Genomic DNA, 55735 nt, shown 5'->3' with positions numbered 1-55735 from the left:
CCCGCGGAGCGGTACCGGCCGATAGGATTCGTCCCTCATAAACGACCGAAACCGTTGTACGGCCATACTGATGTGTTACACGACCGCAAAACGACGAGCCCGTTGCTCTCGGTTTACCGCTCCGGTCGCACGCTCGGTAATCACGTTCTACCTGCTCACAACGGAAGGGTTATACCGGTAGTCACGTATTACCAGGCGATCAATGGACTCGCGCGAGTTCCCCGCTTCGATCGACGACCCTCGTGTTACCGACCGGTTTTGCCGCCGGCTCCCCGGCGCGGACGGTGACCTGCTCCTCCTCGGGGTCGTCCACGACCACCCCGCAAGCGTCGGCCGCGTCGAGCGCGTGCTCGAGGCCGTCGATCCCGGTCCCGAAACGGTCGCACTCGAGTTACCGCCCGCCGCGACCCCGTTATACGAAGCCTACGCCCGTGACGCCGACACGCACCCGCCGCGGTTCGGCGGCGAAATGAGCGCGGCGATCCGCGCGGCACCGGACGCCAACATCGTCGGCATCGACGCGCCGAACTGGTCGTTCCTCCGACGGGTGCTGACGCGGCTGGTCGCCGACCGGGCGTCGGCACGGACGGCCCGCCGGGTCGTCTCGAGTGTCGGCGCGGCGTCGCGGGAGGCCGTCACTTGCCGGGTGGCTGCGACCCTGACGAACGCGACGTCGATGACGATCGCCCACGACGATCACGAGCCGATCGAGTACGACTGTACCCACGACGACCCGCCGGAGCGCCAGGCCTCTCACGAGCGATCACACGTCGCGGGCGTCCACGCGCTTCTGGGCGGTATCGATGCTGACGGCGACCAGAGCGCGCTCGCATACAGGGACGACACCCGCGAGGAGTGTATGATCGATCGACTCGAGCAACTCCGACGCGACGCGGGCGATGTCGTTGCCGTCGTCGGGATCGACCACCTCGAGCGACTCGCCGACGAGCTGGATCGGTGACGGATCGCTGCGACGCCGACTGATTACCAGGCCGATGCGGGCAGGAGCATCGACTGGTCGAGCGCTCGTGACGGGGAGAAGTGTGCGTTCCCGATCAGCGACGGTCAGTCCGCGTAGGGGTCGACCGATGGCCGGTACTTGCAGCCGGACCGTTCGTCGGCGGTTCGATCACGACTTCTCTCCCGCCGTCGATCGTCACCCGATAATCGTCGACGACGAACGAGACTCGACCACCGGCTCGAGGCGTGCCGTCGTACTGCGGCCGAAAGAGCGAGTCGAGGGCGTCCGGATCGACGATATCGTAGAGAGTGATGCGTCCGTCCGTCGGATCGACCCCCATGCAGTCGGCCAGCGCGTGAACAACTGTCGTGCTGAGCGTCGCCGGTCCGTCAGGGTCGTGAACGACGCGGTAGGGAGCGGACGGGCGACCTGTCTTGGGAGATGGGGATGAGCGCTTGTGCATGATCGTTCGCTACCACTACTCCATACTTGATTAATAAAAACTTTCTCCTCGATATCTACAACAGTAGTTGGATTCGGTAAGTAGTAGTGACTGTCTTTTTCATTTGTATGCTGTCGAGGAATACAGTGCCGACTGCAACGATTTACACACTGACCGCCGATCCGTCTGGCGATCAGTGCGCATTGACTTGCAGTGGCTACGATAGCTGTCCATCCCCGTTGGTGGTGGCGTCGATCGGATGCCAAGTGCGGACAGAACAGGATACACAACTGAGGGAGCGTTACCGACGGAGCGTCGAAACGCAGTGCCAGCAGTACGTGTACGTCTGGTCCGCGGCGTTGCGCGCACCGCAGTGTGGGCACCTGATCGTCTCTCCCTCGAGATCACGCTCGTCGTCGGGAGGATCGCGGTCGTCGTACTCCCGCGAGTTCGGGTAGCCGTCTGGACCCGGTGAGGAGGGAGAACTCGCGCGGTTCGGGTCGGCGAAGGACGGAGACCCCGTGCCGTCGCCGTTACTGTTGCCGTCGTCGCGGCGCACGTAGACGTAGTACAGTATCAGGTGCAAGAGGGCAAACAGCAACAGATAGCCGATGAGCCAGCCCCAGAGCTCCATCAGCATGGCATACGTTCTCAACGTACTTGGATATTCCCCGCATCACCGCGGACGGACTGTCACTGTGGCTGAACGGTCGTCGTGACGAAGACCCGTTCAGTTCTACAGGCGGAGCAGGCCGAGTGGCTGGGGGTCGTACGGAAGACGTGTCTTCCGTGATGACGAGACGCCGAAGCCGTCTCGAACCACTTGCCCCCGAGGCGGTTCACTGGGGGTTCACTGGGGTACGACGGACGAAGGGACGCGGCGAAATTGAGGATGCGAGCGTGGACGAAGGCTGTTACTCGGGCGGTTGGAGGTCTCGCTGGAACTCGTCGAAGGGGTCGAGGTCGTCGGGAAGGTCGTACTCGATGCGGCGTCGTTCCTGTCGGTTGACGCCCGCTTCGTCCACGGGGGTTGCGACGTCCTCCCAGCCGGGCTTGATTTTGACGCTCTTTGCAGGCATGCCGACCGCGATGTGGTGGGCCGGAACGTCGTGCTGGACGACGCCACGGGCACCGACGATGGCGTTCTCGCCGACCTCGTTGCCCGCACGCACCATTGAGTCGTAGGTGAGGCGAACGTCGTCTTCGATTATCGTGTGGTAGTTGCGCACGTCGGTCTGATCGACGACGTCGTGGTCGTGGCTGTAGACGTGAACCCCGTCGGAGATCGAGACGCGATCGCCGATGGTGAGCTTCCCGCGGTCGTCTAAGTGAACGTCGTCGTGGATCACCGTGTTGTCCCCCACCGTGATGTTGTGACCGTAAGTAAACGAGATACCCTTGAAGAACCGGCAGTCGTCGCCACACTCCTCGAAGAGGTGGTCCGCGAGCATCCGCCGGAATCGTAGCGCGAACTCGACGTTGTCCGCGATCGGCAGACTGTCGAACTGCCGCCAGAGCCACTGCAGGTGTTTCGACTGGCGGAACCGTTCTTCGTCTTTCTCCGCGTAATACTCGCTCTCGAGGGTCGTGTTACAGGGGTCGTAGCTCTGTAATCGCACGCGTTCGGCGGCCGATACCGACGCCCCGTTTTGCCACCGTTCGTAGGCCTCGCGGTCGCCCGAGAGATCGATCAGCACGTCCTCGACGACCGAGCAGGTGTCCTCGTCGCTCGAGAGCCGGCGGTCGACCTCGTCGATGAACTCGCGCATCCCCGCCTCCGCTTGCTCCGGAAGCGAGACGTCCCGCTTTGTCATATCCCGAGATATTGCCCGCGGAGTTGATAGGGGTTCGGTTGTCCGTCCGCTTCGCCGGCTCTCGGGCGGTGAGCCGGGAGTTGCCACCTGTGGGACTGGGAGTGGGACTGGGACTGGAAGTGTAGTGCAGTCACGGTGATCGGTTTCGATCGTTCGGTCCAGCGGCGTCCCACTCCGCGACGATGAGCGCTGGCAGTGCAAGGGCACCGAGCAGTAGCAACGCGGTCACGACCACCGTCCCGGTGGTAACGTGATGTGGGCTGACCTCGAGTTGGGTGACCGCGATCGGCAGGGCGACGACGACGCCCACCACGATCGCGAGCAGGAGTCGGGCCGGATCGCGGCCACGATCATCGACCATACGGGTACTTTTCGGGGGTCGGTAAAGAAGGTTCGACTCCACTCGCCCCGTCGTCCCAACGAGACCAGTCGACTCACCGAACCCCGCCTCTCGACGCCTCGAGCGTGGCCGAGCGGACGACTGTATATAAGCCCCTCTATATCTGGGTCGCCTCCCTTTGCCGATAGCCGCCTACGTTCTAGGTAGGAGGTACCCCACTATGACGCCCCACGAACACGAGTTCACCTGTTCCGACTGCGGTCGAGCGATTCCCGTGACCGAGGCGATGCTCGAAGCGACGTTGCGCCACGGCTGTCCCGTCTGCGGGGCTACAGTCGAAGGCGGGAAGGCGACCGCGTAGTACTGCCAGGCTCGATCCGCGGGTTCCCGGTTCCCGGTTCCACGATTACAGCGTTTCGACGACCCGGACTGGAAATCGAATCACCACTATCTGGACAGCAATACGAGCTACGACGGTCAAACTGCTGCCAGCGCCGTCGAATTTTACCTTGGGACACCGAATTGAACTGCCCCTAGAGTCCTTTGATTCCCTTGTAGAACCACTCAAGTACTGTCGCGTGGTAACACTCATCGTGACTGATATCGATATCGAGTACGTCCCCAAAGCGTGTGCGTACATCACCCGCGCTACCGGTGAGTTGCTCGTGTTCGAGGGACCAGGCCACGACGGCCTCCAGATTCCGAAAGGAACCCTCGAACCCGGTGAGTCCCCACGAGAGGCGCTGTTCAGGGAAGTGATGGAGGAGAGCGGCCTCGGAACCCTCAACGCGACCCAACGCCTGACGACCGACGTCTGGACGCGCCGGGAGTCCCCTCCGAAGCGGTACGTGCGTCACTTCTTCCACGCGACGGTCCACGAGCCCCGGGACTGCTGGACTCATACCGTGACCGACGGCGGAGACGAACACGGGTCGGAGTTCGATCTGTACTGGGTGGAGCCGCCGGTCGGCCGCGAGTTCGCCCTCGATCTCGACGACTACCTGCACCTTCTGCCGATCGACGGAAGCAGCGGCGTGGCGACGGCGTCGGACTGAACCGCTGTTGATCGTCACGCGGTTTGGTCGCTTTCGTGGTTCTTCATCGCCAGTCGTCACGGCCCGTCGCCGCCAGTCGCCGCCAGTCGTCACCGCCCGTCGCCCGAATCGACGACGAGACGCGCCGTCCGCTCTCACAGAAGCCGGCTACTTCGAGAGTGCGCGCTCGACTGCGTCGGCCACGCTTCGGGCCTTCTCCGCTAGCTCCGCTGAAACCAGCCCGTCCGCGACCGCGCCCTCGAGTTCGTCGGCGTCGACGATTTCGACAGTCCCGTCCGGCGTCTTGATGACGTCGACGTAGAGATCGACGTACCGCACCGCGTCGGGGAAGAGTTCCACTGGAGTGCAGACGTTGACGTAGGTGCCTTTCGAGTCGCCGTCCGCGCTCTTGTAGGTCGTCGGATACCACCACCGACCCTCTCGGAACTTCGTTACCGCTACGTCCCCTTTCTCTTTGGGCGTTCCCAGGGCGTCGTAACTGCCGCCGCCGTGTATCGATCGCTCGAGGGTGATCGATCCGTCGCCGTCCCACGCGGTGACCTCGCCGTAGCCAAGCGAGATACGACGGCCGTCTGGTTTCCCGTGGCCGATCTCGAGGCGGTCACCCATCGTCGGACCGAACTGGCGGGAGACGGCGTCGAACGGGAACTCGTCGTCACCGTCGGACGAGTCACAGACTGCTTCCGCGAAGTCGACGGCCGCGCTCGCGGCTCGATCGGCGGCCTTGATTCGGTGGTGGCCCGGCATCGTCGTCTCGACCGCACGACGGTCCCCGTCCAGTGCGACCCGCGACTCACGGCCGAACCAGCACCACGCGGTCCGGCGTGGCGTGGCGAGACGTGTGGGTTCGCCCGGCTCGTCGGGCGCGTCGGCGATCGCCGACGCGAGATCGTCGGCGCGACCGACGGCCCGTTCGATCGCAGCCTCCATCGCCTCGAGGTTGGCGTCGGTCGCCGCCCGTTTCCAGCGCAGGCCCCACCCCTCTGGGATCGACGCCGAAAGCAGGTCGGTCATGCCCACGAGCTCGGTGCCTGCCTCGCCGCTCGGGAGCGCCGAGACGCCCGACAGATTTCTGGAGAGCGTACAGAGCCCGCCGTCGACTTCGAGGGATGGCCCGACTCGAGGGTCGTCGTCGTCCCAGGGTGGCGTCGGCTCCCGGACCTGTACCCGGTAGCGGTTGCCCTCGCCGACGTAGCCGTCGACGTCGTCGTACGGGAGATACCCTCGTCGGCCGTCGCCCAGGTCGACGACTGCGCCGCTCCCGCCGCCGGCCTCGAGCACCTCGGCGTCGAAGACCCCGCCCCGAGGGGTATCGTCCTCCCAGCGGAACGTGTCGATACCGACGGACTCCAGGCGGGCCAGTACCGCGTCGACGTCTTCCGGCGCGCCGGAGACTTCGACGCCCTGCCTGTCGCGGCTCGTCTCGATCCGGACGTCGGCCGGGACGGCGTCGAACGGGTCGTCGAACCGCTCCTCGATCGGGTCGGAAGCCTGGACGACCTCGAGTTCGGGCTCGTCGCCTTCCTCGTCTGTCGTCGCTTCCTCGAGACGTTTCGTGATCGCCGTCGTGTAGATGCCGCGGACGCGTACAGTGGTTCGGCTCATGTGTGGAAAGTCGGGGTTTCGTGGTAGCTACGTCGGCCGGTCGCCGCGATCGGCTTCTGCCGGGTATCGACGCGACACCGACCGCGGGCGTGTGGCCCGTCGCTCGTGTGCTCCGGTTCGGACACCGGGGCTTTGTGAATTCCGAGTTTCGCCGACGCTCGACGACTGGCAGCGACGCCTGACGCTGGGCGCTATCGCCGAACGCTTACCGGGACGGAGCGGCAAGTGATGGTATGAAACGCAGGCGCGACCCGGTCGAGCGAGCCGACGACGGCTCGACCGATCTCTACGACGTGTCGACGTGGGAACCCCGATCGGCGCTCGATCGGTTCTCGTATGCCGTTTACGGCGCTCTCACCTACGGATTGCGTTCGATCGTTCTCGCGGTCGCGTTTGCGATCACGCTCCTGTTGCTCGTCCAGCCGGCGGTACTCGTTGCCGAGGATCCGTTTCTCGGCGTCTTCTTCGGCCTCTCGGTCGTTCCTGCGGCGCTGCTTGCGGCTTTCATCTGGTACACCGACATCACGACGAACGAACCCCTGGGCCTGCTCGTCGCGACGTTCGTGCTGGCGGTCCTGTTCGCGACGTTCGCGGCAGTCGTCAACTCCTTTTTCCGCCCGTGGTTCCAGCTGGTGCCGCTCGTCGGGACGGCGTTGTTTTTCTACCTGATCGTCGGCCCCGTCGAAGAGGTCGTGAAACTGCTCGCGGTCCGGTTTTTCGCCTATCGAAGCGACTCGTTCGACGCGGTCATCGACGGGGCGGTCTACGGCGCGGTCGCCGGGCTGGGCTTTGCCGCGATCGAGAACGCGATCTACATCTCCGGGACGGTCGCCCAGGTCGGTACCGAAACCGGGCTGTTTACGGCGGCGACGGGAATCGCGACCGTTCGTGCGCTCGTCGGCCCCGGACACGTCATCTACTCGGCGATCGCGGGCTACTACCTCGGGCTCGCGAAGTTCAACCCGCGACATGCCGGCCCGCTGGTCGTCAAGGGACTGCTCGTCGCTGCGTTCGTCCACGCTACCTACAACACGACCGTCGGAATCGTTCCAGGGATGGTCGCCGAACTCACCGGCCTCAGACCCGACGCCGCGTTCGTCAGCTACGTGATCCTGTTCAACGGCGTCATCGGCTACTACCTCTACCGAAAGATCGCACGGTACCGACGCCGGTACCGCGAGGTCGACGCTGCGGTTCCGGACTCGCCGTCGTCGGAGCTGACGGAGTTCGACCCGCCACGGCGCTAACCACACGCTCACCGCCGGTTCGAGCGCGAAATCGGCCCGCACGCTGGTGCAGGCACCACCGCCTTGCACGGCAGGGGACCACGATAACCCATGCAAACGTTCACCGAGGCCGACCTCGAGAAGCGGGTCGAGAACGCCAACGGCGAGGTGATCGGTACCGTCACGGAGGTTACGGGTGAGACGGCCCTCGTCGAACCGCGCCCCGGGGTGGTCGATTCGATCAAAGCGGTGCTGAACTGGCGGGAGACACCGTCGGAGACGGTGTCGATCCGTGCACGTACCGTCGACGAGATCACGGCCGATGCGGTTCTCCTCGACGGAGAGCCGATCGTGGACCCCGAGGGGCCACCACCCGAATCGGACGAGCCGCCGGCTGACGGGGTGGCTCCGAGCGACGTTCCCGCGGAGCCGTCGACTGAAGCCGAAGCGCCGGTCGCTCGAGACGAGTACGGGGTACCCGATGGCGAGCCGGCCGACTCCACGCGCGAGCCGTCGCCACCTGACGGCGATGCCGCTACTGACCCGAACGGTGGTCCAGAGACCGAGCGACGCCGAACGGACCTCGAGACGGAGCGGCCGGAACGACTGCAGTCGGACGACGACGTGACTGGCCCGGGGGAGACGATTGCCACTGGCACCGATAGCGACACCGACACCGACACCGACACAGACGGAAAACTCCACTCCACTCGAGCGGACCCGGGCCCGGCTCCGGACGCGGAGAGCCCGGAGGCGAGGGACGACGAAGACTACCACTCGAGTGGGGCCGACGACACCGACGAGACGGACCTCGCCGACGAGCTGTCGCTCGGCATCGACGACGACTCGCTCGAAGCGGTCGGCGGAACCGAGAGCGAACGTCTCGACGGTGAGCGCGACGCGGACGAGCCGGCTGCGGCGGCGATCGATCCTGGACCCGACATTCAATCGGCTTTCGGCGGGAGCGAGGCTGGGACGGCATCCGAGACCGGCACCGGCTCGGACACGGCGGACAGTGCTCGAGAGTCCGACACCCGATCGACCGACGCCGCGGCGGAACTCGAGACCGGCGTCGATATCGAATCCGTCGTGGACTCCGAGGGGGAGGAAGGGTCCACCGGCTCGGCTGCCGGAACTGGAAGCGATGCCGAATTCGGCTCCGACTCCACCGACACGGACTCGGCGGCGACGCTCGACCTCGGCATCGACGCCGCTTCGGTCGCGACATCCCAACTCGAGCGGGAGACCGTGACCGAAACGGGCCTCGAGACCGACCCGGCGACGATCGTCGGGGAACCGCCAGCGGGGAGCGAGGACAGGGACACCGCTTCCGGACCCGAGACGCGACGTGCGATTCCCGAAGACGAGGCGTCGTCGATCGACGAGCCGTCGAGTACGGCTGGTACTCGAACCGATCACGGTCGGTCTCGAGGCCGATCTCGTAGTCGATCGAACGGCCCGACCGCAGTCGAACGACAACTGTCCGCCCAGCGTGCCGCCATCCGTGCAAGCGTCCGGAGTGCGCTGGCGATCCAGAAAGGAACGCTCGGGATCGCGACCGCGGCAGGACGGGGCTACCTGACCGCCGCCGGGGCGATGACGGATGCAGCCACGTCCGGTGACGGCGACTCCTCGGAAACGACGGCTCGCGGACGAGAGCGTCCCCGTCGCCCTGTCGGAACCGATCTCCCACACGCTGCGGGAACGTCGTCCCAGGACGACACGCTCGCCGAGGAGTTCGCGACTCAACTGCCGGAACTCCGTGAGCTCCACCAGTCCGTGATCGATCGAGAGAACGGACGTGCCCGTCGAGACGATCGGATCGCGGCGCTGCTCGAACGGCAGATATCGTTGCTCGAGCGTTGTCGCAGTCTCCTCGAGGCTGACTCCCCGTGATCGACGGAACCTGTAAGTAGCTGGACCGGTTAGCGCCGACGATGGTCTCAGTCATCGGGTCACTCGTTGCGTTCGTCGTTGCACTGCTCGTCGGTGGGCTGGCGATCTACCTCGGTGCGTCGGTCGTCGTCGGTTCCGAGGATTACTCGCATGCCGTCTGGACGGCCCTGTTCGGCGCGATCGCGTGGGCACTGACAGCGTGGATACCGCTTCTCGGGCCGTTCGTCGCGCTGGTAGCCTGGATCTGGGTGATCAACTGGCGGTATCCCGGCGGCTGGATCGACGCCGCCATCGTCGGCGGTGTCGCCTGGGTCGCCGCGGTGGTCATCCTCCTCCTGGTCAACGTCGTTCCCGGCGTCTCCATCGGCGCGTTCGGTGTCCCCGGCGTCTGACTAGTCGAACCGCGCTTCGAGCAGCCGCTCGACGTACTTCGCCAGCACGTCGACCTCGAGATGTACCGGGTCACCCGGCTCCTTCTCGGATAGCGTCGTGAGCTCGTAGGTCGTCGGGATGATCGCGACGGTGACCGTTCCCGCCTCGGGATCGAACGACGCGACGGTGAGGCTGATCCCGTCGAGGGTGATCGACCCCTTCTCGACGACGTAGCGTTCGTACCCCTCGGGAAGTTCGAACTCGAAATACCAGTCCTCCTCGACGGACTCGACGCCCGTCACCGTTGCGACCGCGTCGACGTGGCCCTGTACGACGTGGCCGTCGAACCGTCCCTCCGCGGGCATCGCCCGCTCGAGGTTGACCCGGTCGCCCACCTCGAGTTCGCCGAGGTACGTTCGTTCGACGGTCTCGGATGCGAGGAAGAGTTCGAACCAATCGCCGTCTTCGTACCGTTCGACGGTGAGACACGCGCCGCTGACGCTGATACTCTGTCCGTGCTCGAGGTCGGTCGCGACCTCGTCGGCCCCAATCCGGAGACGGAGCCCGTCCTCGGTTCGCTCCCGGCCGACGATCTCGCCGGTCTCCTCGACGATTCCCGTGAACATGCTCGTAGGTGAACGTGGAACGCTCGGGGGAAAGCCGTTCCGGGTCGAGACGGTACCGGCGTCGCCTCGTCCGGCCGATCGCCGACCAGCGTCCGGCTCGGCTCCGGTCCCTGTCCTGCCGACCCGGAGCACAACACCTTTTTGGGTGGGGGCGAAGCTTGGACTCAATGGACGCGGATGCGGACACCGACCCGAACGCCGACCCTGGCCGCGACCTCGAGCCCGGGGTCGGTGCGGCTGCCGACTCCGGCCGCGATGGCGATGGCGATGGTGATGGTGACGCCGACGAGCCGGTCTACTACGTCATCAGCGACCTCCACATCGGCGGCGACGAGCAACTCGAGGAGGTGCCGTTTCTCGACGAACTGCTCGCCTTCCTCGAGCGCCTCGAAACGACCGACGAGAACGCGGAGCTGATCATCAACGGCGACGCGTTCGGACTCTGGGAGTTTACCCAGGTCGACGGTATCGAGAAGTTCGAGGTACTCGAGGAGACGTACCCGGAGCTGTTCGAACAGTTCCGCGCGACGGGCGAAACTGTCCGGATCACCCTGATCCCGGGCAACCACGACCACGAACTCGCGGCCTACGACGAGTACGTCGAGCGGTTCGACGAGTACAACGTCGATCTCGTCCCGGAGCAGTCGATCTCCCGGACCATCGGAGAGCAGGCGATCCACTTCGAGCACGGCCACCAGCGTGACGACAACAACCGGATCGAGGACTGGGGCAACCCCCACGCGACGCCGCTTGGCTACTACTACAACACTCTCGTCACGAGCCGTGCAGGACAGCTCTCGGATCGCGGTCGGTACAACTGGCTGAAAGACGTTCAGGCGGTCACGCCGACCGAGCGGATGCCGATCTGGCTCTTCTCGAAGTACTTCTACCGGGAGATGAACCCGCTCATCCGGTACTCGCTGATCCCGTTTCTCCTCTTGTTCAACATCAGTCTCCTCCTTGCGGTGCTGACTGGCCTGGATCTACTCAGCATCTGGGAGATGCCGGTCGATCGCACGGAGGCGTTTCTCTCCCAGTTCGGTCCCGCCGGAACCGCCGCCTGGTTCTTCCTCGCGCTCAACGTGACCGTCGCCGGGCTGCTCGCTCTCGTCGGCGTCCCGCTGTATTTCATTCGCCGGGATATCCGGAAAACGGTCGACCGATTCGGCGTCTTCGAGACGGAACTGACCGTCGATCCGGAAGGCCCCTACGAGGAGGCCGCACAGCAGGTCTTCGACGAGAACCCGGAGACGACGATCTTCTGTTACGGCCACACCCACCGACCGACGATCCGCGATCTCGAGGGTGGGATCATGGTCAACAGCGGGACCTGGCTCAAACGACTCCACCGGCGAGACGGTATCATCGGCATCCTGCCGCCGGTGTTCTACCCGTCCTACCAGTTGGCGGCGGTTCGGATCGCGCCCGCGTCGAGCGGAGACGGGGATCGGGATGCCGTCGCCGTCGAGTTCGAACAGTTCACGAAGCCGAGCCCGGCGACGGAGGAGCTCACCCGAACCGAGCGCTTCTTTACCGTCGGCCGGGAACCCGAGCCGGACCTGCCTGACCGCACGGTCGTCGACTCCGCGACTGCGGAGCAGCCCTCGACGATAGAGGCCGCCGACTGACGCACTCGTCTTGGTTGCCGGACCGGGGTCGATTCGGCGCTCGAGTGCTCGACGGAGAACTGGTCGAATCGGATCGGACCTGTCGCTCGGGACACGTGTCGCTGCGCTTTTGTCCACTCCCCGAGTAGCCGACGGCAGATGGCAGGCTTTCTCGACACGATCAAGCTCGCGAGCGTCCTCGTCCTCGCGATCCCCGCGGCGCTTGCGGGCCTCGAGTTGCTGTTCCTCCGTGGGCGGCTCCTCCCGGGTTCGGTTTTACTCGGCCTTGCCGGCGGACTCGTGGTCGTCCAGCAGCGGCTGACGACGCCCGGCGACGCGCCAGGGATCGTCGCGCGACGGCTCGGTACTGCAGTGCTCGGCGACGGCGAGTCGGCCGACGACGGAACGACGAACGCGAAAAACGACGACTCCCGGTCGTAAGCGGCTTCTGGGTCCCGTCTCGAGGTGGGTGGCGGGAAGTGGAAGTAGAGGTCTACGACTCGAGGAGACTCCCTGGCTCGAGCGACCGTGACGGCGCGACGAGCCACTCTGCCGGTCTCTCGTCGTCCCTTTCCGGCGTCGTAAGTATATCCGCGATCCGGAGCCTGGCGTCGCCGACCGCCACGGTTGCGTCGATCCGGACGACCGCACCCGGCTCGATCTCCGTTCCCGGCTCGAGGGGTCGTTCTACCGGCTCGAGACCGACGCCGGCGACTCGCGTCTCGATCGCGTCGTCCTCGCCGAACGCCCGGATCTCGGCCTCGAGGTCCCCTTCGACGGCCGCGACGGATTCCGGGCCGGACGAGAGCATCGCCCGGTTCGACTTGAGCGCCTGCGTGAGCGCGACGTGGGTCCGTCGCTCCCGGCCGCCGTCGCCGTCGACGACGACGGTTCGCGCGAGACCGCCGTAGTAGCCGTCTGGCCCGTGCGGAGCGACCGAGATCGCGATCGGCTCACCCGGCCGGAGGTCGTCCCCGGGTGCGGTGATCTCGGTGTTTCCCGCGGGGAAGCCGCCGGCGGCGATGATTCCCGTGTCGACCGCGATCCGGAGTCGCTCAGCCGTCAGCGTGACTGTTTCGTTCGCACCGTCACCGACGAGCCGACCGTCCGCGACCGACGCTTCCGCGAGTCGCTCGACGCCCCTATAAATGCCTGCTCGAGCAGTTCGCTGGGCTCGTTCGATCCGGTCGCGCTCCGCGCTGGCCTTGGTCGCTCGGGCGCGCTCGAGTACGTCCGACGACGCGAGGTCGAACCCCTCGCTCTCGAGGTAGAGCGCGGCGTCGTGGGGAATCCGGGCCGGAGTCAGTACTCTGCCCGCGTCGTCCAGTGTGTCGGCGAGCCGATCCGCAGCGTGCCCGGATCGATCGCTCGCCCGAACTAGCCACTCGTCGCCGTCGTAGGCGACCGCGAACGGGCCACCGGCGGCCTCCGACAGGAGATACCGAATGCCCGGGTCTCGAGCGGTGCCGGCGTGGACGAACGCCGCCGCCTCGCGGGCGGCGAGCGCATCCTCGAGGGTGGATTCGAGCGTACTGTGAGTCTCGGTCGTTTCGGGTTCGGGTTCGGGTTCGGGTTCGGGTTCGGGTTCGGGTTCGGGTTCGGTCTCGGTCTCGGTCTTGGCCTCGATCCCACTCCCACTCCCGACCTCGAAATCCCCCGTAGAACCGGCGTCCGATCGGGGGGTTTGCCCCTTCTCATCCACTCTCTCACCGTCACTTTCGGTTCCGCCGTTGCTCTCGCCCCCACTCACGGTTACGTCGCTTCCGCGCCGGCCTCGAGTTCGTCGGCGTCCTCACTGTCGTCGTCGCCGTCCCCTGGCAACGGCTCTTGGGCCTCCGCGACCAGTTCCTCGAGGGTCGAGTCGGTGAGGTGTCCCTCCAGCAGAACGTCGATCGGCAACGTCGGGGCACCGTCGACCAGGTTCTCGAGGAGAACGAGTCGTTCGCGGGCTCGAGACATGCCGACGTAGAAGACGCGGCGTTCGTTGTCCGTGAGTACCGGGACGGGCGACGTCGACTTGGTGAACTCCTCGACGCCGGGCACGTCCTCGGGATCGTCGACGGTCGCGACCATCTGTTCGACGACTTTCTCTGTCAGGTCGGTGCCGACGATGACGTGGTCGGCCTCACGACCCTTCGCGGAGTGGATCGTGCCGACCCGGACGCGATCGGTTTCCATCCCGACGTACTCGCCGATGCTGAAGTACGACCGGATGCTCTTTTTCTGGAAGTTAGTCACCTTTCGTACCATGTCGGCCGCCGAGGCCGAGTCGGGCATGAACGGGACGTGATCCTCGACGATCTCGGCGGGGATCAGCAGCTCCTGCAGGTCGTCGATGCCGGCTTCCTCCTGGCGTTCGTCGATCGTGTCGAAGAGGTCGTCGCGCTCTTCGGTCCCGAACGCCGACTCCTGGAGCATGTCGGCGAGCCGTCGGGCCTGCAGGCCGGTAACGTCCTCGCCTGCGTCGATGGCCTCGATCGCCCGGACGTACTGGGTCAGCCGGTCGGTCCACATCCGCTGGTCGGTCAGCGACGTGAATGGAATTCCTTCGGTGATGAACTCGTCGATGAACTGGAACATCTGGTAACGGGCCCGGAACAGGACCATGACCGTCCCGTCGGGGTCCTCGACCAGCGTTCGCCGGACCATCCGAACGACGTCGAGCATCGAGGCGTTCGCGCGGGCCTCGACCGCCCCGCCTTCCTTGCGCGGCTTGAGGTCCTTGTCCTGGCGTTTCTCGATGTGGCGAATCTCCTTGTTGACCGCATTGAGGACGTTCGACGGCAGACGGTAGGAGTTCGGCAGAATGATGTCCTCGTCGACGGCCTCCTCGAGCAAGAGCGCGGGATCGGCCCCCTGCCAGGAGTAGACGACCTGGTCGTCGTCGCCGGCGATCAGCACCTGCTCCATGTGGGGTTTCCACTCGTCGTAGACGTCGTACTGGAGCGTGGTAATGTCCTGGAACTCGTCGATCACCAGGTAGTCGACGCTCGGGAGCAGGGACCGCTGTTTGACCCGCTCTAGCATGTCCGCGAAGCCGATCTTGCCCTCCTCGCCCTTGTAGGAGCGCCAGGCGCGGATGGCTTCGGGGACGTCGATCCGGTCGTCGTCACTGGGCCAGGTCGGGGTGTACTTGTTGCCTTCCTGTGCGTTGGGGTCGATCTCCGGTGGCAGCCGGACTTCCTCTTCGTCCCACTGGAACGGAACGTCGTACCAGTCGGCGACATCGCGGCTGGTCCGCTGGAGCCACTGGCTCGTCGCGATGATCTTGTTCCCGATGGTGGTCGACCGTGCCGTACGACGACCGGCACCGCTGTACTCGTCCTCGAACTCGAGGCCGAACTGTTCGCAGAACTCCTCTTTCTCGGTTTCGCCGATGACGTCGCTGCGGGAGAGGTCCAGCAGATCGTACGCCTTGGCGTGCATCGTACAGACGTTGCCCTGCAGCGCACGGGGGCTCTCGCCGAGCCGGTCTGCGAGTCGTTCGCGAACCTCCTGGGCTGCCGCTCGCGTGTACGAGACGACGAGGATATCCCGGAACGTGACGCCGTCCTGTTCGAGGATTTCTTCGACGTGGTCCAACAGTGCGGTCGTCTTCCCGCTTCCCGGACCACCGAACAGCCGGGTCACCTTCGTCTCCGTGGTAGCCATTGTAGCTATTCAAGAGCGCGATACTCATAAGTCACGTGGGTTTTCGACGACGAAAACGGACCGTTGACGGGTAGTTCGGGGCGTCAGCGTTAGCGGGCGGTTCGACGGCTTCATACGGTTTACTGTAAGTCAGTTCCCCTGCAACCGCGAGCCGAACGGTTGCACCGGGACATCGGTACAGCAATCCGCATCAGGGGTTTCGGGGTGAGCGGGCGGTTCGAACGTCGGCTCCGTCCCGAATCTTATCCTGACAGTCGGGACAGACGCGCGGATCGTCGACGCCTCGTGGCGTGAACACCCGCGCATACGCTTCGGTTACGAACGAGCCGCAGTTCTGGCATTCCGGCATATCTCCTCAGCACTACTGTTTGGAATTAATACACTATAGTTATGTCGGATGACTAGGCTGGAAATTGGAGGGCTACCGCTGATCGGGACGAGACGAGAAGAACCGAAACGGGGATCGACGGTCGCCTACACCGTCGGCTCCCAACCACAAACTGTACAGGAGTTCGCCGACCGCTCGTGAATCCCGCCACACTCCGGACACTGCTTTTTGTTATACTCCTGTTCCCACCCTACTCGTTCGACCGTGTGACCGCGGTCAGTGAGGAACTGATCGAAAACGTCGTCACCGGCGTCGTTGGGTGAGGTACCCATAGGTGTGTCATCGACCACCAAGGTATTAAATCATTGGGTGGCCGTATATCCTTCCGCAGCGTTTTCGACAGGTAATCGATCGAATCCGTCTGGACTCGAATCGAACGGAGACGCCGGCTCAGGTGGGACGAGGCGGATGCCACGGTGCTCGACTCTGGGGTAGTCGGCGAGGCCCGACCCTCGAGTTTTTCCCGGTCTCGCTCGAACGTACGTCTATGACTGATCTCAGCCTCGACGCGACACAACTCGACCGCTACTCGAGACACGTGATCATGGACGAGGTCGGCCCCGAAGGGCAAAAACGGCTGCTCGAGGGGTCGGTACTGGTCGTGGGGGCGGGCGGGCTGGGGTCGCCGGCGATCCAGTACCTCGCGGCGGCTGGCGTCGGCCGACTGGGAATCGTCGACGACGATGTCGTCGAACGGTCGAACCTACAGCGGCAAATCGTCCACGGGGACGCCGACATCGACCGACCGAAAGTCGAGAGCGCGGCGGACTACGTGGACGCGTTGAACCCCGACGTCGATGTCGAGACCCACGAGATGCGGCTCACACCCGACAACGTCGGCGACCTCGTGGCCGACTACGACGTTGTCCTAGACGCCAGCGACAACTTCGCTACCCGGTACCTGCTCAACGACCACTGCGTGCTCACCGAGACGCCGCTGTCACACGGTGCGATCTACCGCTTCGAGGGCCAGGTAACGATGTTCACGAACGAACGTACCGGCGAGGACGACCCGCCGTGTTATCGCTGTATCTTCCCCGAGGCACCCGAACCGGGAACCGTCCCCGACTGTGCGACGACCGGCGTCCTCGGCGTACTTCCCGGCACCGTCGGCTGCATTCAGGCTACCGAGGTCGTCAAGTACCTCCTCGGAAAAGGCGACTCCCTCGAGGGTCGTCTTCTCATGTACGATGCGATGGACATGAGTTTCGAGACGGTCGATATCGTGTCGAATCCTGCCTGTCCAGTCTGTGGGGAGAATCCCGAGATCGAGTCGGTCAGGGACGTCAGCTACGAAGGGAGTTGTGAAATTTCGGCGGATTAACGCCACGGGATCGTGCCGTTTGCAGTCATCGTCCGAACCGACGGCCGGGTCGGGACCGCACACCGAAACATGCTAAATAATAGCCATAATTCGTTCAGGGCCGCATGGCCATCTCCTCGGCCCGGACCCGACGACACGGGATCGGCTACACCGGGTCGGAGAGCGGGCAGCGGACCGTTCCTCGACTACTCCTGATGGCGAACCCGGACCATCCCGTCCGACGTCACGCCGACGATCAACGGCGTCGACACTTCTCGGCCCGTGATCGCGGAGCCGGCCGCGTCGCTGACGGCTTTCATCAGATCGGGTGCAGTGTAATCGACCTTGACGCCGGCCTCGTCGCAGGCTTCGTAGACCTGGTTCGGCACGTCGTAGAGGTCGGTCCCCTCGGGAACGCGAACCCGGACCGGTGCACGAAGCGCCTCCGCGAACGCGACCGTCTCGCGCGCTTTCTCGAGGTTCTCGCGGGCGCTGGCTTCGATCGAGGAGACGTTCGCCCGTGACGTGCCAAGCTCCGCCGCGATATCGGCCTGAGAAATGTCTCGTTCACGCAACGCGAGTACCTGGGCCTGCCGGTAGGTGAGAACGCTCGAGTCGGGCTCGAACCCGATATCGTCGAGCAGTTCGTCGACCTCATCGAGCACGGCAGTCACCTCGTGCTACCGGACCGGAACCCCGACGGAGCCCGGACCGAAATCGGTCGCAGGCTCGAGTACGACCGTGGCTTCGGCTGTCGACCCCCCTCGAGTCCGCTCGGACTCGGTCGTTCATACCGAGTATTTGCGGGCTACGGGATGAAAGCTTCCCCGGTCCGTCGCCGACCGGTCGCTCGATGGGCGGCGGTGCTCGCCTGTAGGAACGCGGAGAGAAAGGCGGTGTTCGGTCGGCTCGCGGTGTGAGGGCGGTTCGGTACCGGGTCGGCCGGTGACGCGACGGTGCGTCGGTGGTGTGCCGGTAGTGTCCCGGGCTCAGCCCAGGAGGTACCGGAGCTTGGGGAACCGCTCGATCACTGTCTGACCGCCGACCTCGAGTTGCTCGATGTAGCGGTCGAGGCCGGCGATGCGGCCCGCCGCGAAGGCACCGAGCGCCAGGAAGACGACGGCGTAGATCAGCGTCGAGTCNCTCAGAGATGTGTATAAGAGACAGCGTTAGCCCAGAACGTATCGGAGCTTGGGGAACCGCTCGATCACCGTCTGACCGCCGACCTCGAGTTGCTCGATGTAGCGGTCGAGGCCGGCGATGCGGCCCGCCGCGAAGGCACCGAGCGCCAGGAAGACGACGGCGTAGATCAGCGTCGAGTCGAACAGCGCGAGCCACTGGCCTTCCCAGCCACCGAGGTAGAACGCGATCATCTGGATCGCACCACCCAGTGCGGCCAGGCGGACGAACGCGCCGGCGATCAGCGCGACGCCGATCAACACNCCGAGGTAGAACGCGATCATCTGGATCGCACCACCCAGTGCGGCCAGGCGGACGAACGCGCCGGCGATCAGCGCGACGCCGATCAACACTTGCGTGACCGGGACCACGACGTTGATAACCTCGAGGAGGGCGGCGTTGCCGGCCATAGCAGCGTAGAGACCGCTGACGGGGCTGACCGGATCGACGCCGTGGACCAGGAAGCCGCTGGCGTCGAACGGCTCGCCGCTCACGAACGCGAACTTCCCCAGTCCCGCAAACAGCATCATTCCGCCCATCACGAACCGCAGAGCGACGACGAACCACGCCGACAGNTCGAACGGCTCGCCGCTCACGAACGCGAACTTCCCCAGTCCCGCAAACAGCATCATTCCGCCCATCACGAACCGCAGAGCGACGACGAACCACGCCGACAGTGCGTGGGGCTCGCCGGTGAGTGTAATTCCACCGAGACGACTTTCGAGCCGGTTTGGAGTTGTGGTAGACATCGTAGGTCACCTCTTACAGGTATACGTTGGTGAGATGTTTACTTGAACCCGAAATACAGTTCTCGCCACCCAGGATTTCCTCCGAGCAACTGAGAATGGCGGGTAACATGTTCGTCTGATTTATGCCGTCGGCTGCACGGGACGATACTTACGTTCGCTTGCCGTATTCGGGCTATGGTCACCACGATTTCCGCCGAGCGACTCGCGGAACTAATCGACGAGGACGCCGACTTCGCGCTCGTCGATACGCGACCGGCGGACAGCTACGAGGCCTGGCACGTCCCTGGAGCCAGCCACTTCCAGTTCGGGCCCGAGGAATCCCTCGAGACCGACGGTCGACTCGAGCAGTTACGCGAGACCGTCGGCGACGCCGACCGCGTCGTCACGATCTGTGCGAAAGGCATCTCCTCGGGGAACCTGGCGACACAACTCGAGTCCGCGACGGGCGAGTTCGAGGTACAGGCAGTCGACCGCGGAATGAAAGGCTGGAGCGGCGTCTACGACCACGCGCCGGTCGACGCCGGTGACGGTCTCACGATCGTACAGATCCAGCGTCGCGCGAAGGGCTGTCTCGGCTACGTCGTCGGCTGCGATCACACGGGGGAGGCGGTCGTCGTCGATCCGACGGCGGACACGGCGGAGTTCGTCATCGCTGCCGAGGAGGCTGGGCTGTCGATCGTCGGCGTGATCGACACCCACGTTCACGCGGACCACGTCTCCGGCGGCCGCGACCTCGCCGACGACCTCGAGGTCCCTTACTACCTCGGCGAACGGGCAGCCGACCGCGGTGTCGAACTCGAGTTCACGCCGCTCGAGCGAAACGAGGTGCTCGCGGTCGGCGACCGCGAGTGCAAGGTGCTGTACGCGCCCGGCCACACCAGCGACATGATCACCCTGCTGATCGACGATCGGGCGCTGCTGACCGCCGATACGCTGCACGCCGACTCGACTGGCCGCACGGAACTCGAGTTCAGCGACGACGAGGGCGAGGAGGGCGCGACGATGCTCTACGAGACTCTCCATCGAACGATTCTCGCAGAACCCGAATCCGTCGCCGTTCTGCCGGGTCACGTCACGGTCACGTCCGACGGCGAGTTCGCCCACGGCTCGCCCGGCGAACCGATCGCGACGACGATCCGGAGCGCCCGAACGGAAATCGATCTGCTCGGCCTCGAGCGCGAGGCGTTCGTCGACCGGATGGCCGACGCCGGAACGAAGCCGGCCAACTACGAAGAGATCATCGACTACAACCTGGGGACACTCGAGATCGAACCCGAAGAGCGGGTCGAACTCGAGTTGGGGCCGAACAACTGCTCGGCCTGATTACCGCGAATAGGTCTCGAGACGGACGATCCGTCCGTTCTCGAGGTCGAGTTCGAAGAAGTCGGCGAACTCGAACAGTTCGCGTCCGGAGTCGACGGCCGATTCTCCGTCGGGTCCCACCCCGCCGTCGAGTACGCGCCCTCGAGCGGCCACGTCGCTCGAGCCGTCACCGTTGGAGTGCTCGGCTCCGCCGTTCGCGACGATCGAGATCAGTTCGTGGCTCGTCTCGGGATTCGGTCGCTTTTCGCGCATGAACCGGACGAACGCGTCCCGGTCCTCGAAGGTTCGATCCGGACGCCGCTGGAAGAACTCCGTCGAGAGTATCTCCTCGAGTGCGGCGTAGTCGTGATCGTCGAGCGCGTCGTAGTACCGCCGAACGAGGGCAACCGAATCCATGGTTGGAGGTTCCGACCCCAGCGCCAAAAGGGTGGTACCCGGCTCGAGTCGCTTCCTTCTTGCGGCATATCAGTCAAAAGTTGAACAACAATCGATTTTAGCGAACGCTTACACCGGGCTATGCCGTGTACTGACACATATCAGCGTCAGCGAACGCGGCGAATTCGTCGAAACAGTCTCGCTCGCGGCCTTCGAGGAGAACCTGCGGCTCGTCGTCGCGAAGTCGACAGTCGGGCTCCTGAACGCGGGCGTCGATCACCGCGAGCCGACGGCACAGGCCCTCGAGTTCGGCACCTGGTACCGCGAGTCCGGCTGGGGCCCGGCCTCACGATCCTCGGTTGCATGGCCAACGTGATCGACGACCTCGAGCACCGCCGTCGCATCCCGCTGATCACGACCGCCCGGTACATGGCCGCCCATTTCCCGACGCGCCGGGAGGCAGAACAGACGTTTTCGATCGCGATGCGACTCGATCGTGGTGAGCAGCTACACGAGAGCGATTCGTGAGACGGAGACGGACGGAACGGGCCCTGACCCGAGCGAACGGCCGTCAGTTCGGGTCGTAATTCCCGCCGCCTTCGGGACCGTAGCGCGGGTCGTCGTCGTACCGGACGCACTTGGCGGTCTGCTCGGGCGTGACCTGGTGAGTCTCGAGTCCGTCGCGCTCACACGGCGTGGCGAACTCGGTCTCGAGGCGTTCGCGAGCGATGTCCCGGTCGCCAGCGATGGCCGTCTCGAGCGCCTCCGAGAGGACTCGCTCGGCATCGGGGTCCGACAGTTGTGAGGGCACGGCGTACGACTCACGGATCGCGTCGGGGGTCTCTTCGTCGTGGTCGTCCGTCAGGCTGAGCTCGCCCTGCAACAGATCGTGTCGGAGGTTCGCGACCGCGCGCCAGTCGTCCTGCTCGAACTCGTAGCCCCCGGGCTGGACGAGTTTCGGACAGCGCGGGTGGAACCGACAGCCGCTCGGCACGTCGACGGGATCGGGCACCTCGCCGACGAGTTCGATCCGCTTGCGGTCCTCGTCGGGATCGATCCGGGGGACCGACGAGACCAGCGCCTGCGTGTAGGGGTGTTTCGGATCGTTGATGATCTCGTTGGCCGGGCCGACCTCGACAAGCTCGCCGAGGTACATGATCCCGATCCGATCGCACATGTGCTTGAGCAGGGAGAGGTCGTGGCTGATGTAGACCGCAGTTAGCCCGAGCTCCGACTGCAGGCGCTTGAACAGATCGAGGATGCTCGCCCGGATCGAGACGTCGAGCATGCTCGCCGGCTCGTCGGCCAGCAGGAACGACGGCTCGAGCGCCAGCGCCCGGGCGATGCCGACGCGCTGGCGCTCCCCGCCGCTGAGTTCGCTCGGATACTCGTGGGCGTAGGCCTCGGCAGGCTCGAGGCCCGCCTGCTCGATCGTCTCGTAGACGCGGGCGTCGCGTTCCTCCGCGGTTCCGATGTCGTGGACGTCCAGGGGCTCTTTGACCCACTCGTAGACCGTAAAGCGCGGGTTGAGCGATTTGTACGGGTCCTGGTGGATAATCTGGGCCTCACGACGGAACTCGTTGAGTTCCTGGCCGCCGACGTCGGTGATCTCCTTCCCGTCGAAGTAAATCTCGCCGCCGGTCGGCTCGAGCAGCCTGATGGCGCTTTTGCCAAGCGTCGTCTTGCCACAGCCGGATTCGCCGGCCAGCCCGAACGCTTCGCCTTCCCGGATCGACAGGGAGACGCCGTCGACGGCCCTGACTGCGTCGTCGCTCTCCCCCCGCAGGATGCGGGAGACGAGCCCGGTGTTGACGGGGAAGTGCTTCTCGAGGTTCTCGACACGGAGCTTGTCGTCCTCGTCGACGCGATCCGGCTCACGGGCCGTCTCGAGGGAGTCAGTCATCGAGTTGCACCTCCTGTTCGTGCTCTTCGTTCGTCCCGGCTTCGGGTGCGATGTCGCCCGAACGGCCGATGTCCTGGTCGTACCAGGTGGACTTCTTGCCGGCTTCCTCCTGGAGGTAGTCGATCTCGTCGGCTCGGTGGCACTCGACGCGGTGGCCGTCGCCGTAGGATTCGGTCTCCGGCGTTACGGTCCAACACTCCTCCTCGGCGAACGGACATCGCGGTGCGAACCGACAGCCTTCACCGGGATCGACCAGGTCCGGCGGCGTGCCGGGGATCGAGATAAGCTCCTGGTCATCGTCACTGATATCGGGGAAGGCGTTCCGGAGCCCGAGCGTGTAGGGATGGCGNGATGTGTATAAGAGACAGGCCGTAGACCACGGCGATGCGGTCGCAGGTTTCGCTGACGACCGACATGTCGTGGGTAATCATGATCATCGCGCTGTCGATCTCTGCTTGCATCTCCTTGATCGTGTCCAGAATGCGATCCTGGATCACGACGTCGAGTGCCGTCGTCGGCTCGTCGGCGAGCACGAGCGACGGCGACAGCGCGAGTGCGAGCGCGATCATCGCCCGCTGGGCCATCCCCCCAGAGAACTGGTGGGGATAGTCGTCGACGCGGTCCGGATCGATACCGAGGTCGTCGAACAACTCGCGGGCGCGTTCGTACGCCTCGTCTTTCGACGTGTCCTCGTGGTAGGTGACGACCTCGACGATCTGGTCGCCGACGGTGTAGACGGGGTCGAACCCGTTCATCGCGTTCTGTGGGATCATCGACACTTCCGACCAGCGAATCTGCTTTCGTAGCTCCCGGTCGGACAGCTCGGTGATCTCCGTCCCGTCGAAATCCATCGAGCCGTCTTTAATCTCGGCGTTGTCCGGCAACAGCCGGATGATCGACTTCGCGAGGGTGGTCTTGCCGCTGCCGCTTTCGCCGACCAGGCCGACGGTCTCGCCGCGTTCGATCGACAGCGACGCGTCGTCGGTTGCGCGAACCCAGCCGTCGTCGGCCCGATAATACGTCTTCAGTCCGTCGATATCGAGTAGCGTCATTATTGATGTTTGAGCTCCGGATTGACCTCTTTCTCGAGCGTGCGACCGATGAAGAACACCGACATCACGAACAGCATGATGGCGATGCCAGGCGGGAAGACCCACCACCAGGCTTCGCGGATCGCGTTCGCGGTGTAGACGTTGTAGATCATCTCACCCCACGAGAGCATGTTGGGGTCACCGAAGCCGAGAAACGAGAGGCTCGCCTCGGCGATGACCGCCCACGCGACCGCGAAGGCCGCATACAGGAACGTAAGCGGCAGGACGTTCGGCAGGATGTGCCGGTACATGATCCGTACGTGGCCGGCCCCGATCGCCTGTGCGCTCTCGACGTACGGTCGCTGTTTGTGACTCAACACCTGCGAACGGATCACCCGCGCCGTCGAGCGCCACAGGATCAACACGATGGCGATGATGATGTTGACGAGACTGCTGCCCAGGATCGCCACGAGAACGATGGCAAAGGGCAGGAACGGGACGCCGTAGACGACGTCGGTAATCCGCATCAGCGTGTCGTCGACCCAGCCGCCGAAGTAGGCGCTGATCAGGCCGACGTTCGTCCCGATGAAGACGGCCATGAAGGCCGCGAGGCTTCCGACGAGCAGCGTCACGCGGGTTCCCGCGATCAACTGCGAGAGCACGTCCCGGCCCATGTCGGTCGTTCCGAGCGGATGGGCTACCGACGGTCCCTCGAGCCGGCCGCCGACCGCTCGCTCGGTCGGATCGTAGGGGGCAAGTCCCGGGATCGTCACGTTCAGGAACTCGATCGTGTACGGCCGTGCGAAGATACCGACGAAGAGAAACACCGCCAGGATGGCCAGTCCGATCTGGCCGAGGCGGTCTCCCTCGAAGATTTCGAGTTTCGTCCGGAGGTAGCTGACGCCGTTGCCGATGGTGCCGGTTGCGGCGTCGACTGGAGAGGTTCGTTCAGTACTCATTCGTACTCCACCCTCGGATCGAGGTAGACGTACAGCAGGTCAGCGACGAAGTTCATGATTATCACGACCGATCCCATGAGGAAGAACGCCGCCATGGCAAGCGGGTAGTCGTTCTGGTTGACCGCGCTTACCATCTCTCGGCCCATGCCGGGCCAGTTGAACACCGTCTCGATGACGACGGAGCCGCCCATCGCTGCGCCGGTCGCGATCGCGGCGACCGTCACGATCGGCAGGATCGAGTTCCGTGCGGCGTGTTTGTACAGCACCGTTCGCTCGGGGAGTCCCTCCGCTTTCTTGATCTCGATGAAATCGGCGTTCAACACGTCGAGCATCGTCGACCGCATCAGCAGCGTCGGCGTCGCCAGATAGACGATTGCGCCGGTCAACGCCGGAAGGAACAGGTGATGCAGGAAGTCGAGCGAGCCGTATCTGGCGACGAAACCGCCGCCGAGTTCGCCCCCGGTCGTCCGCATCCCACTCGAGGGGAACCAGCCGAGCCAGAAGACGAACACCGACAGGAGGACGATGCCGACCCAGAACTCCGGCGAGGAGCGGGCCATCAGCGTCACGATGATACCGCCACGTTCGAACCTCGAGTCACGCCACCATCCCATCAGTGCGCCGAACGCGATCCCGATGACGTAGGCGATAACCAGCGCCGTCCCCATCAGGACGATCGTGTTCATAAACCGGACGGTGATGATGTCGATGACGGGATCGTTGTAAATGAACGACTGACCGAAGTCCCCGGTTAGCAGCTGTTGCAGGTACTCGACGTACTGGACGTACAACGGCTGGTCCAACCCGAGCTCTGCTATTCGCTGTTCTCGTTGCTCCGGCGTCATTCCGTCCATGATGAACATCGACGTTGGATCGCCGGGCATCATCCGAAAGAGCACGAACAGGAGCGTGAAAAACGCCCAGAAGGTCACGATAAGCTGGAGGACCCGTCTGACGACGTACGCTCTCAGCCCCATCGCTCGCTCCACCTCACGTTGCTAGCTAGTATCATGTATCGTATGCGAATTGGTATCGTATTTGGTAACCGAAATCGGTAATGGGGGTTCACCGCAGCTTCGCCCGTTACTCCGCGCCGTAGTGGAGCCGATTGTCGTCGTCCCAGCCGTAGCCCGCGTCGGCGAGCTCCTCACGAGCCGCGTCGAGATCCTCGGTGAACTCCTCGACATCGGGGTTGTGCCAGAACTCGTTGTGCTCCGAGATCGTCGTGTGCGTTACCGTTCCCATCCCGTCGCGGATGAACTCGACGTACTCCTCCTTGGGAACGCCGTACGACAGCGCCCGACGAACGGCCACGTCGTCGAACGGTTCGCGGCGCGTGTTGTACTCGATCATCGCGTAACCGACCGCGTTGAACTCGGCGAGATCGAGGTCGTCGTCGTCTCTGGCTCGATCGACCGCGGTCGGTTGCGGAACGGCACCGACCATGTCGATCTGGCCAGCCTCGAGGTCGTTGACGAGCTGGGACGTGTCCTCGCCGGGAATCCGGATGAACTGATCTGCGTTTGGCGTCTCGAAGTGATCGTCGAACGCCTCGAGCTGGAGTTCGGCCTGGCGTTCCCAGTCGCGGAACTGGAACGGACCACTCCCGGTCCAGTTCTCGTCCTCGAAGTCCGTGAGCTCTTCCGGCTCGACGTCGCCCCAGACGTGTTCGGGAAAGATGTACACCTGCCCGAGCACGTTCGCCGTGAACGGCGCGAACTCCTCCTCGAGGTGGAACGTGATCTCGTTGCCGGCGGTGTCGACTTCGTCGATGACCTCGACGAGCCCACCGTAGGTCGGCGAGTCGGCGTATAGTTCGTACGTAAACTCGACGTCGTCGACCGTGAGATCCTCGCCGTCGTGGAACGTGAGGTCGTCCCGAAGCTCGACGGTGTAGGTCATTCCCCCGTCCTCGATTTCGGGCTCACCCGTGACGAGCCATGGCTCCGGAATTCCGTCCCGGCCGATTCGGAACAGCTGATCGTAGATCAGGCGGACGAACTGGCGGTCGGGAGTCGCCAGGTCCTGCATCGGGTTCAGCGAGATGATTTCGGACGGGTAGCCGAACCGAACCGTGTCGTCGTCGTCGATCGGCGTTGCCGAGATCATGTTCCAGAACGAGTTGAGCCCCTCACCGAGGGTCGGATCGACGTTCTCAACCCGAGCGCTCGCGTAGGGGTGGTATCCACCTTCGTTCGCGATGTAGGTTCGTGGCTGGTTCTCGGCGATGATCTCCTGGGCGTCGTAAACGGTCTGTTGTCGTTCTTCTCTGTCCGGCTGAGTCACCTGTAGCTCGGCCAGTTCGTCGTACTCGTCGTGTTCCCACCCCGGCGTGTTTCGACCACCCTGCTGGGTGTTGTCGGAGTGGTGCATGTCGTAAATAAACGTATGTGGGTCGATCCGCTCGGGCGTGCCACCCCACCCGAGCAGCGATGCGTCGTAATCCTGCTCGACGACGACCGTGTCGACGTGTGCGTTGAACTGTAAGTTCTCGAGGTTGACCTCGAATCCGATCTCCTCCCAGTTCTCCTCGATCGCTGACGCGAGTTCGTTTCGGAAGGGGTTGGCCCCGGCGGTCGGTGCAACGAGATGAATCTCCGGCACCTCGTCTGCGAGTTCGTCCGCTCCGTCGACATCGGTACCGTTTTCCCCACCGGTACACCCGGCCAGGCTGGCAGTGAGTCCAGTGACGCCAGCCATCCCGGCACCCTTCAGCACCGTCCTTCGAGTCGTGCTATCTTCTGGCATTTCCATACGTGGTACTCTAACCCATGGTATATAAAACCTATGTAAGGTGTGAACAACACACATAATAACATATTACCCGGATATTTTTCTCCCCCATTCCGTCCATCGATAACAGTTACTTAATATACAGTATGCGAGTTGTGGTAATTACTCTAAACAAAGTATTTTTATACTAGAGTACCTCCGGAGAGACGTGGAGTGTCACGTCTACTACGAGGGTGACGACGACCCCGAGAAATGCACCGCGAGACGGCTCGAGAAGTTCGACGAGGCGATACTCTACCGGAACATGGACCAGGTGCCCTACGGCGTCGTCCTCAACCCCCACGCCGAGCGGGCGCTGTCCCCGGCCGACGCCGAGGCGGGGCTCGGTACGCTCGTCGCGCTCGACTGTTCGTGGGAATCCGCGGAGGAAGCCGCCTTCAGGATGAACGGCGTCCACCGTGCGCTCCCGTTTCTCGTAGCGGCGAACCCGGTCAACTACGGCCGCCCCTTCCAACTGACGACAGTCGAGGCCCTCGCGGGCGCGTGTTGCATTTTCGGCGACCGGGACCGTGCCGAAGCGCTGCTCGAGCCGTTCCGCTGGGGCGAGACCTTTCTGACCCTCAACGAGGAGCCACTGCGACGGTACGCCGACTGTGTCGACTCGAGTGAGGTCGTCGCCGTCCAGGAGGAGTACCTGGCGGACGAAACCGAGGAAGGGGCCGATCACGACCCGGAGAGCAACCGAGACGGCCAAGAAACGCCGTCCGGGTAGCCACGGCCGGGAGGCTCGCGCAATCACAGCGGTTATATGCGCGTCCCCCCAACGGGGCGGTATGCCAAGCTTCGACGCCGCCGAGAACCGTACGCTCGAGAAGATGATCTGCATGCGCTGTAACGCTCGTAACCCGGAGCGAGCCGACACCTGCCGTAAGTGCGGCTACGGCAACCTTCGACCCAAGGCCAAAGAACCGCGCGCAGCCTAATCGAGTTTCCCGGTCGTTCTCCGATCTCTTTTGCTTCAGCGGAGACGCTCCGGACCCGTCCGTTCCCTCGTCCGGCCGCCGGGAAGTCGTTCGTAGCCGTCGTGGGGCAACGAACCGTCACCGACGAACGGTGGCGGTCGGAACATCGTCCAGTAGTGTGTACTGTCAGTCCCTTTTGGTACGTCGTTTTTCTCGGTAAGTTGTTATTGTGGCAGCGGGCGTCGACCTCCACTTTACTGACTGTGCCAGGTGAAATCAGATACAATCTAGTTGGATATAACCATTCTAAATCAAAAAGAATAACCAGTATTATCAGAACCATAGAGTATGATTCGTTGTCCCAACGTCGTTGCACAGGCTTCCGACCGACGACCGTCCGCGGGTGATCTCCGATGACGGGACCGATGCTTACCACCAGCATCCGAGCGTCGATCGAAGCCAACCTCGTCGGACTCGTCGATTTCCTTCCGACGATCGTCGGTGCTGCGCTGATCGTCTACCTCGGCGTGTTCCTCGGTCGGAAACTGCAGCCGAAGGTGACGGATGCCGGCCACCGGGTCGGACTCGACGAAACGGTCCGGGCGACTCCCTTCGGAGCCCTGTTCCCCGACGGATCGGACGCCGTCTCCCGGACGTTCGCAGTCTTTCTCAAGTACTACATCGCGTTGATCGGGGTGTTCGCCGCGATCGAGTGGTTCGCCGCACGGACCGCGATGTCGTCGACGTGGCTCGTCTCGACCTGGGGACAGGATCTGCTGGCGTACGTTCCGCCGATCGTCATCGGCATCGTGATCCTGTTCGTCGGTTTCTACCTGGCCAATTGGGCGACCGAGCAGGTCCGTGCTTCACCCGCAGCGGAGCAACTCGGGTTTACGCCGGTTCTCGCGGGTGCGACGAAGACGATCCTGTACTTCCTGGTCCTCGTGATCGGCCTCGAGACGATGCCGATCGACGCGGGGATTCTCCACACGTTCGGCCAGGCGTTCGCGTACGGTCTCGGCCTCGCCGCTGCGCTCGCGGTCGGCATCGCCGTCGGCTGGGGCGGAAAGGACTACGTCGCCGAGAACATCGACGACTGGTTCGAGCAAACGCGTGACGCCGCCGAAGAAGCGAACGCCGTGACTGGCGACGACTGACGCGAGCAGGTCCGTCGGGGCCGGTTCACGAGAACCGCCACGGCGACTCATACTGTCGACCGAACTACTGCACACACCGATCGCACTCGAGACGCGATCGGGTGTGTCCTGACTGTTGTCCAGTAGTCTCAGTTCTCGTCGGGGTATTTCGGCTCGCGTTTCTCGGCCCGTCCGAGGGCCGTCTCGACCACGTCCCGTACGTCTCCGTGGAAGACGCTCCCGTGACCGGCGTACATGTGTTCGACCCCGTCGGGCAGACGATCGAGCAACTCCTGGAGGCTCTCGACGAGCCGGTCGCGGGACTGCCCGGCCATGTCGGTGCGGCCGAAGCTCCCGTAGTCGAACGCGCCGTCGTCGTGGACGACGACATCGCCGGAGAACAGCGAGGCTTCGGAGACGAACGAGACGTGATCGTCGGCGTGGCCCGGCGTATACACGACGTCACAGTGCTCGTCGCCGATCCGAACTGTATCGCCGTCCTCGAGACCGTGCGTACGTGTGGGGTGGTCGTCGTAGGCGTAGACGTCCGGGTCGAAGGCCTCGACGACGGCCTCGAGTTGGGCGACGTGGTCACCGTGTTGGTGGGTCATCACGACGGCGTCGAGGTCGTCGACGTGTGCATCGATCACGTCGACGATCCCCTCGTACGCACCGGCGTCGACGAGCGTCGCCGTGCCGTCGTCGCCGACGGCGAGGAAGGCGTTGCAGGTGAACGTGTCGGCTCCTTCGGTGGCGTGGTGGACGTCCATACCGGACGACTCGTCGCCCGTGAGTAAAATCCTGCCGTCGGCTCGCCGGAGCGTGACAGGCGGCCGCCGAGCCGACTGCCGACAGCCAAATGAGCTACAACCATGGAACTTTTCACCGCCAATCGCTTACGTCTATCTGTATGGGATTCGGGAGTTACGACGAATCCGAACAACAGGAGGTCGACGCTGATTTTGACGACGACGACGCCGTCCAGTCATCGGAAACCGACCACAACGGAACGATCGAGTTCGAGAACGGGGCCTCGAGCGACGAACTCCTCGATCGTCTCAAGGAGATCAAGGACGACGACGATTCCTGACGTGATGGCAGACCGTTCGCATCGATGAAACCCGGGGTGCGGGCGCTGGGCGTCGCGGAGTCGTATCGCGGCGGTGCCGAACGGAGCACGCTCGCGGCGGCCGTCGTCCGCGCCGACCGCGTCGTCGACGGCCTCGCGTACGGCTCCTGTACCGTCGGCGGAACCGACGCGACCGACGCCGTCGTCTCACTGGTGACTGACCTCGGCCGTCCCGACGCACGGTACGTGTTGCTCGGCGCTGTCGCCCCGGCGTGGTACAATCTCCTCGAGCTGTCGCGACTCCACGAGGCGCTCGACCGTCCCGTGGTCGCCGTCACCTTCGAGGAAAGCGACGGTCTCGAGGCCAGTATCCGGGACGCGTTTGCCGGGACCGACCGCCGGGAGCGTCTCGAGCGGTACCGAGCGCTTCCGGACCGTCGCGAACTGTCGGTCGACGGGGGGACCGAGACGGTGTACGTCCGGGCCTGCGGCCTCGAAGCCGAGCGAGTCGACGAGGTGGTCCGAGGGTTCACGCCCGAGGGTGGACGCCCGGAGCCGATCCGAGTCGCTCGACTCGCGGCGCGGGCAGGCGAGACGTTCGCCGGGTCGGCGGGACAGGGGCAGGGCTCGAACGATGTGTCGAACGACTAGCCCTCGTCGGTGACCTGTCCTCTCGGGTCGCCTTCGGCCCTCGCTACGACCGTCGCTCGAGGACCGCCACTGCGACGATACCGGCGGTCACGAGAGCGAAGGCGAGCAGGGAGAGACGGGGAATCGTGAGGACACCGACCCCCTGCCAGTAGACGGCTCCGCATCCGGCCCCGACGCTGCAGGTGACGCCTGACGATCCGGTCGTCTGGATGCCGACGTGGTACGCCGCAGTGACGAGCCCGAGCCCGGAGAGCGCCAGCGCAGTCGTCCAGATTTCGGCACGGTCCTCGACGGCGGCGACGCCGAGGACGAGTACGAGCGGGTACATGAACACTCGCTGGTACCAGCACAGCTCGCAGGGCGGGTATCCCGCGATTTCGCTGAAGTAGAGGCTCCCGACGGTCGCGACTGCCGCGACGACCGTACAGGCGGTGAGGAGGCGGCGACGCATGCGCCGTTCTGGAACCGCCGACGAAATCAATCGTTCGGTCGTGTGCTCGGGGCCTGCACGATTGCCGTCCGAACTCCGCTCGCTCGATCTCGAAACCCGAAAAGCGTAGTAGGGCCTCGGTCGAGCCACCACCATGGGAACGATGGAGGACCTCCGGGTCACCGAGTGCACGCAGTGTTCGAAACTCGTCGAGTGTCGTAGCCGGATCGTCAACGGGACGGGCCCCGAAGACGCCGATGTCCTCTTCGTCGGCGAAGGGCCGGGGGCAAACGAGGACGAGCAAGGCGAACCGTTCGTCGGCCGAAGCGGCTCGGTTCTCGACGACCAGCTTCGTATCGCCGGTCTCGACCGCGAGACAGTCCGGATCACCAACTGCGTGCGGTGTCGCCCGCCGGAGAACCGCGATCCGACCGCCGAGGAACTCGAGAACTGCCGGGAGTACCTCGAGACCGAGATCGATCGCCTCGATCCCGAGGTCATCGTCACGCTCGGGAAAGTGCCCAGCGAGCATCTTCTGGGGCGGTCGGTCGCGGTCACCGCGGAGGCGGGCTCGGTCGAGGACGTTCGAATCGAAGGGGCCCCGTACCGGCTGTTGATCTGCGTTCACCCGGCGGCGACCCTGTACGACCGCAGCCAGGAGGAGACGTTCGCCGAGACGATCGAACGCGCGGCGGAGCTTGCTGGCGCGGATGGGAGCGACGGCGGACAGACGCGTTTAGACGGGTTCTGATCGAGTCGGTCGGGTTTCGATTGCCAGCACTCGCTTGAACCGGCTGGGGAACGGAACTCGCCCGTGACCGATCTCACTCTCGAGGACGTCGAGGAGAGGCTCGATCGGGCGACGAGGCTCGAGACCGAGGAGGCCGTCGCCGTTCTCCGAACCGCTCGCGAGGACTTGGCGTCGCTGAACAACGACCCCGGCGTCGACGAAACCCGGCGATCGGAACTCGCGGACCGGCTCGATCAGCGCATCCGCGAAGTACAGAACCGTGACGCGTACCAGGGCGAACTGGGTGCGGCGATGAACCCGGAAGAGGACGACGCCCCCTGACATCGTGACGTCGGGGCCGGCTGCTCGAGGCAGTAAGCACGCCGTACAGGGCGCTCCGAACGCGGCTGTCGGGACGTCGATCGTGGCTGCTGTCACAATCGGGCCTTTCTTCCCGAAACAGTCGCGCCGATTCTTGCTCCGATCGTCGCTAAGCGTTCATTATGGAACCGAGCCGACGACGGGTACTGTGTGGACTCTCGAGCGTCAGTGGCGGTGCCGTGCTCGTTGGGGGACGGTGGGGCCGCGAGCAGTCCCGTACCGCGACCACTGGCGACGCGTTCGACCCGATCGAGCCCGACGGATCGACGCCCGATTTCGCGGTCTCGATCGTCGAGACCTCGTCGCCGGTGGGCGCGGGCGACCGACTGCGGGTCGTCGCCGAGATCACGAACCGCGGAGCCACGGGCGGACGGACACGTGTCGAATTCCTGGTCGGCCACGACGGCGAACGCGTCGGGCGGCGCGAGATGCCGGTCGAGGCCGGCGAGAGCCGAACCGCCAGGTTCGACTTCTACACCTATCCGGTGCCCAGCGACGACGAGTTTCCCGTAGGCGTCGCGATCGAAGGCGACGCCGCACGGACGACCGCCAGCGTGGTCGGTGCCTCCGAACTCCCGACCGCCCGTCCCGGACCCGAGCTTTCGATCCGCGAGGGGACGGAACTCCTGTTCGAGGCCGGCGCGCTCGAGCCCGGCGAGCGACAGACGACCGTCTGGTGGGTCGACGGCGAGCGGGTGAGCGGTCCGGTCGGCGGACCCTGGGTATCGACCTACTACGCGGCGTTCGACGCCCACTACCACCGAGAGACGTTCGCGGAGCCCGGCAGCCACGAGGTAGCCGCGGCCGTCGTCCCGGAGGACGGGACCGACGAGACCTACGCCGCCCGCTGGCAGGTCGAGGTCTCCGACGACGGGCTCGGGTCTCCGACAGTCGACCCCTTGCGCCCGGCCGAGGACCGAATTGTCGTCACGCAAGGCGAGGCCGTCGAGTTCGAACTCGAGGCGACCCACGAAGGTGGTGATCTCGACCGGGTCGTCTGGTGGCTCACCCAGGCCGATACGATCCTCGGGGTTACGGAACTCGAGGGCGAAACTGCCACCGCACGGTTCTCGACGGACTCGTTCTGTCACACCTGCCGGGTGTATCCCTGGGTGATCTGTGAGGACGGCACCGTCGCGAGCACGGAGTCGGCCTGGATCGTCGACGAGATCGGAGACGGGGACGAGCAGCCTGGCGGCCCGATGACGATCTCGATCCGGACGACGAACTCGCCCGTCCCGGCCGGCGAGACTCTCGAGGTAATCGTCGACCTCGAGAACGGCGGGACGACGTATCGGGAGGACGTACTCGAGTTGATCGTCGGGGACGACCCCGAACTCGTGGACACGCAACCGGTGTCGCTCGAGGGTGGCGAGACCGGAGCCGCCACGCTCGAGTTCGAGACGTACCCGGTGCGACGGGAGCAGCGGTTCCCGGTGCGGGTCGTCGGATCGGACGACGAGGCGGAGACGACCGTCGAGGTTGTGGCCTGAAACTGTCGGACAAAACTATCGTGAGAATTCGTCGCTCGCTCGGTGAATTCTCTTCGTTGATTTCTGTCCGGTAGCCCGATCGCGGGCGCTCCGTCCGAAACGTTCCGGAACGCTAATGCGTCGGCTGAGCGATCGATGATCCATGTCCTACTCCGGTCCTTTCTTCGATACGAACGGAACGCTCGACGACGAGCGGTTGATCGCCGAACTGGTCCCGATCGCGATCCTCGTCGCGCTGTTCGGCGCGGTCGCGGCCGTTCCGCTCCTGATCGCGGTCACGTCCGACGCGCTCGTGTTCACGTTGCTCTCACAGTTCGTTCTGGCCGTCGGCAGTGCGATCGTCCTGATACACGTCGTTGCTCGCGGGATCGAACTCGCCGACGCGTAGCCGCTCGCGTCGCCCGCTGGCCGGTCCCGGCGAGTTCGGCCGAACCCCCACCCTTTTATTCGGGTGCCGTCCCCAGTTGTCATCATGCGAATCGCACTACTCGGTGGCACTGGCGACATCGGCGAAGGGCTCGCGCTGCGCTTCGCTCGAGATACCGACCACGAGGTCCTCGTCGGCTCCCGCGATCCGGAGAAGGCACGGGACGCAGTCGAGGAGTACGAGGAGACCCTCGCCGAGCACGGCGAGGGGGACCCGGACCTGAACGGCTTCGCAAACGAGATGGCAGCCGACCGGGCCGACGTCGTCGTTCTCTCGGTGCCGCCGTATTATGCCGGCGATACGGTCGAAGCGGTCGCGGACAGCCTCGACGAGGACACGATTCTGGTCACTCCCGCAGTCGGAATGCAAGGCGACGAGGACGGGATGCACTACCATCCGCCGGGGACCGGCAGCGTCACCGAACTGGTCGCCCAGCGTGCTCCCGACGAGGTCCCGGTCGTCGGTGCGTACCACAACCTCGCGGCGGGCAAACTCGCCGACCTCGAGGTCGAATTCGATCTCGATACGCTGGTCGTCGCCGACAACGAGGACGCGAAAACGACCGTCAGACAGCTAACGGCGGAGATAGAGGGGCTGCGTGCGCTCGATGCCGGCCCGCTGGCGAACGCGGCCGAGGTCGAGAGCGTGACGCCGCTTGTCATCAATATCGCCCGGTACAACGACGAGCTCGAGGACGTCGGCGCGAAGTGGGTTTGAACGATCGGTAACCGTCCCTTGACGTACCTGCCGACCGATCTACAGGCTGAGCAGGCCGAGTGCCTCGGGGTCAAGCCCCGAGCCAGTTCACGAGCGACGATCCCGTTCCCCGTGCCCCTCGAGCGCTCGAGGCGACGCTATTCAGGAAGATCGGACGAACGGGGCCGAGGACGAAACCGATGAGCCGTCGGCCGCCGAAAAACGAGTTGGCTGCTATCCACGACCATCTCCCGTCCCGACGACCGGGAACCCACGGGACGGCGCGTGGGTTCAGGGTCGCCGGCGCGGACGGTAGCGCCCGTATTCAGGCACCGGCTTCCTCGAGCGCGTCCTCGAGGTCTTCCCGCTGGGTGACGCCGACGAACCGTTCGACGATGCCGTCGTCGTTCTCGATGATCAGCGTCGGCAGCGATCGAACCTGGTACTCGTTGGCGACGTCCTGCTGTTCGTCGACGTTTACCTTCTCGACCTCGAAGCGGCCCTCCCAGTCCTCCTCGAGCTCCTCGAGGATCGGGTCCTGGGTCTTGCAGGGGCCACACCAGTCCGCGTAGAAGTCCTTGAGCGTGACAGTCATGCGGTCACCGCTACGTTGCTACCGGCCGCGCATAAGGGTTTCCCAGTCGCGCTCTCGGCGGTCTCGAGAAGCGGCAACGTCGACCGGATCGGCCGTTGGATTGTCGGGGCCCGCTATCGTGGCTACTGCAAGTCAGTGCACACCTGCTCGCCAGATGGGTCGGCGATCAGTGTGCAAATCGTTGCAGTTGGTACTACAGACCCGGGAGCCACCGTCGGCGGCGTCGGTTCCCACTGACCGACGATTCGCCGCGGTTCTTTATGTGTCTCCGTCGAACCCGAAACTATGTACCGCGACGTACTGGTACCCACCGACGGTAGCGACCCCGCTTCGCGGGCGGTCGAACAGGGAATCGAACTCGCGGATCGCTTCGACGCGACCCTCCACGTCCTGTTCGCCGTCGACGTCGACGAGCGAACCCCCTGGGACCTTTCGGAGAGCCGGACGACCGAGACCGTCCGCGAGCACGGCAGCGGACTGGTCGAGGGCGTCGCCGAACGAGCACCCGACTCCGTCGACGTGGTCACGTCGGTCCCCGAGGGAGACCCCCGCGAAGTAATTCTCGAGTACACCGACGAGAACGGGATCGACGTCGTCGTCATGGGTACCCACGGCCGCCGGGGCATCGACAGACTCTTACTCGGAAGCGTCACCGAACACGTCACGCGAAACGCCGACTGCTCCGTTCTCGTCACCCGCGCCGATCCCGACGACGAACCGGTCGCCGACGCCGCGGCCGCGATCGAGGCGGCCCGCGAGGCACTCGAGGACGCCGAGGGGATCGACGCGAGCGAAGCCGAACTCGCGGACGACCCCCACGAGATGGGGGGCTACTGGATCGTCAGCGTCGGAACCGTCGATCAATCGTACAACGTACATATCTCTCGAGCGACGGGGGCGACACGGATCGCCAACGTGACCGGTGAGTAACGCGACTCTCTCCGTCGCGTTCCACGGTCGCCGGAACCGAACGGCTATCTGTTGGATTTAAGCCAATAATTAACCCTCGTGTTGAGTATAGGGCAAAATATATCTCTCACCGAGATGGTTTCACGGTATGGCCGCAGATCCAGCACCCGACGAACTCCACTTTTCCGACGCGCCGTCGGTCGACGACGTGCCGGGGCAAAACTCCGAGCGCCTGATCGAGAAACAACGCGAGATCGACAGCAACGCCGTCGCCTATCCGCGCCGGATTCCGATCGCGATCGAGGAGGCCAGTGGTGCGACCGTTCGCGACGCCGACGGGAACACGTTTCTGGATTTCTTCGCCGGTATCGGCGTGCTCAACGTCGGTCACTCTAACCCGTACGTCCTCGAGGCGGTCCAGGAGCAACTCGAGTCGGTCGCACACACGATCGACTTCCCGACGGAGCCGCGACTCGAACTCATCGAGCGGCTGCGCGAGATCGCTCCTGGCGGTCTGCAGGGCTCGAGCAACGTCGTCTTCGGCGGGCCAAGCGGAAGCGACGCGATCGAAGGGTCGATCAAACTCGCCAAGCACAACACCGGCCGCCACGGATTGCTCGCCTTCGAGGGGTCGTATCACGGGACGACCGCGGGCGCGCTCAGCCTCACTGCGGGCAAAAAGTACAAGGACGGGTACGGTCCGCTGTTGCCCGACGCCGTCCACGCGCCGTATCCTTCCGCGACCGGCGACGATATCTCGCTTTCGCAGGCTCTCGAAACGGTCAAACGGAAGTTCGAGGACCCGTACGGCGGTCACGGGACGCCTGCCGGCATCTGGGTCGAGCCGATTCAGGGCGAAGGTGGCGTTGTGGTTCCGCCCGCAGGCTTTCTGCAGGGACTGCGTGACATCGCCGACGACAACGACGCGTTGCTGATCGTCGACGAGATCCAGACCGGCCTCGGCCGGACCGGCGAGTGGTTCGCATCCGACCACTTCGACGTCACGCCCGACGCGATCACGATGGCCAAGGCCTTGGGCGGAACGGGGCTCCCCATCGGGGCGATGTTGTACCACGAGGAGTACGACACCTGGGGGCCCGGTGGTCACGTCGGGACGTTCCGCGGGAACGTCCCCGCGATGATCGGCGGCGTTCGTGCCATCGACTACATCGAGTCCCACGACCTCCTCGCTCACGCGAGCGAGGTCGGTACCTACTTGCGAGACCGGTTCCGCGAGATCGCGGAAACGACGCCGGAACTGGTCGAAGTTCGCGGAAGAGGGCTGTTCGTCGGTCTCGAGTTCCACGAGGACGACACGCCGAGCGCGGATCTCGTCGAGGCGATTCAGCGCCGCTGTTACGAGAACGGCGTACTCGTCTGGAGCGCAGGCCGTCACGGCCACGTGTTGCGACTGATTCCGCCGCTCGTGCTGACAGAGGAACAGGCCCGAATCGGTGCGGACGTGATCTGCGAAGCGATCGAGACCGAGACCGGCGGACGATAACGAGAGGCAGCGAGCACAGAACCGACAGGCCTCGCAGTGACGACGGGGACGGCCGCTACTCCGAAGACGCTTTCTCTCCGATTCCCCGTCTCGCCATCAGGGCCTCCGGATCGTAATCCCCGAGCATGCTGATCCCGACCTCCTCTTTGATCGTCGAGATGGCGAACTTCGAACTCGTTCGCCGAATCTCGTCGATGGCCTCGTAGTCTTCGACGAGTTCCTCGACCATGTCCCGCGAGGTCAGTCGTGCGATGACGATAAAGTCCGTATCGCCCATCGTGAAGTACACCTGGTTTACACCCTCGATATCGGCGAGTTTGCGCCCGACAGCTTCGTGATACCCCTCGCCGAACTCGGCCCAGACTTCGGAGATGACAGTGATCTCGAGGCCGAACTTCTCGCGATCGATATCGAACAGATCGTTCGTGATGATCCCCGCTTCCTTCAGACTCTGAATGCGGTAGTGGACGGTCGATTTGGGAATCCCCGTCACTTCGTGGATCGTTTCGGTGTTGAACGTTTCTTCGTCGGCGATGGCGAACATGATCCGCACGTCGCGTTCGTCGAGTGACTCGCCCATTACACTCGTGTTGACCATCCAACTACTTGATTGTACCTAGCCCCGATTCGTAATCGAGTCGTGAGCGGCGGGGATCGGCCGTGCGTGTCGAAAGATTTAGTTCGGCGGGGGCGTAGGAACGGGTATGGACAGAGGACAGAACACCGGCGGACTGATGTCCAGTGCCGGGCTCGTCCGGTACTTCGACGCGGAGGACTCGAACGCGATTCTCATCAATCCGAAGACGGTCATCGCGACCGGGATCATGCTGGGCGTGCTCGTCCAGCTGCTGACGTTCGTCGCGTAACCGTTCGCCTTCGACCGTTTTCCCTCGCAGTTTCCCCTCGAGCGGGTCGTCTCCCGTCGGCGTCCCCGGATCGGTCCGGACCCGGAGGCGCGCCATTTTTCACTGCACTCTCCCTACCGGGGGGCATGACACTCGAGGCAGGCGTCGTCGCCGTCCAGGGCGACGTCGAGGAACACGCAGCCGCCATCGAACGCGCCGCCAAGACGCGGGGTCGCGAGGTGACGGTCCACGAAATCCGCGAGTCCGGAATCGTCCCCGAATGCGATCTGCTGGCGATGCCCGGCGGCGAGTCGACGACCATCTCCCGACTGATCCACGGCGAGGGTATCGCCCCCGAAATCCGGGCCCACGTCGAGGCCGGAAAACCGTTACTTGCCACCTGTGCGGGGTTGATCGTCGCCTCGAGCGACCCGAACGACGACCGGGTCGACGAGCTCGGCCTGCTCGATGTCACCGTCGAACGCAACGCCTTCGGCCGGCAGAAAGACAGCTTCGAGGCCCCCCTCGAGGTCGAGGGACTGAGCGGAGACGACCCGTATCCCGCGGTGTTTATTCGCGCACCGGCGATCGACGACGTCGAGAGCGGGGACGCCGAGGTGCTTGCGTCCTGGGACGGGCGTCCCGTCGCGGTCAGGCAGGGGCCGGTTGTCGGGACCGCGTTTCACCCCGAGTTGACGCCCGATAGTCGGTTCCACGGGCTGGCGTTTTTCGAGAACGATGCGGCATCGGTCTCCGCGGCCGGCAGCGGGGCTGATTCCTCGGAATCCGGAACGAGAACCGAGACCAAAGCCGAACGGTAATCCCGCCTTGACTGGACTGTCGCGATGGCCGGGGGCTCTGACGGTTTACTGTAGTCGAGGATGTCATAGAACTCTTGACACGGGCGGTTGCTCCCGCGTTGAATGACCGCAGATAACCGCTCGGTCGAGCGAGGGTTCAACTGCCAGCGATTCTGCCAGTTCTGGTAGCTGTTCTGAGTGGCGTGCTGAATATAGAGGGTAGATTCATCATCAGCCTCCGCGCGAGCGAAGCGAGCGCGGTTCCCGGGCGGCGAGGCCGAAGGCCGAGCCGCCCGCCTTTTTCATCGAAGTTTTTGCGCGAGTGGTTCGCCGGAGGCGAACCCGACGCGGAAAAAGTTCGCACCCTGTTTTCAGCACGGAATTTCTGACAGCCTCGAGTAGATTCCGCTCTCTCGTTGTCCATCGGTCCCCTGTACTGCCTGGCAGAGAGTAGTGGCGAATGGGGTGTGTGACTGTTCTATGACTCCCTATAGTAGCTACTGCAAGTCAGTGCGCACCTGCTCGCCAGAAAGGTCGGCGATCAGTGTGCAAATCGTTGCAGTTGTTACTATAGTAGTCAATTACCGCCGGTCGCGACCCCGTTCTGGCGAGCGGCGGTACATAGTAGCAATCAGTATCACACCGACCGCTCGGCGGTCGGCCCGTTTTGCATGCATTCGCGACCGGACACGTTTTTCTCCCTTGCTCCCATCAGTACTGATATGCAAGCATCCATCGACGCGGTCCGCGTCGCAGGGACGCCCCAGGGGCCGGTTCCAGTGGTCGTCCTCGCGGTCGACGGCGAGGACGACGTCGTCCCCATTTTCATCGGATTCGAGGAGGCGACCAGCATCGCCCGCGGCCTCGAGGCCGACGATATCGGGCGGCCGCTGACCCACGATCTGTTGCTCGACGTGATGGAGGAACTCGGCAGCCGGATCGACCGCGTCGTCGTCAACGAAATCGAACAGCGCGACGGCGGCCAGGGCGGCACCTACATCGCCGACCTCCACCTCGAGACACCCCGCGGGGAGACGGTCGTCGATGCCCGTCCCAGCGACTCCCTGGCGCTTGCGGCCCGGACCAACGCTCCGATCGAAGTAACCGAAGACGTCTTCGAGAACGGGCGAGACGACAGCGAGAAGTTTCAGGAACTGCAAGATATCCGCGACGTCTCCGGTGAGATGTAGATGGACGACACCCTGACAGAGCTGTTTGCCGTGATCGAGGATCGCAAGGAAACGCTGCCCGAGGACTCCTACACCGCGTCGCTGTTCACCCACGAGAAAGGCGAGAACGCGGTGCTCGAGAAACTCGGCGAGGAGACGACGGAACTCGTCCTCGCAGCGAAAGACGACGACCGCGACGAGGTCGCCTACGAGGCTGCCGATATCGTCTACCACCTCCTCGTCCTGCTCTCGATGAAGGAGATGGACCTCGAGGACCTCGAGGCGGAACTCGAGGCGCGTCGCTGATCGACGCGTCCGACGTTTCACGCCCGACTTCTATAGTAACAACTGCAACGGTTTGCACACCGATCGCCGAGCTTCTGGCGAGCAGGTGCGCACTGACTTGCAGCGGTACTTTAGTCACACAAAACACATTATCGAGTGGCACGAACGAGGCGGTATGCGTAGACGAACGGTCCTCGCGACGGCCGGCCTCGCGGCCGTTGCCAGGCTGTCTCTCCGACCCCGCCGATCCCTCCGAATCTGCCGATCCGGCCACGGATGACCCGGCCACGGACGACCCGGACAGCGACAACGAGCCACCGGCCTTCGACGCGACGCTCTCGTCTCCCGAATACGTGTTGTCGGTGGCCGGCCAGCACGCCGACGAGGCACGGTCCAACCAGATCACTGCGTTCGCTGACCTCCAGAAGCCGGTGGCCGACGCCGTCGAGACGGCGATCGCCGACGGCGAGTACGAGACCGACGAGGCCGACGACGCCCTGCTCGAGGGGCTGTTCGGCCTCCAGTACGTCGAGCGCGATGGGACGGTCTACGACGTCGAATACGAGGTGCCCGAGCACGTCGTTTCGGGAGCGGACGTGCCCGAGAGCGAGGTCGATCACGACCGGACGATATCCGGGATGGACGACACGATCCGCGTCCTGGGCGTCGACAACCAGGAGATCGTCAGCGCCGTCAACACCGTCCTCGAACCTGCCCGCGGCCCGGACGCGGAGGGCGGGGCAACCGGGAACGACTACCGGGCACCCATATTGGACCAGCACCTCGACGAATTCCTCGAGGAGTACGACTACGTCGCCTACCCAAGCGACGGCGAGGTCGGTCCCGAGCCGGAGGGGTACGTCGAACTCGAACTGGCCCACGAGGACCCCGGACCGCCTTACACCGTCTCGGCGACGGAAGTCACCGAAAAGCAGCGGTACGGTCGACCCGTCGTCGATGTCGGGAGCTACGCGGAACCGGCCGCCGCCACGCTCCGCGCCGCGGCCGAGCGCCGCCCCCTTTACACCGACGAGCGACCCGACGGCATCGGCGCGGCACTCGAGGGCGACGCCTACGTTCGAATCGACGACGATGTCTACGACCCCACTCTCGAGACCGTCGATCACGACGCAGTGCCGATCGACCTCGAGATCACCGCGGTCGAGCCGGACGACCGGACGTTCACGCTCGAGCTGTCCGCCGACGACGAACCGGTGGCGCTGTTCGGCGACGCGCCGGACCCGTTCGGCGTCCTCGATGCGTATCCGGTCGCGGACGGCGACGCCGACGCGACCGACGGACGGGCGATCCTCTGGACCGACACCTACGAGGACGACGGCCACGTCCACGTCGGCGAGTACGACGGCGGGCCCACGATCAGCGTCAACGACATCGGGATCACCACCCACCTCGAGCCCGGCGACACGGTCACCGAGACCTACGAGCTCCGTCCGGAGTGGGGCTTCGAAGGCGGCCGCTACCGCCTCGAGGACGCGCTGTCGGTCGAATGGGGTGGCGACCTCGAGGGGTCGGACGGCAGTACCGACGCTTCGGCGTACCCGTTTGCCGTGTCGCTTTCGGTGCCGCCTTTCGAGTCCTGACTGGGCCAGGATCGATTCGTACGCAGGTGGGGAGCCTGCATTCGCCCAGCATACGTTGATTATCGTGATCGGTGGCGATCGATCCGTGATGGCGCTCCAACGGATCGACCACGCGGACGACCACATGCAGGAGTGTATCGACAACTGCCTCGAGGCGGCCCAGGTCTGTGAGTGGTGTGTCGATGCCTGTGCGGACGAGGAAGGAATGGGCCGGTGTATCCGGCTCTGTCGGGACGTGGCCGACGTCGCCTCGCTTCACGCCCGGTTGATGGCTCGCGATTCGGGCTCCCACGAGGAGTTGGGCGAACTCTGTGCCGATCTCTGCGAGGCGTGTGCCGAGGAGTGTGAGCAACACGAGCACGAGCACTGCCAGGCCTGTGCCGAGATTCTGCCCCGTTGTGCCGAAAGCTGCCGGGAGATGGCGTCGGCCTGATCGATGGCGAACGCCCCCTCGCTACTGGGGACCGCCGAACGCGTTCCGTCCAGTACCGCCGACGCGATCAACGCGGAGAGCAGGCGGGAACTGGCCGATCGACTCCGGTACTACGCCGACGACCCCGACGAGATCGACGACCGGCTCGCCGAACTCGAGCGCGAGTGGGACATCGAGCGGACGCTCGAGTCGTTACGGGATACAGCAGGTGGGCGACGGTAGTCGGTAGCCGACTGCCGGGACCGCCGGTTCTCACAGGTAGCCGACCAGAGGCATCGCGAGACCGACGGCCCAGCCGACCAGTCCGAGACCGAAGAGCGCGGCCCCCTCCGCGTCGCTGCGGGCCGCTCCCGCAGCGAGCAGCCCGAGCGCGATCAGCAGTCCGAGCCGGTGGACGAGCAACTCGAGTGGCAGCGCCGTGATTCCGATCCCGACGAAGTCCGCGACGAACCCGACGCCGAGACCGACGACCGCGAACGAGAAGGCCGCCTGTGGAGACGGGGGGTCCCCCAGGAGGCTCGCGACGCGTTGCAATCGGAGGAACCGGCTGGCACGCTCGAGAGGCTGGGTGAACACGATCGCCGTGATCGGCAGCCCGGCCGCCAGCATCGCGTACGGGACGACGACGAACGCCTGTGGCGTGAGCCAGGGGACTGCCGCCTCCACAGCTAACCCGGCGCTTCGCGCGCCGAGGACGATCGCTGCGAGCGCACCCGCGAGGACGAACCCGCGGACGTTACGGTACGCCCACCCGAGCAGGGTCCGGGTTCCGCGGACGAGCCCGCGGACGGTTTCGGACTGACTGCCGGTCAGTCCGAAGAGGCCGAGTACTCCCAGTACGACCCCGTTCACGATCGGGGCGAGCACGGCCAGTTCGACGACCGAGAGCCAGCCGTCGTTCCAGCCGCCGTGTGTCCCGTGGTATTCCCGGCGCACTTCGTCGACGTACGGCTCCTCGAGGAACTCCGTCTCGAGAGCCACTTGAGAGTCCTGAATGTCGGTGACCGAGTGGCGAAGTCGGAAGAAATCGAAGTACTCCTGGTGGACCTGGATCGCCGTCCAGTCGTCGTACTCGGTCGTGTACGCACGGATGTGGTACCGGCTGCCGAGATACGTTCCCGTGTGGAGCTGGTACGACTCGTCGACCCAGACGGTCTCCGCGTCGTGGGGACCGGCGTCGACGTACGTGTACCGCGTCGAACCGTGGGCGTCGTCCCACTGGATACGGTCGTCGGCCTCGTCGTAGACCTCCGGCTCCGCCGCCGTCTCGGGATCGAGCTCCTCCCACTCGAGTTCCTCCTGGGCGACCAGCGCCTGCCGGACGCGCTCGTCCTCGCCGTGGACGACGAGGTTGATCGCGAGGGTCCGCTCGTCGGCCGATCGCTCCCGACTGGTGTAGGGCCAGATGTAGCTGCCGTTTTCCGCCGGCTGGATCAGCCGGTCTCGCTCGAGAGTCTCCGGCTCGGCGGGCTCCCCGAGCGGGTCGATCACACCCCCGGCGACGAGGTAGCTGGCGGCGAGGACGACCAGCCCCAGGAGCAAGAGGTAGCGACGGTTCATCGCTACTCGTTCATCACTTATAACTTATCACACATCACACATCACTCATCGTTCAGTGCGGCGATGTCCGGTCTCTTCTCCCTTCGTCGTCCACGGGTATGGTCGTCGGTGCTTGCAACAGCCGACGACTATCGGCCGACTGTCGGCCACTGTCACCGTCAATAGTGCTCTCGTCGCTGGCCCGTCGAACGCGTCGATTCCGGGTCCGGGTCCGAGTCCGAGTCCGAGTCCGAGTCCGGATTGAGTGCGCCGCCGATCGCCCCTGCGATGGCGCTCTCGAGGGCCATCACGGACGCGACGAGAAGCGCGACGACGAAGATTCCGGCTCCTGCGAGACCGGTCAGTAGCCCGCCTGCGGGGCCGGCGGCCCAGCCGGCGACGGCGACCAACAGCGCGATCAGCAGGCCCCCGACGATGCCACCCAGCGCGCCCGCGAGCAGGCCGTGCCAGAAGCCCCGAACGAACCCGCCACCCGCGAGGTATCCGGCGACGAACCCCCCGATCAGGCCGGCCGCCAACTGCCCGAGTCCCGGGAGTGTGAGTCCGATGAACCCGAGTCCCGCGGCGACGAGAAAGCCGACGAGAACCGCCCGCCAATTGGTCATACGGGGAGTAGCGGGTCGGCGAAGATAACCCCTCGCCGCGTAACGAACGACCTTATAAGACCGCGCGTTCTAGCTCTCGCTATGATTTTCGAAGACCTTCCGACGACGCCCACGTCGGAAGAGTTGATCGACAAGGCGTTTTCGCGGGCGGCACGGGCCGGCAAGGCCAAAGGCGGCCTCGAGGCCCAGCAGTCGATGCTCCAGACCGCAGCGAACATCATCTCGGACAACCTCGAGAACGTGGTCACGGCGTGGCCGGACTTCGAGTACGACGCTCACCCGTTCTACTACGAGTTGGCGGACGCGATCGTCGACGTCGACGAGCTCCGTCAGAGCCTCTCGGAAGTGATGTGGGCCAGCCGGAAGGCCCGCGAGATCCACGAGGAGTACCAGCCCCGCCTGCGGAAAACGGACGTCGACACCGCCCGAAAACACCGCAAGCAGGCGTTTGCCCGTCTGGCGGACATCGTCGAACAGATCGACGCCCACCTCCTGCGGATCAACGAGGCGCGCAACGATCTCCGGGACCTGCCCGACATCGACCCCGATGAACCGACGATCGTCGTCGCTGGCTACCCCAACGTCGGCAAATCCTCGCTCGTCAACGACGTCACGAGCGCCCGCGGTGAGACCGCTTCCTACCCGTTCACCACGAAAGGGATCGGCGTCGGCCACTTCGAGCGCGACCACATCCGGTACCAGATCGTCGACACCCCCGGCCTGCTCGACCGCCCGCCGGAGGAGCGAAACGAGATCGAATCCCAGGCCGTCAGTGCCATCGAACACCTCGCGGACTGTATGCTCGTACTGGTCGACCCCAGCGGCGAGTGTGGCTACCCGATCGAGTCACAACTCGAGCTCCGGGATGCGATTGCCGATCGGTTCGACTCGGTCCCCGTGCTCACGGTGGCGAACAAAACCGACCGCGAGGAGGTCTGGAACGCCGACCTCGAGGGTATGGACGCCGACCTCGAGATGAGCGTCGAGACCGACGAGAACGTCACGGGCGTTCTCGATGCAGCCGTCGACGCGGTCGACTACGAGCCCGAGTTACCGTTCGAGGAGTGATATGAAAGGGCCCGGAATCCTCTGGATGCTCCAGACGGCAGCCGGGCTCTCGATGGCCTGGCCGATGTTCTATATCGGTCTCTCGAATCTCGGAGCGGGACAGCTCCCCAGAGGGCTTGGCTTCATCGCGTTGGGTGCTATCGCGCTGTACCTGCCGACGTACTTTATCAATCGGATCGGTGGGCCTCGGGCCTGGGTGCGACGGCGACTCGGTCGTGGATCGACGGAGGGGAACGGGGATGGGGAGGGCGACGAAGACGACGAAGACGACGAAGACAAAATGGGGCAGAAACCGAGCACGATCGGTCGCATGTCTCGGTTGGTGTTGGGTTCCGAGTCCGAGTCCGAGTCCGACTCCCACGCCGACTGCAGTTCTCGTTCCGACTCCGACTCCGACCCCAACCCCGACCCCCACTCCGAATCCGAGCACGAACCCGAACGGGAATCCGAACCTGAAACTGAACCCGAATCGAACCTCCAACCCGAGGTCGACACGAGCCTGCTCGAGCGCGTCCGGCGACGACGCGACCGCTAAAACCGTCCCGAGTCAGCCGTCTCGAGACGCTTCCCCGTTGCCTTCGATCACGTTGACGTACCTGACTTCGACCGCAACCTGGTCGTCGCTGTGTTGGTTGATCCGCTCGCGTAACGTATCGGCCAGCGCCGGCGGGGCTTCGTCCGGTGGGCCACCGATCGTCACGACGACCTGTTCCGGACTGACGAACGGGTACTCGTCGTCCATCACGACCTCGAACTCGAGCAGCTGGTACTGGGCGAACTCCTCTTCCGAGAGGACGAGTTCGACCTCCTCGCGGGCGTTCTCCTCGAACGTCGCACTGACGTAGGAGGCGTAGGTGATCCCGCCGAGAAACAGCGCGAAGACGAACACGATCGCGGCGAGGCCGACGATCCGTCGGCGCACGCGCTGTTCGGTCTCGCCAAGCGAGAACAGGTTTTCGGGGCGGTAGCCGACGTACCACAGCGTGAGCAGTCCGGCGAGGTTCACCGAGAGGACGTTGACCAGCACGAGCGCCGTCGAGCCGATCGCGGCCGTCGGTTGACCCCACGCGATGGCGATCCCCGCTGCCGCCGCCGGCGGGATCAACGCCGCGGCGATCATCACACCGACCAGCGCGACCGAGGTGCCGGTAGCGATGCTGATGATTCCCGCGATGCCCGCCCCCAGCGCGATGGCCAGTGAGAGCAAGTCCGGCGCGAGCCGCTCCGAAATCTCCCCGACGGCCGTGATGTCGAGCCCCGGTGGCACGACGTTTGTCATCCGGACCAGCCACGCGAACACTGCCGCCGCTGCGATAGCGACCGCGACTCCGACGATCTGGTAGAAGACGCTCTCGGTGAACAGTTCCTCGTCGTCGATTACCGAACCGACGCTCGCGCCGAGCGCCGGGCCGATCAGCGGCGCGATCACCATCGACCCGACGACCACCGCTGGCGAGTCGAGCAGCAGGCCCGCAGTCGCGACCACGGCGCTGATGACCGTCATCACGGTGTAGACGCTGAACGTCGGCGTCAGCGACTCGGCTTCGGCCTGTAGCTCCTGCCGGGAGATTCGGTCGGTCTCGACGTCGCCGTTCTCGTACTCCTCGCGGAGCGCCTCGAACCGACGGGAGACGACCGTCTCCGCGTCGACGACGACGGTGTAGGCGTCCTCGTCGATCCCCGCCTCTTGTAGTTCGTCCAGCACCGGCTCGACGGCCGGCGACGGCAGCGGAAAGTAGACGACCGCGGTGTACTCCCGTCTGCTCTCCTCGTCGGTCACGACGTAGTCGATGCCGCGGTCCTCGAGTGCGCCGAGGACCGTCTCCCGCTTTCCCGTCGGCACCGTCAACTGTACGAGACGCACGTCGGGGGATGAGAATCCGGGGGGTCATAATTTGGGGCGCTTCGCTTCGATCTGCACATCTCGCTGCTCCGGTGCCGGCTGGTTCTCTGCTTGGTCTCTGTTCGTCCTCTCCTCGCTCTCTCCTCGCTCTCTCCTCGCTCTCTCCTCGCTCTCTCCTCGCTCTCTCCTCGCTCTCTCCTCGCTCTCTCCTCGCTCTCTCCTCGCTCTCTCCTCGCTCTCTCCTCGCTCTCTCCTCGCTCTCTCCTCGCTCTCTCCTCGCTCTCTCCTCGCTCTCTCCTCGCTCTCTCCTCGCTCGAGCCCGGTCGCCTACCGTCGTACGTGCGTCAAACGCGGGAACGAGCCGAACGTGTCGGGAACTCGAGGGGCAAGGTATGGAATATCGAGTATCGAGTATCGGCTATCGAGTCACGACCTGTGACCAGCGACTGGCGAACGACCACCGGCGACGAGAAACGGAAACGAACCACGATCCGAATCCACGATCCGCATCAGGGTATATATACCCGCGACGCCCGTAGGGCCCGGTATGTTCGATACACGTCCCGACCGCGAGGCCGAAGTCGCCCTCGTCGGTCGCTCGAACGTGGGCAAGTCCACGCTCATGCGCGAGTTGACCGGCCACGACTTCGACACCGGCGGCAACCCCGGCGTCACCCGCGCACCGAATCACTACGACTGGGCCCCCGAAGACTTCGTCATCACCGACCTCCCCGGCTTCGGATTCATGAGCGGCGTCGACGAGGACCGACGCGAGCAGATCAAGACGAACATCGTCCACTACCTCGAGGAGTACGCCGAAAACATCCTCGTCGCGATCCTGGTCGTCGACGGCAAGAGCGTCGTCGACATCATCGATCGTCACTCCGGTCCCGACGAGATTCCCTACGACGTGGAGATGTTTCACTTCCTGCGGGAACTGGACGTTCCGACGGTCGTCGCGGTCAACAAGATGGACAAGGTCGACGACAAAGACGAGCGGCTCGACGAGCTCTGTGATCGTCTCGGACTCTACCCACCCTGGAAGCAGTGGCAAGAGACGATCGCGCCGATCACGGCCAAGAAAGGACGGATCGAACCACTGAACGAGGCCGTCCGCGAGCACCTCCACGAACAACAGCGCGACGACCTGTTCAAGTTCTTCTAGAACCGAAAGCGTTCCTCCTTTCGCCCGCTCGTTCTCGCTGCTCGAGTACGACGAGGTCGTGTTCCCGGTCGTCCGACACGTTGTGGTCCCGTCGTCCCCGGTCGATCGGTACCACGGCTGGATCGCCGCTCTGGACTCGAGCCGGTTGCCGGTTACATGTTCGGGGCCACGATTAACGTATTGGACTGGCAGGGGGCACCTGCATGACCGATTACGACGAGCTTCCGCTGGTCTATTCCTGTTCGGGCTGCTCGAGCGCAGCCCAGATGGCGAACGACCTGGCCGTCTCGCTGGATCGCAACGAAGTAGCCGAGATGTCCTGTATCGCCGGCGTCGGCGGTGATGTCGGCCCGCTGGTCGAGGCCGCGACCGACGATCGACCGATCGTCGCCATCGACGGCTGTCCGCTCGAGTGTACCAAAGCCTGTCTCGACAATCACGACGTCTCGCCCGACCGCCACTACAATCTCGCGACGATGGGGGTTCCCAAGGAGTATCACACCGACTACGACCAGGAACAGGCCGACGAGTTGCTCGCGGAGCTGACGGCGGACATCGAAGAACTCGCTGAAGCCGGAGCAGAGGTCTGACAACTGACAACTAACAACTGACTTTCACAGGATGACGATTTTCTCCTCGAACCGGCGATAGCGAGAGGTTCCACCGAGCTGCCGAACGAAGAGGTCGGGCCGAATCGTATACGGCCGACCACCGCACGGCATGACGCTTCGGCTGCGAGGACGACCCTCTCGGAGCTCCGGCAGTTACGGATTTCTGTTGACGATGTCGGCGACTCGCTGGCGGTCGAACAGTTGTTCGTCTTCGGGAATGTCCACGGAGTCGCCGGGCCACTCGCCGAAGCGGTCCGGGTAGACTTGTTTGGCGAGGGCCTCCGTCGAGAACAGGTGCGTAATCGGTCCCATGAATTGGCCGGCCGAGCGGACGACGTTGTCGTTCTGGACCGCCGAGAGACGGCTTCCCGAGGGGTGGTCCTCGAGTGGCTCGACGACTTGGGACTGCCACTCGTTGCCGGTCATCGACGAGAGGGTGAAGGCGGCGATGTAGTCGGGGTCGACTTCCAGCAGCGTCTCGTAGCCGACCGTTCCCTCGGGCTCGAGTCCTGCTTCGGCGAAGGCATCACGGAAGCCGAGATCGCGGAAGCTCCGGGCGTCGTTTCGCTTCCGGTGGATCGGTGCCGGGAAGAACTCGCCGGATTCGGGGGTAATCCCACGCCAGGAGACGGCGACGGTGGGTCCTTCACCGTCCGGAAGGTTCGACTCGATCTCGTCCATGAACGCGTCGTGGAGGTCGACCCACGCCTCGTACTGGGCCTGGCGCTGGAAGACCTCGGCGATCCTCTCGAACAATTCGTACAGCGTGTAGTGTGGGTCCTCGCCTTCGAAGTCGTTGCGGATGTACGACCCGAGGACCGGCGCGACGGCCTGCTCGATCTCGGTCATATCCTCGTCGGTCCAGTTCGAGTAGAACTGCAGCATCCGCGGGTCCGCGAGGATAACGTCGGGATCGACCTCGTAGAAGATTTCCTTATCGTAGTTACGGGCTGACTCCCCCTCTCCGTACTGGAGGATCTCGTCTGGGTTGTGTTCGACGCCCGGCAGTTGGTCGTAGAATTTGTAGGGCTTGCGCTCGGGGTAGGCGTGGGCGTTGGCTTGGATTCCGAGCGACATCGCCATGTCCTCCGCCGTGCCTGGGATGGTGAAAAACGTCTCCGGTACCGCCTCGAAGGTATGACAGCCTGCTGGCTCGATACAGACATCGTACGGAGTGTCTGCACTGCTTCCCCCATTGGTCCCGCCGGTGCTCCCAGTCTCGCTCTCGTCGGCTCCCGAATCGTCTCCCCCGCCCAGACAGCCGGCGACACCGGCTGCGAGGACGCTTGCACTCGATGCGAGTATGCGGCGTCTGTGTGCCATACTTGTTTAGGCTATCCTAAAAGATTAAAACCAATTGATTTTGGCCAGCCTAAAACAGAGTGGGCACACCAGCCTATGGCCTCGAGAGCCAGATCACGAAAAAAGAGGTCGTTACGCGTCGTGACTAGCGTCGCCGCTCGAGCCCCTGTGAATCGGTCCCAGCGGGGTGATCTTCGGCTCGCCGTGGTCCGTATCGTATTCGACGTGTGCCTCGATGCGGAAGACATCGGCGAGCAACGCTTCCGTGAGAACGTCCGTCGGTGGGCCGTGTGCGTAGATCGAGCCGTCCCGTAACGCGACCAGATGATCAGCGTAGCGGGCCGCCTGTTCGATGTCGTGAAGAACGAGGACGACGGTCACCGCGCTGTGATCGCGCAGCGTTTCGACGATCTCCATGACCTCGAGTTGGTGGTGGATGTCGAGGAAGGTGGTCGGTTCGTCGAGCAACAGGACTTCGGTCTCTTGGGCAAGCGCCATCGCGATCCAGACCAGTTGCTTCTGTCCGCCGCTCAGGCTGTCCAGTTCGCGACCTCGCAAGTGTTCGATCCCGGCCAGCGAGATCGCGCGATCCACGGCAGCCTCGTCTTCCGCGGTAACGGATTCGAAAAAGCCTCGATGGGGATATCGACCGTAATAGACGAGATCCTCGACCGTCAGGCTCCCAGGAGAGACGTTTTCCTGAGAGAGATGGCCGATCCGTCGTGCAAACTCCTTTTTTTCGAGGTCGTGGATGTCATCGCCGTCTAACAGCACGGAGCCGGTCTCGAGCGAGACCTGCCTGGCGATCCCTTTGAGCAGCGTGCTCTTGCCGCTGCCGTTGGGGCCGATGAGGGCGGTCACTTCGCCGTCGGGGACTGCGATCGACTCGCCGTCGATTACCGGCTCGTCGGCCGACGGGTAGCCGATTCGGAGACCGGTGGCGGTTACTTTTCGCTCGGCCGGTTCGGAAGCGTTCTGGGAGGTCGATTCCGGGCGATTCTGCTGGGTCTCGGTGGAAGTGTTCGTCGCCATCGTATCGGGTCGTTGGGTGGTTCGGGCTCGGTTCGTGGTGCTGTGCCGTTCGGAGATAGTCATCAGAGCTCGCCGAGTTGCTGTTTCTTGCGCATCAGGTAGAGGAAGTAGGGACCACCGATCAGCCCCGTGACGATCCCGACGGGGAGCTGGACGGGGTTGAGCGCGAGCCGAGCGCCGACATCGGCCGAGATCATCAGGGCCGGACCGACGAACAGACAGCCGATCATCAGCTGTTTGTGATCGCTTCCGACGACGTTGCGGACCACGTGCGGGACGATCAAACCGACGAAACTGACGATGCCAGCGACGGCGATACTGACGGCGGCCGCGAGGACGGCCACGCCGGACAATGCGAATCGAATCCGCTCGACGGACATCCCGAGCGACGAGGCCGTCTCTTCGCCCAGCAGCAGGACATCCAACTGACGAGAGCTGAGGTACGCTAGACCGACGGTAACGGCGGACCACGGCAGAGCGATACGGACGTGTTCCCAGCTGACACCGGTTAGCGAGCCGTTGAGCCAGGAGATCGCCTGCTGGACGACCGCGATATCGTCGGTGAAGACGAACATCGCGGTCTGGACCGAGCCGAAGACGGTGCCGACGATGACCCCTGCCAGCACGAGTCGAACGGGGCTTGTCCCGTTGTTCCACGCGATCGCGTAGACGACGAGGAACGCGAGCGCTCCGCCCGCGGCGGCGATAAGCGGCAGGAACGCGGTCAAACCACTGAAGGCCGTCAATACGAGCAGGATCATCAGCCCAGCTCCCGAAGAGACCCCGAGGATGAACGGGCTCGCGAGTTCGTTTCGGGTAACCGCCTGGAAGATCGCACCGGAGATAGCGAGGTTCATTCCGACGACCACCGCCGCGAGAACCCGTGGCAACCGGATGTTCCAGACGATGTGAGTTGCCGTCGAGAGTTCGGGCAGGTCCTCGGTCCGGTACCCGGTGAGCGCGTGGAGAACGTCCTCGCCGAAAAAGAAGTTGAGCAGCCATCGGTAGTCCGTGACGACGGCCGGATCGAACAGCGCCCGCCAGGCCTGTCCAACCGACATCGAATACGCACCGAAGCTGAGCTGGACAAGTCCGCTGACGACGATGATCGCGGAGCCCCCGAGACAGACCGAGAGTAGTTTCGAGTCGACGAACGCATTCTGACGGTCCGCGTGGGAGGACGCGGTCTTCGAATGCGCGTCACTCACCGACGGTCACCCCCCGTTCCCATACTGGTCGCACGTCGACTCCCTGCCCGCTCGAGAGCGGGAGCGACCCGCCCGCCACCGAACGGACCGCCATCGCGTCCTGTCGCATACTTTTAGGTTGGCCTAAAATAATATGATTGTTTTGATTTTGGTGGGCCTAAACAACGCCGCACGTCGAAAGAGACCACCCCATCGTGAAAGAGGCTTGGGTAGCAGAATGACGTGAGGAATCGCCGAATACGGACGGCAATTAACCCGTCTACATCGGTGCTCGTGCGTGCGTCTACTGGGAACCAGGCTTATCAGTGTCAGAACCGACGGTTTCACCGATGTCGGTAGCTGCACGCCGAAACGGATCGTGACTTCCGACTCCGCAAGGACGGCCCAGAGGACGGCCGCGAGCTGTGGCCGTACGGACGCCGGCGATTGCCGACGATCGAGATCGATTCTGCGGGCGATCCACTACACGACCCTGTTGTGAGCGACTCGCCGCGCTCGAGTCGTTCGACGTTCTCTCGGACGATCTTACCCACGTCACAGTAGTATCTGGCAGTATAGGCTGCACAGTGGAGCATGACGATGACTTCGTCCATCACCCACAGCGGCGACTCCTCGGGTAGCGGCTCGGTCTCGAAGACGTCCAGGGCCGCACCGGTGATGGCGTCCGACTCGAGGGCATCGATCAGCGCCGACTCGTCGAACACGGAGCCTCGACCGACGTCGACGACGTGTTCGTAGAACGGAAACCGATCGACGCCGGCCTGGATCGAGTGAACTGGTCGGTCTCGGGAAACGTCTCACGGTGCTCGAGGGAAACGTCTCACGGTGCTCGAGGGAAACGTCTCACGGCGCTCGAGGGAAACGACGGCAGCACAGTCCCCGATGTCTTTGTCGTCGACGATGGCGACATCGACCGGGACTCCCTCGAGGTATCGACCCAACTTCGCCGGCGGGAACACGGTCGCGACGGAGTCGTGGACGCCGAGACGCTCGAGTTCGCGATCGGACTCCGGTGTCATAACCAGGAGTACGGCTAACTCACGGTTCAATCCTCGTCCAGAACAGCACCTAGCGCCCCGGTTCGCAAACGGCGGCTCGGGGAAAACCCTCGTCACAAGGGGCTCAGTGGGGGTAACCTCTCGTCACAGCCGCCGGCGAACCCTACTCCGTCGAGAGGTTTCCGTCTGTCGCTTCCGCCCCCGGCCGCCACGACTCGAGGTCGCGCAACTCCGCTGCGACGGCGTCGATCCCGTCGGGCTCGAGCGAGCCGCCCTCGGTCGCGATCTCGTCGATGCAGTCGGCCGGCGTCACGTCGAACGTCGGGTTGACGACATCGAGCGAGCCGTCGCCGTCGTAGACAGCATCGCGGTCGCCGGACTCGAGGTTGACCTCCTCGCGGGTCGAGACCTTGTCGGTGGCCGCGACGACGGTCACGGGCACGCCCTCGTGGCTCGCCGCGATGGCGACTGCCCGCGTGCCGGTCTTGTTCACGACCGCGCCGTCGGCCCGGATCGTGTCGGCACCGACAACCACGCGGTCCACGTCCTCGCGAGCGAGGACGTGTGCTGCGGCCGCGTCAGTGTGGACCGTCACGGGACAGGCGACCGTCTCGTCGGTGGCCAGCGTTTCGGCCACGTCGATCCCCTCCCGTGCTGGCCGGGATTCGGCGACGAACACGCGCGAAGGG

62 protein-coding genes and 3 pseudogenes (1 of these 65 cut by a window edge) are annotated in these 55735 nt (G+C 64.4%); 34 read left to right on the top strand and 31 right to left on the bottom strand.

The genetic code is table 11. The annotated features are described in order from the left end of the window. The first annotated feature begins 202 nt into the window (after positions 1-202). Positions 203-961: a hypothetical protein gene (locus C446_RS13955; protein ID WP_006673774.1), complete on the top strand. Its 759-nt coding sequence runs from the start codon at positions 203-205 to the stop codon at positions 959-961. Positions 962-1055: 94 nt separating this feature from the next. On the opposite strand, the gene C446_RS13950 is transcribed toward C446_RS13955, so the two are convergent. From C446_RS13950 to C446_RS13935, 4 genes are all read right to left on the bottom strand, one after another. Continuing rightward, positions 1056-1424 carry a HalOD1 output domain-containing protein gene (locus tag C446_RS13950; RefSeq protein WP_049920242.1) on the bottom strand — a complete coding sequence of 123 codons (369 nt, stop codon included), beginning with the start codon at positions 1422-1424 and terminating at the stop codon, positions 1056-1058. A 280-nt stretch (positions 1425-1704) separates the two neighbouring features. After that, positions 1705-2037: a DUF7577 domain-containing protein gene (locus C446_RS13945; RefSeq protein WP_049920248.1), complete on the bottom strand. Its 333-nt coding sequence runs from the start codon at positions 2035-2037 to the stop codon at positions 1705-1707. Positions 2038-2317: 280 nt separating this feature from the next. Then, the gene (locus C446_RS13940; protein WP_006673771.1) at positions 2318-3217 is read right to left on the bottom strand and encodes an acyltransferase; all 900 of its coding nucleotides are present in this window, start codon (positions 3215-3217) and stop codon (positions 2318-2320) included. A 130-nt stretch (positions 3218-3347) separates the two neighbouring features. After that, the gene (locus C446_RS13935) at positions 3348-3578 is read right to left on the bottom strand and encodes a hypothetical protein (RefSeq protein WP_006673770.1); all 231 of its coding nucleotides are present in this window, start codon (positions 3576-3578) and stop codon (positions 3348-3350) included. A 199-nt stretch (positions 3579-3777) separates the two neighbouring features. Here C446_RS13935 and C446_RS19380 point away from each other — a divergent pair, with 199 nt between their 5' ends. Continuing rightward, complete coding sequence (locus tag C446_RS19380; RefSeq protein WP_006673769.1) at positions 3778-3918, top strand: DUF7560 family zinc ribbon protein; 141 nt, start codon at positions 3778-3780, stop codon at positions 3916-3918. A gap of 232 nt (positions 3919-4150) precedes the next feature. Then, a complete protein-coding gene (locus C446_RS13930; RefSeq protein ID WP_394295217.1) occupies positions 4151-4612 on the top strand; it encodes an NUDIX hydrolase in 462 nt (153 codons plus the stop codon). A 147-nt stretch (positions 4613-4759) separates the two neighbouring features. Here C446_RS13930 and C446_RS13925 read toward each other — a convergent pair whose 3' ends face one another. Next, on the bottom strand, positions 4760-6217 hold the full coding sequence (locus C446_RS13925) for a DUF402 domain-containing protein (RefSeq protein ID WP_006673767.1): 1458 nt from the start codon (positions 6215-6217) through the stop codon (positions 4760-4762). Positions 6218-6450: 233 nt separating this feature from the next. Here C446_RS13925 and C446_RS13920 point away from each other — a divergent pair, with 233 nt between their 5' ends. The 3 genes from C446_RS13920 (at position 6451) to C446_RS13910 (ending at position 9731) form a co-directional block, all read left to right on the top strand. Beyond that, positions 6451-7464 carry a PrsW family intramembrane metalloprotease gene (locus tag C446_RS13920; protein ID WP_006673766.1) on the top strand — a complete coding sequence of 338 codons (1014 nt, stop codon included), beginning with the start codon at positions 6451-6453 and terminating at the stop codon, positions 7462-7464. Between the two features lie 90 nt (positions 7465-7554). Beyond that, a complete protein-coding gene (locus C446_RS13915) occupies positions 7555-9339 on the top strand; it encodes a hypothetical protein (RefSeq protein WP_006673765.1) in 1785 nt (594 codons plus the stop codon). 41 nt (positions 9340-9380) lie between these two features. Continuing rightward, positions 9381-9731, top strand: a complete 351-nt coding sequence (locus C446_RS13910) for a hypothetical protein (RefSeq protein ID WP_006673764.1) — start codon at positions 9381-9383, stop codon at positions 9729-9731. Here the strand turns inward: C446_RS13910 and C446_RS13905 are convergent, their stop codons facing one another. Further along, entirely contained in the window at positions 9732-10337 is a 606-nt protein-coding gene (locus C446_RS13905; RefSeq protein WP_006673763.1) for a riboflavin synthase, read from the bottom strand. Positions 10338-10504: 167 nt separating this feature from the next. On the opposite strand from C446_RS13905, the gene C446_RS13900 reads away from it, so the two are divergent. Together C446_RS13900 and C446_RS13895 are read left to right on the top strand one after the other, a co-directional pair. After that, complete coding sequence (locus C446_RS13900) at positions 10505-11965, top strand: metallophosphoesterase (protein ID WP_006673762.1); 1461 nt, start codon at positions 10505-10507, stop codon at positions 11963-11965. Positions 11966-12103: 138 nt separating this feature from the next. Further along, positions 12104-12385 carry a DUF7533 family protein gene (locus tag C446_RS13895; RefSeq protein WP_006673761.1) on the top strand — a complete coding sequence of 94 codons (282 nt, stop codon included), beginning with the start codon at positions 12104-12106 and terminating at the stop codon, positions 12383-12385. A gap of 52 nt (positions 12386-12437) precedes the next feature. On the opposite strand, the gene C446_RS13890 is transcribed toward C446_RS13895, so the two are convergent. The 4 genes from C446_RS13890 to C446_RS13880 form a co-directional block, all read right to left on the bottom strand. Beyond that, complete coding sequence (locus C446_RS13890) at positions 12438-13694, bottom strand: M24 family metallopeptidase (protein WP_006673760.1); 1257 nt, start codon at positions 13692-13694, stop codon at positions 12438-12440. Positions 13695-13696: 2 nt separating this feature from the next. After that, positions 13697-15595 carry a UvrD-helicase domain-containing protein gene (locus C446_RS13885; RefSeq protein ID WP_006673759.1) on the bottom strand — a complete coding sequence of 633 codons (1899 nt, stop codon included), beginning with the start codon at positions 15593-15595 and terminating at the stop codon, positions 13697-13699. A 190-nt stretch (positions 15596-15785) separates the two neighbouring features. Continuing rightward, positions 15786-15944 carry a DUF7563 family protein gene (locus C446_RS20830; RefSeq protein WP_455349961.1) on the bottom strand — a complete coding sequence of 53 codons (159 nt, stop codon included), beginning with the start codon at positions 15942-15944 and terminating at the stop codon, positions 15786-15788. Positions 15945-16069: 125 nt separating this feature from the next. Further along, positions 16070-16255 carry an HVO_0416 family zinc finger protein gene (locus C446_RS13880; RefSeq protein WP_049920241.1) on the bottom strand — a complete coding sequence of 62 codons (186 nt, stop codon included), beginning with the start codon at positions 16253-16255 and terminating at the stop codon, positions 16070-16072. A gap of 215 nt (positions 16256-16470) precedes the next feature. Between C446_RS13880 and ubaA the strand changes: the two genes are divergently transcribed. Further along, positions 16471-17307, top strand: coding sequence for an SAMP-activating enzyme E1 (gene ubaA / locus C446_RS13875; RefSeq protein ID WP_006673758.1), 837 nt, complete (start codon positions 16471-16473; stop codon positions 17305-17307). A 185-nt stretch (positions 17308-17492) separates the two neighbouring features. On the opposite strand, the gene C446_RS13870 is transcribed toward ubaA, so the two are convergent. Together C446_RS13870 and C446_RS13860 are read right to left on the bottom strand one after the other, a co-directional pair. Beyond that, a complete protein-coding gene (locus tag C446_RS13870) occupies positions 17493-17951 on the bottom strand; it encodes a Tfx family DNA-binding protein (RefSeq protein WP_049920240.1) in 459 nt (152 codons plus the stop codon). Between the two features lie 504 nt (positions 17952-18455). After that, positions 18456-19214 (bottom strand): hypothetical protein, encoded by a 759-nt coding sequence (locus C446_RS13860; protein ID WP_006673755.1) that lies wholly within the window; start codon positions 19212-19214, stop codon positions 18456-18458. Positions 19215-19388: 174 nt separating this feature from the next. Here C446_RS13860 and C446_RS13855 point away from each other — a divergent pair, with 174 nt between their 5' ends. After that, positions 19389-20537, top strand: a complete 1149-nt coding sequence (locus tag C446_RS13855) for an MBL fold metallo-hydrolase (RefSeq protein WP_006673754.1) — start codon at positions 19389-19391, stop codon at positions 20535-20537. Here the strand turns inward: C446_RS13855 and C446_RS13850 are convergent, their stop codons facing one another. Then, on the bottom strand, positions 20538-20933 hold the full coding sequence (locus tag C446_RS13850) for a nuclear transport factor 2 family protein (RefSeq protein ID WP_006673753.1): 396 nt from the start codon (positions 20931-20933) through the stop codon (positions 20538-20540). A gap of 193 nt (positions 20934-21126) precedes the next feature. Between C446_RS13850 and C446_RS18175 the strand changes: the two are divergent. Beyond that, a pseudogene (locus tag C446_RS18175) lies at positions 21127-21440 on the top strand (hypothetical protein); the annotation flags it as partial. A 43-nt stretch (positions 21441-21483) separates the two neighbouring features. Here the strand turns inward: C446_RS18175 and C446_RS13845 are convergent. The 5 genes and pseudogenes from C446_RS13845 to C446_RS13825 all read right to left on the bottom strand — a co-directional run bounded on the left by C446_RS13845 (position 21484) and on the right by C446_RS13825 (position 27505). Further along, positions 21484-22815 carry an ABC transporter ATP-binding protein gene (locus tag C446_RS13845; RefSeq protein ID WP_006673751.1) on the bottom strand — a complete coding sequence of 444 codons (1332 nt, stop codon included), beginning with the start codon at positions 22813-22815 and terminating at the stop codon, positions 21484-21486. Continuing rightward, positions 22808-23867, bottom strand: a pseudogene (locus C446_RS13840) (ABC transporter ATP-binding protein). Before C446_RS13840 ends, C446_RS13845 begins: the two are co-directional and overlap by 8 nt. After that, positions 23867-24805, bottom strand: coding sequence for an ABC transporter permease (locus tag C446_RS13835; RefSeq protein WP_006673748.1), 939 nt, complete (start codon positions 24803-24805; stop codon positions 23867-23869). The pseudogene C446_RS13840 and the gene C446_RS13835 overlap by 1 nt, the downstream one beginning before the upstream one ends. Next, complete coding sequence (locus C446_RS13830; RefSeq protein WP_006673747.1) at positions 24802-25782, bottom strand: ABC transporter permease; 981 nt, start codon at positions 25780-25782, stop codon at positions 24802-24804. The genes C446_RS13835 and C446_RS13830 overlap by 4 nt, the downstream gene beginning before the upstream one ends. 106 nt (positions 25783-25888) lie before the next feature. Beyond that, complete coding sequence (locus tag C446_RS13825) at positions 25889-27505, bottom strand: ABC transporter substrate-binding protein (protein ID WP_006673746.1); 1617 nt, start codon at positions 27503-27505, stop codon at positions 25889-25891. A 241-nt stretch (positions 27506-27746) separates the two neighbouring features. Here C446_RS13825 and C446_RS13820 point away from each other — a divergent pair, with 241 nt between their 5' ends. From C446_RS13820 to C446_RS13815, 3 genes are all read left to right on the top strand, one after another. Then, positions 27747-28310, top strand: coding sequence for a DUF367 family protein (locus C446_RS13820; RefSeq protein ID WP_006673745.1), 564 nt, complete (start codon positions 27747-27749; stop codon positions 28308-28310). A 61-nt stretch (positions 28311-28371) separates the two neighbouring features. Next, a complete protein-coding gene (locus C446_RS18170; RefSeq protein WP_006673744.1) occupies positions 28372-28521 on the top strand; it encodes a 50S ribosomal protein L40e in 150 nt (49 codons plus the stop codon). A gap of 392 nt (positions 28522-28913) precedes the next feature. Further along, positions 28914-29657 carry a mechanosensitive ion channel family protein gene (locus tag C446_RS13815; protein WP_006673743.1) on the top strand — a complete coding sequence of 248 codons (744 nt, stop codon included), beginning with the start codon at positions 28914-28916 and terminating at the stop codon, positions 29655-29657. 128 nt (positions 29658-29785) lie between these two features. Here the strand turns inward: C446_RS13815 and C446_RS13810 are convergent, their stop codons facing one another. Beyond that, positions 29786-30406 (bottom strand): MBL fold metallo-hydrolase, encoded by a 621-nt coding sequence (locus C446_RS13810; protein WP_006673742.1) that lies wholly within the window; start codon positions 30404-30406, stop codon positions 29786-29788. A 140-nt stretch (positions 30407-30546) separates the two neighbouring features. Here C446_RS13810 and C446_RS13805 point away from each other — a divergent pair, with 140 nt between their 5' ends. Then, a complete protein-coding gene (locus C446_RS13805) occupies positions 30547-30726 on the top strand; it encodes a DUF5786 family protein (protein ID WP_006673741.1) in 180 nt (59 codons plus the stop codon). Between the two features lie 24 nt (positions 30727-30750). Continuing rightward, on the top strand, positions 30751-31356 hold the full coding sequence (locus C446_RS13800; RefSeq protein ID WP_006673740.1) for an endonuclease dU: 606 nt from the start codon (positions 30751-30753) through the stop codon (positions 31354-31356). Between the two features lie 43 nt (positions 31357-31399). Here C446_RS13800 and C446_RS13795 read toward each other — a convergent pair whose 3' ends face one another. Beyond that, positions 31400-31807 (bottom strand): disulfide bond formation protein B, encoded by a 408-nt coding sequence (locus tag C446_RS13795; RefSeq protein ID WP_006673739.1) that lies wholly within the window; start codon positions 31805-31807, stop codon positions 31400-31402. A 133-nt stretch (positions 31808-31940) separates the two neighbouring features. Between C446_RS13795 and C446_RS13790 the strand changes: the two genes are divergently transcribed. From C446_RS13790 to npdG, 5 genes are all read left to right on the top strand, one after another. Continuing rightward, the gene (locus tag C446_RS13790) at positions 31941-32537 is read left to right on the top strand and encodes a uracil-DNA glycosylase (RefSeq protein WP_006673738.1); all 597 of its coding nucleotides are present in this window, start codon (positions 31941-31943) and stop codon (positions 32535-32537) included. 63 nt (positions 32538-32600) lie between these two features. Then, positions 32601-32858 carry a hypothetical protein gene (locus C446_RS13785; protein WP_006673737.1) on the top strand — a complete coding sequence of 86 codons (258 nt, stop codon included), beginning with the start codon at positions 32601-32603 and terminating at the stop codon, positions 32856-32858. A 161-nt stretch (positions 32859-33019) separates the two neighbouring features. Beyond that, positions 33020-34390 (top strand): hypothetical protein, encoded by a 1371-nt coding sequence (locus C446_RS13780; RefSeq protein WP_006673736.1) that lies wholly within the window; start codon positions 33020-33022, stop codon positions 34388-34390. 142 nt (positions 34391-34532) lie between these two features. Continuing rightward, entirely contained in the window at positions 34533-34778 is a 246-nt protein-coding gene (locus tag C446_RS13775; protein ID WP_006673735.1) for a hypothetical protein, read from the top strand. A gap of 84 nt (positions 34779-34862) precedes the next feature. Continuing rightward, the gene (gene npdG / locus C446_RS13770; protein ID WP_006673734.1) at positions 34863-35534 is read left to right on the top strand and encodes an NADPH-dependent F420 reductase; all 672 of its coding nucleotides are present in this window, start codon (positions 34863-34865) and stop codon (positions 35532-35534) included. 304 nt (positions 35535-35838) lie between these two features. On the opposite strand, the gene C446_RS13765 is transcribed toward npdG, so the two are convergent. Next, on the bottom strand, positions 35839-36108 hold the full coding sequence (locus C446_RS13765; protein ID WP_006673733.1) for a thioredoxin family protein: 270 nt from the start codon (positions 36106-36108) through the stop codon (positions 35839-35841). Positions 36109-36393: 285 nt separating this feature from the next. Between C446_RS13765 and C446_RS13760 the strand changes: the two genes are divergently transcribed. Both C446_RS13760 and C446_RS13755 read left to right on the top strand, forming a co-directional pair. Next, the gene (locus tag C446_RS13760; RefSeq protein ID WP_006673732.1) at positions 36394-37038 is read left to right on the top strand and encodes a universal stress protein; all 645 of its coding nucleotides are present in this window, start codon (positions 36394-36396) and stop codon (positions 37036-37038) included. Between the two features lie 127 nt (positions 37039-37165). Beyond that, on the top strand, positions 37166-38521 hold the full coding sequence (locus tag C446_RS13755) for an aspartate aminotransferase family protein (protein ID WP_006673731.1): 1356 nt from the start codon (positions 37166-37168) through the stop codon (positions 38519-38521). Between the two features lie 55 nt (positions 38522-38576). Here C446_RS13755 and C446_RS13750 read toward each other — a convergent pair whose 3' ends face one another. Continuing rightward, positions 38577-39101: an Lrp/AsnC family transcriptional regulator gene (locus C446_RS13750; RefSeq protein ID WP_006673730.1), complete on the bottom strand. Its 525-nt coding sequence runs from the start codon at positions 39099-39101 to the stop codon at positions 38577-38579. 124 nt (positions 39102-39225) lie between these two features. Here C446_RS13750 and C446_RS13745 point away from each other — a divergent pair, with 124 nt between their 5' ends. From C446_RS13745 to C446_RS13715, 7 genes are all read left to right on the top strand, one after another. Beyond that, complete coding sequence (locus C446_RS13745) at positions 39226-39387, top strand: preprotein translocase subunit Sec61beta (protein ID WP_006673729.1); 162 nt, start codon at positions 39226-39228, stop codon at positions 39385-39387. A gap of 125 nt (positions 39388-39512) precedes the next feature. Continuing rightward, positions 39513-40187 carry a pyridoxal 5'-phosphate synthase glutaminase subunit PdxT gene (gene pdxT, locus C446_RS13740; protein ID WP_006673728.1) on the top strand — a complete coding sequence of 225 codons (675 nt, stop codon included), beginning with the start codon at positions 39513-39515 and terminating at the stop codon, positions 40185-40187. A 701-nt stretch (positions 40188-40888) separates the two neighbouring features. Continuing rightward, entirely contained in the window at positions 40889-41356 is a 468-nt protein-coding gene (locus tag C446_RS13735) for a bifunctional nuclease family protein (RefSeq protein WP_006673727.1), read from the top strand. Continuing rightward, positions 41357-41641: a phosphoribosyl-ATP diphosphatase gene (gene hisE / locus C446_RS13730; RefSeq protein WP_006673726.1), complete on the top strand. Its 285-nt coding sequence runs from the start codon at positions 41357-41359 to the stop codon at positions 41639-41641. Positions 41642-41838: 197 nt separating this feature from the next. Then, positions 41839-43221 (top strand): hypothetical protein, encoded by a 1383-nt coding sequence (locus C446_RS13725; RefSeq protein WP_006673725.1) that lies wholly within the window; start codon positions 41839-41841, stop codon positions 43219-43221. Between the two features lie 88 nt (positions 43222-43309). Next, a complete protein-coding gene (locus C446_RS13720) occupies positions 43310-43654 on the top strand; it encodes a four-helix bundle copper-binding protein (protein WP_006673724.1) in 345 nt (114 codons plus the stop codon). A 3-nt stretch (positions 43655-43657) separates the two neighbouring features. Continuing rightward, positions 43658-43876, top strand: coding sequence for a hypothetical protein (locus C446_RS13715; protein ID WP_006673723.1), 219 nt, complete (start codon positions 43658-43660; stop codon positions 43874-43876). A 30-nt stretch (positions 43877-43906) separates the two neighbouring features. On the opposite strand, the gene C446_RS13710 is transcribed toward C446_RS13715, so the two are convergent. Further along, positions 43907-45214 carry a hypothetical protein gene (locus tag C446_RS13710; RefSeq protein WP_006673722.1) on the bottom strand — a complete coding sequence of 436 codons (1308 nt, stop codon included), beginning with the start codon at positions 45212-45214 and terminating at the stop codon, positions 43907-43909. Positions 45215-45372: 158 nt separating this feature from the next. Continuing rightward, positions 45373-45819: a DUF5518 domain-containing protein gene (locus C446_RS13705; protein ID WP_006673721.1), complete on the bottom strand. Its 447-nt coding sequence runs from the start codon at positions 45817-45819 to the stop codon at positions 45373-45375. An 81-nt stretch (positions 45820-45900) separates the two neighbouring features. On the opposite strand from C446_RS13705, the gene C446_RS13700 reads away from it, so the two are divergent. Both C446_RS13700 and C446_RS20635 read left to right on the top strand, forming a co-directional pair. Further along, a complete protein-coding gene (locus C446_RS13700; protein ID WP_006673720.1) occupies positions 45901-46887 on the top strand; it encodes an NOG1 family protein in 987 nt (328 codons plus the stop codon). A gap of 1 nt (position 46888) precedes the next feature. After that, positions 46889-47422, top strand: a complete 534-nt coding sequence (locus C446_RS20635) for a hypothetical protein (protein WP_006673719.1) — start codon at positions 46889-46891, stop codon at positions 47420-47422. Between the two features lie 12 nt (positions 47423-47434). On the opposite strand, the gene C446_RS13690 is transcribed toward C446_RS20635, so the two are convergent. Then, entirely contained in the window at positions 47435-48751 is a 1317-nt protein-coding gene (locus C446_RS13690; protein WP_006673718.1) for a TIGR00341 family protein, read from the bottom strand. Positions 48752-49277: 526 nt separating this feature from the next. On the opposite strand from C446_RS13690, the gene engB reads away from it, so the two are divergent. Both engB and C446_RS13680 read left to right on the top strand, forming a co-directional pair. Then, positions 49278-49895: a GTP-binding protein EngB gene (engB, locus tag C446_RS13685; RefSeq protein WP_006673717.1), complete on the top strand. Its 618-nt coding sequence runs from the start codon at positions 49278-49280 to the stop codon at positions 49893-49895. Positions 49896-50098: 203 nt separating this feature from the next. Then, positions 50099-50485, top strand: coding sequence for a putative zinc-binding protein (locus C446_RS13680; protein WP_006673716.1), 387 nt, complete (start codon positions 50099-50101; stop codon positions 50483-50485). A gap of 174 nt (positions 50486-50659) precedes the next feature. Here the strand turns inward: C446_RS13680 and C446_RS13675 are convergent, their stop codons facing one another. The 6 genes and pseudogenes from C446_RS13675 to C446_RS13650 form a co-directional block, all read right to left on the bottom strand. Then, positions 50660-51829 (bottom strand): ABC transporter substrate-binding protein, encoded by a 1170-nt coding sequence (locus C446_RS13675; RefSeq protein WP_006673715.1) that lies wholly within the window; start codon positions 51827-51829, stop codon positions 50660-50662. A 111-nt stretch (positions 51830-51940) separates the two neighbouring features. Next, positions 51941-52903, bottom strand: a complete 963-nt coding sequence (locus C446_RS13670) for an ABC transporter ATP-binding protein (protein WP_006673714.1) — start codon at positions 52901-52903, stop codon at positions 51941-51943. Beyond that, positions 52903-54048, bottom strand: coding sequence for a FecCD family ABC transporter permease (locus tag C446_RS13665; protein WP_006673713.1), 1146 nt, complete (start codon positions 54046-54048; stop codon positions 52903-52905). Before C446_RS13665 ends, C446_RS13670 begins: the two co-directional genes overlap by 1 nt. A 462-nt stretch (positions 54049-54510) precedes the next feature. After that, positions 54511-54779, bottom strand: a pseudogene (locus C446_RS20725) (NAD(P)-dependent oxidoreductase); the annotation flags it as partial. Between the two features lie 66 nt (positions 54780-54845). Beyond that, positions 54846-55067 carry a hypothetical protein gene (locus C446_RS20625; RefSeq protein ID WP_394295216.1) on the bottom strand — a complete coding sequence of 74 codons (222 nt, stop codon included), beginning with the start codon at positions 55065-55067 and terminating at the stop codon, positions 54846-54848. A gap of 142 nt (positions 55068-55209) precedes the next feature. Next, positions 55210-55735, bottom strand: the 3' portion of a protein-coding gene (locus C446_RS13650) for an NUDIX domain-containing protein (RefSeq protein WP_006673710.1). It continues 896 nt past the right edge of the window; the window shows 526 of its 1422 coding nt (coding positions 897-1422); its start codon lies off the right edge, out of view; the stop codon is at positions 55210-55212.

It is taken from the genome of Halobiforma nitratireducens JCM 10879 (genome assembly GCF_000337895.1).
GTDB classification, from domain to species: Archaea; Halobacteriota; Halobacteria; order Halobacteriales; family Natrialbaceae; genus Natronobacterium; species Natronobacterium nitratireducens.
This window is presented reverse-complemented; position numbering and strand designations above follow the sequence as displayed.

Coding starts and splice junctions, on each gene's coding strand:
- C446_RS13955 (WP_006673774.1), top strand. CDS start 203: ATGGACTCGCGCGAGTTCCCCGCTTCGATCGACGACCCTCGTGTTACC.
- C446_RS13950 (WP_049920242.1), bottom strand. CDS start 1,424: ATGCACAAGCGCTCATCCCCATCTCCCAAGACAGGTCGCCCGTCCGCT.
- C446_RS13945 (WP_049920248.1), bottom strand. CDS start 2,037: ATGGAGCTCTGGGGCTGGCTCATCGGCTATCTGTTGCTGTTTGCCCTC.
- C446_RS13940 (WP_006673771.1), bottom strand. CDS start 3,217: ATGACAAAGCGGGACGTCTCGCTTCCGGAGCAAGCGGAGGCGGGGATG.
- C446_RS13935 (WP_006673770.1), bottom strand. CDS start 3,578: ATGGTCGATGATCGTGGCCGCGATCCGGCCCGACTCCTGCTCGCGATC.
- C446_RS19380 (WP_006673769.1), top strand. CDS start 3,778: ATGACGCCCCACGAACACGAGTTCACCTGTTCCGACTGCGGTCGAGCG.
- C446_RS13925 (WP_006673767.1), bottom strand. CDS start 6,217: ATGAGCCGAACCACTGTACGCGTCCGCGGCATCTACACGACGGCGATC.
- C446_RS13920 (WP_006673766.1), top strand. CDS start 6,451: ATGAAACGCAGGCGCGACCCGGTCGAGCGAGCCGACGACGGCTCGACC.
- C446_RS13915 (WP_006673765.1), top strand. CDS start 7,555: ATGCAAACGTTCACCGAGGCCGACCTCGAGAAGCGGGTCGAGAACGCC.
- C446_RS13910 (WP_006673764.1), top strand. CDS start 9,381: ATGGTCTCAGTCATCGGGTCACTCGTTGCGTTCGTCGTTGCACTGCTC.
- C446_RS13905 (WP_006673763.1), bottom strand. CDS start 10,337: ATGTTCACGGGAATCGTCGAGGAGACCGGCGAGATCGTCGGCCGGGAG.
- C446_RS13900 (WP_006673762.1), top strand. CDS start 10,505: ATGGACGCGGATGCGGACACCGACCCGAACGCCGACCCTGGCCGCGAC.
- C446_RS13895 (WP_006673761.1), top strand. CDS start 12,104: ATGGCAGGCTTTCTCGACACGATCAAGCTCGCGAGCGTCCTCGTCCTC.
- C446_RS13885 (WP_006673759.1), bottom strand. CDS start 15,595: ATGGCTACCACGGAGACGAAGGTGACCCGGCTGTTCGGTGGTCCGGGA.
- C446_RS20830 (WP_455349961.1), bottom strand. CDS start 15,944: ATGCCGGAATGCCAGAACTGCGGCTCGTTCGTAACCGAAGCGTATGCG.
- C446_RS13880 (WP_049920241.1), bottom strand. CDS start 16,255: ATGGGTACCTCACCCAACGACGCCGGTGACGACGTTTTCGATCAGTTC.
- ubaA (WP_006673758.1), top strand. CDS start 16,471: ATGACTGATCTCAGCCTCGACGCGACACAACTCGACCGCTACTCGAGA.
- C446_RS13855 (WP_006673754.1), top strand. CDS start 19,389: ATGGTCACCACGATTTCCGCCGAGCGACTCGCGGAACTAATCGACGAG.
- C446_RS13850 (WP_006673753.1), bottom strand. CDS start 20,933: ATGGATTCGGTTGCCCTCGTTCGGCGGTACTACGACGCGCTCGACGAT.
- C446_RS13845 (WP_006673751.1), bottom strand. CDS start 22,815: ATGACTGACTCCCTCGAGACGGCCCGTGAGCCGGATCGCGTCGACGAG.
- C446_RS13835 (WP_006673748.1), bottom strand. CDS start 24,805: ATGAGTACTGAACGAACCTCTCCAGTCGACGCCGCAACCGGCACCATC.
- C446_RS13830 (WP_006673747.1), bottom strand. CDS start 25,782: ATGGGGCTGAGAGCGTACGTCGTCAGACGGGTCCTCCAGCTTATCGTG.
- C446_RS13825 (WP_006673746.1), bottom strand. CDS start 27,505: ATGGCTGGCGTCACTGGACTCACTGCCAGCCTGGCCGGGTGTACCGGT.
- C446_RS18170 (WP_006673744.1), top strand. CDS start 28,372: ATGCCAAGCTTCGACGCCGCCGAGAACCGTACGCTCGAGAAGATGATC.
- C446_RS13815 (WP_006673743.1), top strand. CDS start 28,914: ATGACGGGACCGATGCTTACCACCAGCATCCGAGCGTCGATCGAAGCC.
- C446_RS13810 (WP_006673742.1), bottom strand. CDS start 30,406: ATGGACGTCCACCACGCCACCGAAGGAGCCGACACGTTCACCTGCAAC.
- C446_RS13805 (WP_006673741.1), top strand. CDS start 30,547: ATGGGATTCGGGAGTTACGACGAATCCGAACAACAGGAGGTCGACGCT.
- C446_RS13800 (WP_006673740.1), top strand. CDS start 30,751: ATGAAACCCGGGGTGCGGGCGCTGGGCGTCGCGGAGTCGTATCGCGGC.
- C446_RS13795 (WP_006673739.1), bottom strand. CDS start 31,807: ATGCGTCGCCGCCTCCTCACCGCCTGTACGGTCGTCGCGGCAGTCGCG.
- C446_RS13790 (WP_006673738.1), top strand. CDS start 31,941: ATGGGAACGATGGAGGACCTCCGGGTCACCGAGTGCACGCAGTGTTCG.
- C446_RS13780 (WP_006673736.1), top strand. CDS start 33,020: ATGGAACCGAGCCGACGACGGGTACTGTGTGGACTCTCGAGCGTCAGT.
- C446_RS13775 (WP_006673735.1), top strand. CDS start 34,533: ATGTCCTACTCCGGTCCTTTCTTCGATACGAACGGAACGCTCGACGAC.
- npdG (WP_006673734.1), top strand. CDS start 34,863: ATGCGAATCGCACTACTCGGTGGCACTGGCGACATCGGCGAAGGGCTC.
- C446_RS13765 (WP_006673733.1), bottom strand. CDS start 36,108: ATGACTGTCACGCTCAAGGACTTCTACGCGGACTGGTGTGGCCCCTGC.
- C446_RS13760 (WP_006673732.1), top strand. CDS start 36,394: ATGTACCGCGACGTACTGGTACCCACCGACGGTAGCGACCCCGCTTCG.
- C446_RS13755 (WP_006673731.1), top strand. CDS start 37,166: ATGGCCGCAGATCCAGCACCCGACGAACTCCACTTTTCCGACGCGCCG.
- C446_RS13750 (WP_006673730.1), bottom strand. CDS start 39,101: ATGGGCGAGTCACTCGACGAACGCGACGTGCGGATCATGTTCGCCATC.
- C446_RS13745 (WP_006673729.1), top strand. CDS start 39,226: ATGGACAGAGGACAGAACACCGGCGGACTGATGTCCAGTGCCGGGCTC.
- pdxT (WP_006673728.1), top strand. CDS start 39,513: ATGACACTCGAGGCAGGCGTCGTCGCCGTCCAGGGCGACGTCGAGGAA.
- C446_RS13735 (WP_006673727.1), top strand. CDS start 40,889: ATGCAAGCATCCATCGACGCGGTCCGCGTCGCAGGGACGCCCCAGGGG.
- hisE (WP_006673726.1), top strand. CDS start 41,357: ATGGACGACACCCTGACAGAGCTGTTTGCCGTGATCGAGGATCGCAAG.
- C446_RS13720 (WP_006673724.1), top strand. CDS start 43,310: ATGGCGCTCCAACGGATCGACCACGCGGACGACCACATGCAGGAGTGT.
- C446_RS13715 (WP_006673723.1), top strand. CDS start 43,658: ATGGCGAACGCCCCCTCGCTACTGGGGACCGCCGAACGCGTTCCGTCC.
- C446_RS13710 (WP_006673722.1), bottom strand. CDS start 45,214: ATGAACCGTCGCTACCTCTTGCTCCTGGGGCTGGTCGTCCTCGCCGCC.
- C446_RS13705 (WP_006673721.1), bottom strand. CDS start 45,819: ATGACCAATTGGCGGGCGGTTCTCGTCGGCTTTCTCGTCGCCGCGGGA.
- C446_RS13700 (WP_006673720.1), top strand. CDS start 45,901: ATGATTTTCGAAGACCTTCCGACGACGCCCACGTCGGAAGAGTTGATC.
- C446_RS20635 (WP_006673719.1), top strand. CDS start 46,889: ATGAAAGGGCCCGGAATCCTCTGGATGCTCCAGACGGCAGCCGGGCTC.
- engB (WP_006673717.1), top strand. CDS start 49,278: ATGTTCGATACACGTCCCGACCGCGAGGCCGAAGTCGCCCTCGTCGGT.
- C446_RS13680 (WP_006673716.1), top strand. CDS start 50,099: ATGACCGATTACGACGAGCTTCCGCTGGTCTATTCCTGTTCGGGCTGC.
- C446_RS13675 (WP_006673715.1), bottom strand. CDS start 51,829: ATGGCACACAGACGCCGCATACTCGCATCGAGTGCAAGCGTCCTCGCA.
- C446_RS13670 (WP_006673714.1), bottom strand. CDS start 52,903: ATGACTATCTCCGAACGGCACAGCACCACGAACCGAGCCCGAACCACC.
- C446_RS20625 (WP_394295216.1), bottom strand. CDS start 55,067: ATGACACCGGAGTCCGATCGCGAACTCGAGCGTCTCGGCGTCCACGAC.